We start from the raw sequence: 48618 nt of genomic DNA, 5'->3' as shown, positions 1-48618 counted from the left end.
GACCGTCGAGGTGCTCGGTGGGCGACTGGTGATCAACGATGGCCCGGCGATCATCGTCGCGGCACGCGAGACGCGGGTGCGGTTGCTCAGCGGTGGCTACTTCCCGCCGCCGGTGCAAGACGTGCGTTACTGGCTGGACACCGCGCACATCGACGGCGCCGCGATGCATCAGCTGTCCGCCGATGTCAGCGTCCGCGGCGGGCCGAGCGCCCGCACGATGTTCGACGCCGCCATGCTCGGCGCCGCGGCACCGTTGGGCGCGATGCTCGCCCGCAAGTTCGGCAACGACGGCCCGGTGGCCAGCAAGATCGCGCAGGGCGCCGAGGTGATCGGCTCGGTGCCGAGCCGGCTGGTCCGCACCATCTGGCCACCCGACGACTACGGCGAGAAGGTCGACCCACTGGCCGCCGCCAACGCGGCGGGGCTCAAGGCGACCATCACCTACCAGGGCCCGACCGGCAACGGCTCGGGCGGCGGCAACCCGTTCTCGGCCGACGGGCCGCTGCGCGGCGGGCCACGCACGGTCTCGATCCGGGCGAGCGTGCCCAGCGCCGACATGTCGACCGACCTGCTACGCGAGATGACCCTGCTGGTGCTGCGGGTGGTCGGCGAGTTCGTGGGCGGCGACGCGCCACTACGCGGCCGCACCTACGTGATCGGCAAGCGCGAGTCGCAGTCTCCGCCGAGCGGAGACCAGCAATCGGCCGCCGCGCCGGGCCCGACCCGCACCGAGAACGTCACGCTCGACCACGTCGGCGGCCTCGACACGATCGTCGGCCAGTTCCGCGAGATCGCGGTCAGCTTCCGACACCCCGACATCATGGCCCGCTGGGGCGCCCGCCGACCGCAGGGCATCCTGCTCTACGGCCCGCCCGGCACGGGCAAGACCATGCTCGCGCGAGCGCTGGCCAACGAGATCGGCGCGACGTTCCGCGAGATCCGCACACCCGAGATCCTCGACAAGTGGCTCGGCGGCTCCGAACGCAACATCAAAACCATCTTCCAAGAGGCCCGCCGCTACCGGCACCCGACGGTGATGCTCTTCGACGAGTTCGACAGCATCATCAGCTACGCAGGCACGGGCGGCGACGCGGCCAGCCAGGCGGTCAACGCGGTCGCGGGCATCTTCAAGCAGGAAATGAACAACCTGATCGAAGACAACCAGAACGTGATCGTCGTAGCGACCACCAACTTCCCACACCGCGTCGACGACTCCCTGATCCGCTCGGGCCGCTTCGACGTCAAACTCTCGATCCCGCTACCCAACGAGGCAGGCCGAGCCGAGATCTTCAAGATGAAGATCCAAGACCTGACCGAACGCCACGAATACGCGGGCTTCAAGATGTTCGCGGCCGACGTAGACCCAGCCGCCTTGGCCGCGGCCAGCCACGGCTTCAGCGGAGCCGACGTCGGCGAGGTCCTACGCCGAGCCCAACTCGCCAAGGCCATGCAAGAGGCGCGAGGCGGCAAGGGCTCACCCATCACCCAATCGGACCTAATGACCATCACCACCGCATTACGGCACTAGCGGTCGCGCTCAGACCCGACCGCCAACGCCACCGCGTTGCCGCCCTCGGCGGTCGCTCAGACCCGACTGCCAACGCCACCGCGTTGCCGCCCTCGGCGGTCGCGCTCAGACCTGTCCGCTTCACCCGCGCGTTGCGGCATTGGGCAGTCGCGCTCAGAATCGACCAATGATCGCTGGTGGGACGGCGTTGGTTCGGGCGCCTAGTTCGCGGTTGGCCGAGGGCATCGTCACGCACATCCAGCGCACGTCCGTTGACCTTGATCTTGCCCGACGGCAGCACGACGACTACCGGACGGCCCTAGCCGGCGCCGGGTGGTCCGTGGTGGACGTGGCGCCGGCCGACGACTGCCCCGACAGCGTCTTCGTCGAGGACACCCTCGTGGTCTGCGGCGACCTTGCCGTGCTTACCCGGCCCGGTGCCACGGAGCGCCGGCCCGAAATCGCTGGGGCCCGGGCCGCTGCCGAGGCGTTGCTCCTCGACGTCGTCGAGATCGAGGCGCCCGGGATGCTCGACGGGGGTGACGTGCTTCAGGTTGGGGACCGGGTCTATGTCGGCGTTGGTGGGCGGACCAACCAGGCGGGGTTCGAACAGCTCCGTGATCACCTCAAGACCCGTGGGCGGACCACGACCGCGGTTGGGTTGCATGGGGTGCTGCACCTCAAATCCGCCGTTACCGCTCTTCCCGACGGGACCTTGGTCGCTTTGCCCGGGCTGCTCGACATCCAGGCCCTCCCGCAGCTCCTTCCCGTCGAAGAGGAAGCCGGCTGTCACCTCGTGCCGCTCGGCGACGAGCGTGTGCTCATCGCCGCCTCCGCGCCACACACCGCCGACCTCATCCACCAGCTCGGGTTCGCGCCTGTTGTCGTCGACATCAGCGAGTACGAGAAGCTCGAAGGTTGCGTAACCTGCCTCAGCGTCCTGGTGCCGCCCGTACGCTGAAGATCCAGCGGGCGGGCGTACGGGGGTGCGGGCGCGTGGCGGTCATGGCAACGGACGACGACGAGGTGCGCCGACCTGAGCTGTCCCGACGCCAGATCAACGTCATCTACGGCACGGTCGCGCTCGGGCTGTTGCTCGCCGCCATGGACCAAACCGTGGTCGCTACCGCGTTGCCCACGATCGTCGGGGACCTGGGCGGCGCCGATCATTTGTCGTGGGTGGTCACCGCTTACCTGCTGACCCAGACGATCTCCGCCGCGCTCGCCGGGAAGTTCGGCGACCAGTTCGGACGCAAGCGGATCTTCCAGGTCAGCGCGCTGGTCTTCATCCTCGGCTCGTTGCTGTGTGGCGCCGCGCAGAGCCTGATCTGGCTCGTCACCTCGCGGGCCGTGCAGGGCATCGGCGCCGGCGGCCTGCTGGTCACCGCCACCGCGCTCATCGGCGACGTGATCCCGCTGCGCGACCGCGGGCGCTACCAGGGCGGCCTGGGCGCCGTGTTCGGCCTGGCCACCGTCGTCGGTCCGTTGATCGGCGGGCTGTTCACCGACAGCGGGCTCGGCTGGCGCTGGGTGTTCTACATCAACGTGCCGCTGGCCGTCGTGGTGATCCTGGTCGCCGCCCGGACCATTCCGGCGATCACCAGCCGCGGCCGTCCGGTGATCGACTATCTCGGCATCGTGCTGATCGGTGCGGGCGCGGCCGGCCTGACGCTGGCGACGAGCTGGGGCGGCACGGAGTACCCGTGGAGCTCCCCCATCATCATCGTGCTGTTCGCGGTCTCGGCCGGACTGCTGATCGCGTTCGGGTTCGCCGAGCGCCGCGCCAAAGAGCCGGTGCTGCCGATCCGGCTGTTCCAGTCGCGCGTGTTCGTGGTGTCGTCGGCGCTCAGCTTCTTCGTCGGCTTCACGCTGCTCGGCGCGTTCACCTTCCTGCCGACCTATTTACAGTGGGTGCAGGGCGTCTCCGCCACCGTCTCCGGCGTACGCACCCTGCCGCTCGTGTTCGGCCTGCTGGTCACGGCCGTGCTGGCCGGCACCACCGTCAGTCGCACCGGCCGCTACAAGCTGTTCCCGGTCGCCGGCGGCCTGGTCATGGCGCTCGGGCTCTTCCTGATGTCCCGGATGGGCTCCGGCACGTCGGTGCTGATCACGTCCGTCTACATGTTCGTGTTCGGCGTCGGGATCGGGCTCTCCATGCAGATCCTGATCATCATCGTGCAGAACACGGTCGCCTACCGGGACCTCGGCGTGGCCACCTCGGGCGTGACGTTCCTGCGTACGCTGGGCAGCTCGTTCGGCGCGGCGGTGTTCGGCACGATCTTCGCCAACCAGCTCAACCACCACCTCGCCGACGCGCTGCGCCAGACCGGCTTCATCCCACCCAACGTGCTGGGCGTGCCGACCGCGGTGCACAGCCTGCCGCCGGCGCAATCCGGACCGATCATCGAGGCGTACGCGCAGTCGGTGCACAGCCTGTTCCTCTACGCGGTCCCGGTCCCGTTGATCGCCTTCGCGATCGCCCTGTTCCTCAAGGAGGTCCCGCTGCGCGACATGGCCCGGGCCGCCGCGCCGGACCTGGGCGAGGGCTTCGGCATGCCGGAGGCGCAGAGCTCGGACGCCGAGCTCGAGCAGGCGATCTCCCGCGTCTTCCGCAGCGAGGGCCCGGCGGCCGCGCCGAGCGTCCTGGCCGCCTCGGGCACCAAGCTGAGCGCCGCCGACGCCTGGTGCCTGGCCCAGATCCACCTGCGCACCCGGTACGCGGGCCCGATCGACCTCGCCGGCGTCGGACGGGCCTACCAGCTGCCGGGGGCCGTGCTGCGGCCGGCGTTCGCGGCTGCCGCCTGGCGCGGCCTGGTCGCCATCGACGACGACGAGTGCCTGAGCCTGACCGGCCCGGGCGAAGAGGCGTACACCAAGCTCGCCGAAGCCTGGAAGACCTGGCTGTTGACCAAGCTCCCGGAGCGCGACGGCCACCGCCCCACGCGCGCCGACCTGGACACCGCCCTCAGCCACATCGCGACCCGGCTCGCGGACACGGAGACCACCCACCAGGACCCAGCCGCAATCGTCGGCCCACCAGGCCGATAACGCCGCCCAAGACTGCGAGACGGACCCTAGGCGTCCGGGCTGGGGCCGCGCTCGAGACTGTCGCGCCACCAGGGGGTCTCGACGAAACCGCGGCGCAGGACCAGGAGCACGACGCTGGCCGTCCAGCCCTGCACGCCTTCGAGGCGGCCCAGCGTGTTGGTCGTGAAGGCGAACAGGTCCTTGGTGGTCGGCAGTATCAGCTCGCACATCAGCGCGTTGTGGCTGAGCATCGCGGCGACGTACCGGACACCCCGATAGGCCGACAGCGTGCGGGCGACCTCGTCCAGGAACGGCGGGGCGACGGTGATGTTGAGGATCACTTCGGACTCGAAGCCCATCGCCGCCGCCGGGACCAGCGTGGTCACCTGGAGGCAGCCGCGGCCGATCATCGTCTCGAAGCGGCGCCGCACGGTGCTCTCGTTGAGGCCGATGGCGGTCGCGACCGTCCGGAAGCTCGCCCTGCCGTCGTCGCGCATCAGGTCGACGATCTCGTGGTCGACCTCGTCGAGGTGGCCGGGATCGCACTGGTGCGCCTCGCCCGGGGTGTGCGGCGCCTCGTCGGTCAGCAACTGCCGGGCCCAGTCGCTGGACACCTTGAAGACGTGCAGCGTCAGGTCGGTGTCGCAGCGCTGCACGCCGTCGATCGCGAGGATCTCCTCGACGATGCGGGACAGCAGCGACTCCTCCCGGCGCAGGCTGAGCTCGGCGAGGATGTCGTACGGTCCGGTGACCAGGCCGAGGAACCGCAGGTCGGGAAAGCGGACGAGCTCGTTGAGCACCTCGAACTGCGTGCCGGGCGAGCAGGTGATGCGCAGCACGTACAGGTCCGCCGGACCGGGATGGTTGTTGCCGGGAATGGCGGCGACCCGGACGACCCCGTCGCGCAGCAACGCCTGGCCGCGCCGGGCGACGGTCGCGACCGAGCTGCCCGAGAGCTCCGCGATCTCGGTCCAGCTCGCCCGACCGTCGCTCTGCAACGCGGCGATGATGCGCCGGTCGAGCTCGTCGAGGTGACCGCTAGCGGTCATCCGCGCCTACCTCCCGCAGGAAGTCCCGGACCGTCTGGCGCCACAACTCCGCCTCCTCGACCTGTGGGGAGTGGCCGGACTTCTCGAACACGACGAGCCTAGCGTTCGGGATCAGCGAGGTGATGGTCTCGCTGCTCGCCACCGGCGTGATCCAGTCGTCGCGGCCGACGGTCACCAGCGTGGGACAGGTGATCCTATGTAGCTGGTCCTTGATGTCGTAGTTCGGGATGTTGACCGAGAAGGCGAAGTTGTGGGTCTGGTAGCGGTACGGCGTCGCCTCGACCTTCTCGATCACCTTGGCCGGGTCGTAGACGTGGTCGTACAAGGGCAGGATCTCGCGCCAGCAGTCGCGCAGGTCGTCGTCGTCCCACACGACGCCGTCGTTGATCCGGTCGAACTTCGGCACGTCGATGTCGACCCGCGTCGAGGAGAGCGCGTTGGCCCGGGCCGCCTTGTCGTTCTCGTGGTCCGCCGACGTGTCCCGGAGCACCAGCGCCCGCACGCGGGAGGGGTGGCGGATGGCGTACTCCATGGAGATGAATCCCCCGTAGGAGCCACCGGCCATCACGAACGTCTCGACACCGGCCCATTCGCGCAGACCGTCCACGTCGGCCACCCACTGCTCGTGGGTGAAGGGCCCGTTGCCCTCGCTGATCCCGGAGCCGCGGGCGTCGAAGACGATGACCCGGAACGTGTCGGCGAACGGCGCGAAGGTGGCACGCGGTTCGGCCCGGGAGCCGAGGCCCGGCGCGCCGTGGTGGGCGATCAGCACCGGCGCGTCGTCGGCGCCGAAGACCTCGACCTCTAGCTCGTTGTCGTTGATTCTCAGCCGCACGGGATGGTTCCTCTCAGAAGGTCAGACCGGGATGACGATGTCGTCGAAGGCACGGGGGTACGAGGTGAACGGCCGCGCGCCGTCCTCGGTGATCAGCATCGAGTCGGAGATGCGGTAGCCGGCGTGCCCGGGGATGTAGATGCCCGGCTCGTTCGAGACGACCATGCCGGCGGCCAGCGGGGTGTCGTCGCCGTCGGAGAGCCACGGCGCCTCGTGCATGCCGAGACCGATGCCGTGCCCCTGGCGGTGGCGGAGGAACTGGCCGAGCCCGGCGTCCCGGATCACGTCGAGGCAGATCCGGTTGGCCTCGGAGCACGGCACGCCCGGCCGCAGCGCCGCGCCGCCGACCGCCTGCGCCTCGCGCACCGCCTCGTAGTAGCGGCGCTGGTCGGCGCTCGGCTCGCCAAGGATGAAGGTGCGCTCACCTTCGACGAACCGGCCACCGACCGCGCAGCCCAACGAGAGCATGAACGTCTCCCCCGGCCGCAGCCGGTGACCCGACGGCAGCGCGTGCGGGCGGGCACTGTTGGCGCCCGAGTAGACCAGCCCGCCGGCCAGGAACGAGACCACGACGACCTCGGCGTGATCGGCGTACATGGTGGACGTGCCGACCCGCCCGATGTGCGCGGCGATCTCGGCCTCACTCGGCAGCGAGCCCCCGGCGGAAAGAGCCTCCTCGACCAGCGCGCGACCGGCCACCAGCATGAGGTCCGTGATCCGGGCCGCCTCGGCGTGCAGGGCGACCTCCTCGGGCCGCTTGACGTAGCGCGCGTGCATGACGACCTCGGACCGCACCAGCGTCGCGGAGGGGAAAGCGGCCCGGACCTGATCGAGCCGGTCGACGGTGAGGTCGCCGGAATAGCCGAGACGCCGCGCCCGACCCGTCTCCGCCGCCGCACCGAGGTAGTGCAGCGGCGGGCGCAGCCCCGGGAACTCCGGATAGGCGACGACCTCGGCCGCCGCGTGCTGGGCGAGCGCGTACTCCCGCTCCAGCTCCGGCACGAGCAGCAGGGTCGGGCCCTCCTGGGAGAGCAGCACGACGGCCGGCCGCTCGTTGGGGTGGTGGAAGAAGCCGGTCAGGTAGGCGACGTCGTCGGGGTGGTCGGCGATGACCGCGTCGAGTCCCTCCGCCGCGAGGGCGACGCGGAGGTCGTCCTGGAGTGCGGCGTACAAGGCGGCGGGCAACCGTTGGGTGTCCAGCATGGACTAGTCCTCCCGGGCGCGCGGGTTACGCGCGTCGTTGTACGCGATCGAGATCAGGGTCGCCGACACGACGAGAGCGAGCATGGCCAGCGACGGGAACAACGTGGTCCACCAGGCGCTCTGCATCGCACCGGACTGTTGGGCCTCGTAGAGGATCCGGCCCCAGGACCAGCTCGTCGGGTCGCCGAGGCCGAGGAAGGCCAGGCCGGCCGCGGAGAGCACCGCCCGCGACGCGGTGAGCACGACCGAGACGACGATCACGGGCGCGACCGCCGGCAGCAGGTGCTTACGGATGATCCAGATCGAGGAGCCACCGGTGAGCCGGGCCGCGTCCATATAGGGCAGTCGGACCACCGAGAGCGCCTGCGACCGGACGACCCGGGTCACCTCCGGCCAGGAGAAGAACGCGATGACCAGGACGAGGGTGACCAGGCTCGGCCCGGCCAGGGCCGCGACGAGGATCATCAGCGGGAGTACGGGCAGCGACAGGCACAGGTCGACGACGGTGCCGACGATCGAGTCGACCTTCGGGAAGTACGCGCCGAGCACGGCGACGACGACCCCGATCGCGATCGCGAGCGCCGAGGACAGCGCCGCGATCACGATGCTGAGCCGCGCACCCCAGACGACCTCGGCGAAGATGTCGCGGCCGAGGTTGTCGGTGCCGAACCAGTGCGCACCCGACGGCGCCTGGAGCACCTGGTCGCCGTACCCGGTGGGATAGGCGGCGATCAGCGGCGCGCAGGCGGCGACGATCACCAGCAGCACGAGGATGCCGACGGAGATCATGCCGAGCGGGTTGCGCCGGAACGCCGCCCAGGTCGCCCGGGCCGCGGTGACCTGGTCGTTGGTGACGCTGTCCAGGCCGGCGACAGTAGCGGTCATGCCGTCCTCACTCTCGGGTCGAGCACGCCGTACGTCAGGTCGGTCAGCATGTTGGCGATCACGACCGTGACGGCCAGCAGCACGAACGCGCCCTGCAGCACGGGGAAGTCGAGTTGCGTGACCGCCTCGTAGATGCCGCGCCCGATGCCGGGATAGGCGAAGACGGTCTCGGTCAGCACCGCACCGCCGACGAGATAGCCGAGCTGGAGGCCGACCAGTGTGGTGGTCGGCAGCAGGGCGTTGCGCAACGCGTGCTTCCAGACCACCTTGCGGTTGGGCATGCCCTTCGCCCGGGCGAGCACGCAGTAGTCCTCACCGAGGGCGTCGATGAGCGTGGACCGCAACGTCAGCACGTACGAGCCGAGTTGGACGAGCATGAGGCTCAGGCACGGCAGGATCAGATGCTTGAGAACGTCGAGGTACCACGCCGGGCCGTAGACGCCCGGTGAGTAGGAGCCGCCGATCGGCAGCAGGTGGAGCTTCAGGCCGAGGAAGAACAGCAGGAAGATGCCGACGCTCGGCACGAACAGGGACTGCCCGATGACGCCGCCGACCTGGGTGAAGCGGTCGAGGAAGCCGCGGGGCCGGGTCGCGGCCAGCACCCCGAGGGGGATGCCGACCGCGACCGTGACCAACAGCGAGGAGAAGGTGAGCAGCAGCGTCCATGGCAGTCGCTCCATCAGGACGTCGCTGACCGGGACCTGCCGGGCGAACGAGATGCCCAGGTTGCCGTGCAGGAGCTGCCACAGGTACTTGCCGTACTGGACGAGGAGGGGCTCGTCCAGGCCGTACTGGCGCAACAGCTCCAGCCGCGCCTCCGGCGTCATGTTCGGGCTGGCCACCGCGAGCGCGGGGTCACCCGGCAGGAGCCGGAGGAGCAGGAAGGTGACCGTGACCGCGAACCACACGGTCAACAGGGCCCTGCCGAGCCGGCGCGCCGTGAATCGGACAACCTGGGTCATCGTCGTTCTCCGTCAGCTCGCCGTCAGTTCTTCGTCGCGTTCGCCAGCGACTGCGGGTCCACGACGGACAGCAGCTCACTGGGCTTGACGACGAAGCCACTCCACTTGTCGCTGTGCGCGACGTAGAGGTTCTGCATGTACATGACGTTGTCGTAGACGTTGTCCCGGACCATCGTGGCCGCCTGCTGCACGAACTGCTTCTGCGCGGCCTTGTCGGTGGTGCCCTGCGCCTGCGTGATCAGGGAGTTCAGCGCGGGGTCGTCGACCAGCGAGTAGTTGATGGCCCCACCGGGCAGGTAGGTCAACGCCATGTTGGTCGTCGGGTCGTCCATGATCGCGAAGTTGCCGGCGTAGATGTCGTACTCACCCGCGGCGGTCTTGGCCAGGTACGTGTTGCGGTCCATGCCCTGCAGGTTGATGGTGATGCCGGCCTTGGCCGCGTCGTCCTTGACGAGGTTGGCCCACTGCGAGGTCACCGCGTCCTGCAGCGAGTAGATCATCGTCAGCGTCAGCGGCTTGCTCGGGCCGTAGCCGGCCTCGGCGAGCAACTGCTTGGACTTCTCGATGTCGAACGCGTACTCCTGGCTCGACGGGTCGGCGAACTCCTTGAGCACCGGCGGGATCGGGCTGGAGCCGGTCGTGACCGCCTGCCCTTGCAGCACGACCGAGCGGATGGCGTCGTAGTTGACGGCGTGCGAGAGCGCCTGCCGCACCTTGAGGTTCGCCAGAGCCGGGTGCTTCATGTTGTACGTCATGTGCGCGTACCCGAGGCCCGGGATCTCCTGCACCTTGATGCCCGGCGTGTTCTGCAGGTTCTTGACCTGTGCCGGCGGCAGGGCGTTGGCGATGAGGTCGACCTCGTTGTTCTTCAGCGCCAGGATCTCGGTGTTGATATCGGGGTAGACCCGGTAGACGATCTTGCTGACCACCGGCGTGTTGTTGGGGGCGAACGGGTACGGGGTGACCCGCTCGAGCGTGTAGCTCTGGCCCTTGGCGACGCCGGTGAGCTTGTACGGGCCGGCGCTGACCCAGTCCTTGTCGTTGGCGAACTTGGCCACGTTGCCGGACGGCTCGAAGACGTGCTTCGGGACCACGTTCATCCAGAAGCCGACCTCGGTCACCACCGTCGAGTCGGGCCGCTTGAGCTTGAGCTCGACCCGGGTCGGCGACGGTGCCGAGGCCGAGTCCACATTGACCAGCTGGCCGTAGGTCGTGTTGCCGGCCGGCTTGTCACGCAGGATCGAGTTGATGGTGAACGCGACGTCGTCGGCCGTGACCGGCTGGCCGTCGCTCCACTTCATGTCGTCCCGCAGGTTCCAGAACGCCGTCGTCGGGTTGGTGAACCCGTAGTCCTTCGCGAGCAGCGGCGACTTCTGGCCGTCCGCCGAGATCGAGAGCAGCCGGGGGTACATCAAACTGGTGATCCAGTTGTCGGTGCGGCTGTTGCCGACCAGGGGGTTGAAGTTGACCACGTCGGTCGTGGTCGCGATGGTCAGCGTGGTGCCGCTGCCCGCCGCGTCGTCGGCTTTGTCGGGCGCGCTCGGACTGCACGCGGTCACGGCGGAGACCGCCACGACGGCGGCGACCGCTATCAGGGACTGACGAAGGCGCATCTAGACCCAGACCTCCTCCAGGACGCGGATGGTGTTGCCGCCGACGACCTTGCGGATCTCGTCGTCCGAGTAGTCGTGGCTCACCAGCCATCCGATGATGTTGTAAAAGCACTCGGCCGGGTTCTCCAGGCCGTCGACGTACTCCACCTCGGGGAACTCCACGCGACCGTGGGCTTCCTTTGTGGACAGGTTGCTCGCGAAGGCCTTGTGCAGGCCGACGTGGTCACCGAACAGGGTGTCCGGGCCGAACGTGACGTGGTCGATGCCGATCAGGTCGACGCAGTGCGTGAAGTGGTCCATGACCGACTCGAGGCTGTGCCGGGGGTGGGCCGCCGACAGCGTCGTGTGGGGCGCCGCCTCGAGACCGAGCACGCCGCCGCGCTCGGCACACGCCTTGATGACGGCGTCCGGCTTCATCCGGTTGGTCGGCCACACCTCGCGCGAACCGCAGTGCGTGATGAACACCGGCTTCGTCGAGTGCTGGACGGTCTCCAGCGCGGTGCGGTCACCGGAGTGCGAGATGTCGATGGCGAAGCCGAGCTTGTTCATCCGCTCGACGGCCTTCTCGCCGAAGTAGGTCAGGCCACCGTCGCCGCGCTCCTTGAGGCCGCTGCCGAGGTAGTTGGACTCGGAGTAGGCGATGCCGATCTGGCGCACGCCGAAGCCGTAGAGCACGTCGAGCCGGTCGACCTCGTTCTCGATCGGGGTCGCCGCCTCCAGCGCGAAGACGTGCGCCATCCGGCCGGTCTCGTGCGCCCGGTAGATGTCCTTGAGCGTCTCGCCCTTGATGACGAAGTCCTGGTGCGCGATGTCGGCCATCCGCACGCCGAGGTCGAACAGCACGTCCTGGTACTTCCAGCCGGCGTCACTGGAGATGCAGCAGGTGCCGTCCATGCCGTTGTCGAAGACGGCGGTCATGCCGGACCGGGCCAGGCCGCGGTAGCCGGTGGGTTCGCGACCCTGCCGGATGTGCTCGCGCAACTGCCCCATGTCCTGGGGGAAGACCTGCACGTGGTCGTGCAGGGAGATGACGATCTCGTCGGTGAGCAGCCGGACGACCCGCTCGCGCTGGCTGTCGGAGAGCTCGAGGCCCTCGTATGCCGGTACCCGGCTGATCTGCTCGGCGTACTCGAAGACCTTGTAGTCCTTGCCTGGCTCCAGGTAGTCGTAAGCCGTGTATCCGGTGTAACGCTTCGCGCTCTCCAGCATCGAAGCCCTCCCTCTGTGTCGCAGATTTCGTCGCCCGGCACCCGCGATCGGCGAAGCATGCTCGGCGATGCATGGGAGGGTTGCAAAAATCCGGCGCCATAGTCAAGATGCAAAAGAAGAACGGGCGTCGTGGACGCCGAGATGGTGAACTACGGGCAGGAACGTCCGTTTCGTTGCTGGGGAGAACACGCAATGGAATCGTCGACTGACTCCACGTCACGGGCGTTGGAGGTGCGGGGCCTCTCGGTCACGTTCACCACGCGCCGCGGCCCCGTGCCCGCCGTCGTCGACGTCGATCTCGACGTCGCCCGGGGCGAGCTCGTCGCGCTCCTCGGCGAGTCCGGCTCCGGCAAGTCGGCGGCGGCCCGCGCGATCATGGGGCTGTCCGATCGCAACGCGACCGTCACCGCCGACACGCTCAAGCTCGGCGACACCGACCTGCGCACCCTGTCCGAGCAGCGGCACCGCAAGCTGCGCGGCACCCGGATGAGCCTGGTCTTCCAGGACGCGCTGTCCGCGCTGAACCCCGTGCTGTCCATCGGGGACCAGCTCGGCGAGCTGTTCCGCGAGCATCGCGACCTGTCCCGCAAGGCGGCCCGCGCCGCGGCGGTCGACCTGCTCGGCCAGGTGGGCATCCCGGCGCCGGCCCGCCGGATCTCCGACTATCCGCACCAGTTCTCGGGCGGCATGCGCCAGCGCATCCTCATCGCGATGGCGATCGCGCTGCGCCCGGAGCTGATCATCGCCGACGAGCCGACGACGGCCCTCGACGTCACCGTCCAGGCCCAGATCCTCGAACTGCTCGACACCCTGCGCCGCGATCTCGACATGGCCGTCCTGCTGATCACCCACGACCTCGGCGTGGTCAGCGAGGTTGCGGACCGGGTCATGGTCATGTACGCGGGCCGGGTGGTCGAGGCCGGCAGCGCGGACGACCTGCTCAGCCGGCCGGCACACCCGTACACGGAAGCGCTCCTGCGGTCCGTGCCCCGGGCCGACCGCCGCGAGGGCCGGCTGCACGCGATCTCCGGCAGCCCACCCAGCCCGGCCAACCAACCGGCTGGTTGCCCGTTCCATCCCCGCTGCGAGTACGTCGTCGACGACTGCCGCACCACGCGCCCACCGCTTCTGGCGAGCACGGTCAACGCCGCCCGGTTCGCCGCCTGTCACCGTTCCGAGGAGGTCGGCCATGTCGCCGTCGCCGGGTGACCTGGTGCTCGACGCCCAGGACCTGCACAAGACGTTCCACACGGGCCGCTCCGGCCTGCGCCGGGCCCGGGTCAGCGCGGTCGACGGCGTGAGCCTGCACCTGCGGGCCGGCGAGTCGCTCGGCATCGTCGGTGAGTCCGGCTGCGGCAAGTCGACGCTGGCCCGGATGATCGTCGGCCTCGAACGCCCCGACTCGGGCAGCATCACGGTGCACGGCAAAGACGTCACGAAAGTACGCGGCCGGGACCGCCGGCTGCTGCGCTCCGAGGTGCAGATGGTCTTCCAGGACCCGTACACCTCGCTCGATCCCCGGATGACGGTGCTCGAGCTCGTCGGCGAGCCGCTGGTCGTGCACAAGCGGGTCACCGGCACGGCCGCCCGGCGCGACCGGGTCGCCGAGCTGCTCGGCCTGGTCAACCTCGCGCCGGAGCTGATGCACCGCTACCCGCACCAGTTCTCCGGCGGTCAGCGCCAGCGCATCGGCATCGCCCGGGCGCTCGCCCTCGAACCCCGCGTGCTGGTCTGCGACGAGCCGGTCTCCGCCCTCGACATGTCGGTGCAGGCCCAGGTCGTCAACCTGCTGCGCGACCTGCAGGAGCGGATGGGCATCGCGCTGCTGTTCATCGCGCACGACCTGTCGGTCGTCCGGCACGTGGCCGACCGCACCGCCGTCATGTACCTCGGCCGCCTCGCCGAGGTCGGCGACACCGACACCGTGTACGACGAGCCCGGGCACCCGTACACCCAGGCGCTGTTGTCCGCCTCCCCGGTCGTCGACCGCACCCGGCGGCGGCTGTCGAGCCGGATCATGCTCGCCGGCGACCCGCCCAGCCCGAGCGACCCGCCGACCGGCTGCCGCTTCCACACCCGCTGCCGCTTCAGCCAGGAGCGCTGCGTCACCGAGACGCCCGCCCTCCGGGCGCTCGGCGAGACCGACCCACGCACCGTGGCCTGCCATTTCACCGAGGAGGTCCGGCAGGAGGCCCTCGCCCGGTGACAGGATGGGGTGATGAGCGAGTCGACACGGGTGGCGATCATCGGCACGGGCCACATGGGTGGCGCGATGGTGGTGCGGCTGCGCGCCGCCGGCTATCCGGTGACCGTCTGGAACCGCACCCGGGAGCGCGCTGACGCCGTCGCCGCCCGCACCGGCGCGACCGTCGCCGGCACTCCACGGGAGGCCGCCGGCACCTCCGACGTCGTGCTCGTCTCGCTGGCCAACGACGCCGCCGACCTGGCCGCCCACGAAGGGCGCGACGGGATCGTCGCCGGGTTGGGCCGGGGCACGCCGATCGTCGACACGAGCACCATCGACCCGCGCACGACGCTGCGGCTCGCCGAGATGGTGCGCGGCGCCGGCGGGGTGCACGTCGACTGCCCGGTCTCCGGCAGCGGGTCCAGCGTCGAGGCCGGCACGCTCGCGGTGCTCGCCGGCGGCGAGGCCACCGACGTCGACCGGGTCCGGCCCGTCCTCGGCCACCTCGGCAAGGTGTTCCACATCGGGCCGACCGGCACCGGGGCGACCATGAAGGTCGCGATCAACACCCTGCTGATCGCGATCAACCAGGGGCTTTCCGAGGCGTACGTGCTGGCGGAGGCGGCCGGCATCGACCCCGCCACCGCGTACGACGTGTTCCTGGCCGGTGCCACCGGTGCGCCGTACCTGAAGTACAAGCGCGAAGTCTTCGAGCATCCCGACCACGCGGAGGTCGCGTTCTCGCTCGACCTGGTCGACAAGGACGCCGGCCTGGTGCTGGCGTTGGCCGAGCGCACCGGGGTGCCCGTGCCGCAGGCGCAGGCCAACAAGGCCGCGATCGCCGCCGCGCTGGACGACGGCTACGGCGAGCGGGACATCAGCGCGATCGCCAAGCACCTGCGCGAACTGCGGACGAGGTCCAGTCGCGGCTAGCTTTGCCGGCATGACGGTCAAACAGATGCGGCTCGTGGTCGAGGTCGAGGACTACGACGCGGCGGTGGCGTTCTTCCGTGACGCGCTCGGGCTCACCGAGGAGGCGGCGTTCAGCGGCGGCGACGGCGCCCAGGTGATGATCCTGGAGGCCGGTCGGGCCACGTTGGAGCTGGCGAACCCGGCGCACCACCGCTACATCGACGAGGTCGAGGTCGGGCGGCCGGTGGCACCCCGGTTCCGGATCGCGTTCGAGGTCGACGACGCCGCGGCGGACACCGACAAGCTGACGGCGGCCGGGGCCGAGACGGTGGCGCCGCCGACCCAGACGCCGTGGCGGTCGCTCAACTCGCGCCTCGACGCGCCAGGCGATCTGCACGTGACGCTCTTCGAGGAGCTCGACGCACAGCCACCGCACAGCCCGCCGAAAGCAGCGCAGCAGTAAGCCGACGAAGGGTTGAGGCCACCGAACCGAGGAGGCCACCGATGCACCAGCACGACCAGGGACTGTCGCTCGACCTGCCGACGCTGCTGAGCCGTCGGCGGGTCCTCGGGCTGTTCACCGCGGCCGGCGCCGCCGCCGTCGCGGGGTGCGCACCCGGAAAGCAGGCCGAAACCGCGGCCGTGACGGCGACGGGCACCGAGATACCCGAGGAGACCGCCGGGCCGTTCCCCGGTGACGGGTCCAACGGCGTCAACGTCCTCACCGAGAGCGGCATCGTGCGCAGCGACCTCACCCGCAGCTTCGGCACCGCGACGGGCGTCGCCACCGGCGTGCCGTTGACGATCGCGCTGACGGTGGTCGACACGAGCGGCAGCCCACGACCGGGTGCGGCCGTCTACCTCTGGCACTGCGACCAGCAGGGCCGCTACTCGCTCTACTCGAACGGCGTCGAGCAGCAGAACTACCTGCGGGGCGTCCAGGTGGCCGACGCCGCCGGCAAGGTCACCTTCACCAGCGTCTACCCGGCCGCGTACGACGGGCGCTGGCCGCACATCCACTTCGAGGTCTACGCGGACCTGGCCAAGGCCACGAGCGCCGCCGACAAGCTGCGCACCAGCCAGCTCGCCCTGCCCGAGGAGGCCAGCACGAAGGTGTACGCCACCAGCGGCTACGAGCAGAGCGTGCGCAACATGGGCAACACCTCGCTCGAGACGGACATGGTGTTCAGCGACGGTTACTCGCTGCAACTGGGCACCGTCACCGGCGACGTCGAGCAGGGGCTGACGGTCACTCTTTCGGTACCGGTCTAAAAAATTCTCACCGCGATGTCGATTGCGGCGAAGTCGCTCGTCGTCAGGATGAGAGGTGGTCACCGACCACCGCCTGCCAAGGGAGAAACCCCATGCGCTACCTGTTGCTGATCTACAGCGAGGAGAACCGCGGGACGCCGGACCCCGCCGAGGCGGAGAAGGTGATGAACGAGTACTGGGCCTACTCCGAGGCGATCGAGAAGGCCGGCATCGGCAAGGGCGGCGACGCGCTGCAGGAGTCGACGACCGCGACGACCGTGCGGGTCAAGGACGGCCAGCGGTCGGTCACCGACGGCCCCTTCGCCGAGACCCGCGAGGTGCTCGGCGGCTTCTACCTGATCGACGTGCCCGACCTCGACGCCGCGATCGAGTGGGCCGAGCGCTGCCCCGGTTCCAAGTACGGCTCGGTCGAGGTCCGGCCCGTGATGGAGTTCGGCGAATAACCGAGCAGCAGCCGATGGGTACGGGCGCCGCCTCCGTCGAGGCCGTCTTCCGCGAAGAGTGGGGGCGGCTGTTGGCGGGGCTCGTCCGTACCCTCGGCGATCTCGACCTGGCCGAGGAGGTCGCCGCCGACGCCGTCGCCTCCGCCGTGGCCCGCTGGCCCAAGGACGGCGTACCCGACCGCCCTGGCGCCTGGCTCCTCACCGTGGCCCGGCACCGCGCCGTCGACCTGCTGCGCCGCGACAAGGTGTTCGCCGCGAAGCTGGCCCTGCTCCAGGTCGAGGCGGACCGCCGGGACAGCCCGCCGCCGATCGACCCGGTGTGGAGCGACGACGCGCCCGACGAGCGGCTGCGGCTGTTCTTCACCTGCTGCCACCCGGCGCTGGGGCTCGACGCCCAACTCGCGTTGACGCTGACCTGCCTGGCCGGCCTGACCACCCCGGAGGTCGCGCGGGCGTTCCTGGTGCCGCCGGCCACCATGGCGCAGCGCGTGGTGCGCGCCAAACGCAAGATCCGCGAGGCGCGGATCCCGTTCCGGGTGCCCTCCGCGACCGAACTGCCCGACCGGCTGCCGGCGGTGCTGCAGGTGGTCTACCTGATCTTCACCGAGGGGTACGCGGCCACGGGCGGCGACAGGCTGGTCCGCGCCGACCTGACCGACGAGGCGATCCGGCTAGGCCGGATCCTGCACCGGCTGCTGCCCGCCGAGCGCGAGGTGACCGGCCTGCTCGCGCTGATGCTGCTGGTCGACGCGCGCCGACCAGCCCGGGTCGACGCTTCCGGCCGGCTCGTGTTGCTCGAGGACCAGGACCGCTCGCTGTGGACGGTCGACGCCATCACCGAGGGCCGACGGCTGGTCGTCGAGGCGTTGACGGGCGGGCCACCCGGCGCGTACGCGCTGCAGGCCGCGATCGCCGCCGTGCACGACGACGCCGCGTCCGTCGCGACCACCGACTGGCCGCAGGTGGTCGCCCTCTACGACGTGCTCCGCACGGTGGCGCCGTCGCCGCTGGTCGAGCTCAACCGCGCGGTGGCCGTGGCCATGGTGGACGGTCCCGAGGCCGGGCTGGCGCTGCTCGACTCGCTTGCCGCGGACCGGCACCTGGCCTCTTACCATCTGCTGCCGGCCGCCCGCGCCGACCTGTTGCGGCGGTTGGGCCGCACCGCCGAGGCAGGCGAGGCTTATCGCGCCGCGCTGGCGTTGGTCGGCAACGAACCGGAGCGTGAGTACCTGGCCCGGCGCCTCGCGTCCCTAGGATCGCCAGATGTATGAGATTTCGCCCATCGGGTTCGTCTCCTCCCCACTCACCGACGCTGCGACCGCGCCGAAGCAGGGCGACGAGGGCGCGCCGGACGCCTGGCTGCGCTTCGACCCGGCGGTCGCTGACGCGCTCTCAGATCTCGCGCCCGGCCAGGAGGTGTTGCTGCTCACCTGGTTCGACCGGGCCGACCGAGCGGTGCTGCGGGTGCGCCCGCGCGGCGCCGTCGACCGGCCGTTGACCGGCGTCTTCAGCACCCGCTCCCCCGACCGCCCCAACCCGATCGGCCTGCACCGGGTCACCGTGCTCGAAATCGACGGCCTCAACGTCAAGGTCGACAACCTGGAGGCGCTCGACGGTACGCCGATCGTCGACGTCAAGCCGGTCGTCGGCGGTGTGGCGGAGCGTTGACCTCAACGTGGGTTGAGGTGTGATCCTTCGTCGCATGCGAGTCGTGTGGTTGACGCAGTTCGGCGACCCATCCGTGCTGATTCCCGGTGAAGCACCGGACCCATCCCCCGCCGCGGGCCAGGCGCTGGTTGACGTGGCCTACGCCAACATCACCTTCGTCGAGACGATGTTCCGGGCGAAGGGCTTCGGCCCCTTCAAGGGCGAGTTCCCGATGGTGCCCGGCAACGGGGTCGGCGGAGTGGTCGCCGCGGTCGGCACCGGGGTGGACCCCGCGCTGGTCGGCACGCGGGTGGTCACCTCGACCGGCGGCTCCGGCGGCTACGCGTCGCAGGTGGTGGTCGACGCGGCCGGCCTCGTGCCTGTGCCCGACGGACTCGGCCTGGATACCGCGGTGGCCCTGCTCGCCGACGGCCGCACCGCTCTGCTGCTGCTGCGCGGGGCGGCGCCGAAGCCCGGCGAGCGAGTGCTGGTCGAGGCCGCCGCGGGCGGGGTCGGCACGCTGCTGGTCCAGCTCGCGAAGGCGGCCGGCGCTGTGGTCACGGGGGCCGCCAGCGCGGGCAAGTTGGCGCACGTAGGTGCTGATCTCGCCGTCGACTACACCGCGCCCGGCTGGGCGAGCGGCATCGGCCCGCTGGACGTCGTGTTCGACGGCGTCGGCGGCGACGTCGCCCGGGCGGCCTTCGAACAGCTCGCGCCCGGCGGCCGGATGCTCAGCTACGGCCTGTCCAGCGGCGCCTGGTCCGACGTCACCGACGACGAGGCCACCGCGCGCGGCGTGACGCTGATCCGCGGCGCCACGGGCACGCCCGACGAGCTGCGCGCCCTGTCCGCGGAGGCGCTCCGGCTCGCCGCGGACGGCCGGCTCCGCCCGGTGATCGGACAGCGCTTCCCCCTGGAGCGCGCCGCCGACGCCCACGCGGCGATCGAGGCGCGCTCCACGATCGGCAAGACGCTACTGGTCCTTTAACCACTCCCCGAAGGTCGGACCGCGCAGGACGGCACCGGGTCCGGGTAGCTGGCCCGAGCCGCGCATCTCCCGGCCCGCCTTGCCGGGCACCCACAGCGGCACCACCGTGCGGCCCAGGCCGCGGTGCCGCGCGAACTGCCGGGCCAGGTCGGGCAACCACTCCACCCGCGGTCCGCCGATGTCCGGGACCCGGCCGCGCGGGCCGTCCTCGACCACCTCGGCCAGGGCAGCACCGACCTCGGCGGCCGCGATCGGCTGGGTCCGCATCTGCGGCACGAACGCGAAGCGCCCGACCGCCAGCTGACCCATCACCTGGCCCGCGAACTCGTGGAACTGCGTCGCCCGCAGGACAGTGGCCGGCACCGGGCCGCCGAGCACCGCCTCCTCCTGGGCCAGCTTGCCGCTGAAGTAGCCGTTGGGCACCCGGTCGATGCCCACGATGCTCAGCACCACGTGGTGCTTGACCCCGGCCGCCTCGGCGCGCCGCCCGAGCAGCGTGGTGGTGTCGGTGAAGTAGCGAACCGCCGCCGCGCGGGACATGGTCGCGACGTTGGCGCAGTCGACCACGCAGTCGACGCCGGCCAACGCCCGGTCGAGCCCCGCGCCCGTGGTGAGGTCACCCTGGAACGCCTCGGTCCCGGCCGGGCCGGCCGTGCCACCACGGCTGAGCACCGCGACCTGGTGGCCACGCTGGAACAACGCGCCCGCGGTGGGTCGCCCGACCACACCCGAGCCTCCGATGACTAGTACTCGCATGCCCTCACGACGAGGCGGCCACCGGGAAACGTGACAGCGGGAACCGGCAGGCGGGTGTGCGGCTCGTCACCACCGGAGGTGGCGAACATGTCGAACACTTTGCGCGCCCTCGCGGCAACCACGGCGGCCCTGCTCGCGGCGACGGTCGCCGCGATCGCCGCGCCTGGCCCGGCCCACGCCGGTGGCTGGGCGGCGACCGTCCTCGAGCCCATGCCCGGGCAGCTTCAGGCGCACCAGACGTACACCGTGGGCACGTGGGTGCTCCAGCACGGCTTCCACCCGTACGACGGCGAGCTCAGCGAGGTCGCCCTGCAACTGGTCGACAGCAAGGGCACGGCCACGAAGTTCGCGGCCGTGAAGCTCAAGGAGCCGGCGCACTACGCGGTCTCGCTCGTGCTGCCGCACGACGGCCCGTTCACCGTCGTCGGGATCCAGGGCTGGTTCGCACCGTACGAGGTGGGCACGATCAGTGCGAAGGGCGGCCTCCAGCAGCTACCGACGGTGGTCGCGCCGACGAAGGAACAGCTGGCGGAATACTGGCCCGGCGCGGTCAGGCCGCCGGTCCTGCCGGTCGACCAGCAGCGCGACCCGTTCACCGCGGCCGCGCCCGCGGCGGCCGTCGACGACCCACCGGCTGCGGTCGAGGCGCAACCGGTTGCCAACACCGCGCCGTCCGGACCACAGCCGTGGCTGCTGGTGCTGGCCGCCGTCGCGGCGCTGTTCGTCGTCGGCACCGTCCTGTTCGGGCGGTGGCGGATCCGCGTCACGCGGCGCAGCACCGCGTAAAACGGATCGCCGCTGGTCGCTTCCGTGGGGGATCATGATCCGTATCCCCCACGGAAGGAGCCCGACGGTGATCCTGGACTGGCCGGACTGCACGAACGTTCGTGATCTCGGTGGCCTCGCCACCACCGACGGCCGGCGCATCCGGTCCGAGGCGCTGTTGCGCTCCGACGGCCACCACAAACTGACCGCCGACACGGTCGCGGCCATCCGGGCCGGCGGCGTACGGCGGATCGTCGACCTGCGCTGGGCTCGCGAGAACACCAAGTGGCCGAGCCCGTTCGGCGGCGACCCGCGCTACGTCAACGCCCCACTGATCGGCGACGGTGACTACGAGATCCTGCCCGACACGTACGCGGCCCTGCTCGACCACAACCGGCCCCAGATCGGCGCCGCGTTCCGGGCGGTGGCCGAGGCGCCGCCGGGCGGCGTCGTGGTGCACTGCCACGCGGGCGCGGACCGCACGGGCGTGCTCGTCGCCCTCCTGCTGCTGGTCGCCGGCGTGGCCGAGGACGACATCGCCGACGACTACGCGCTGACCGACGGCGTTCACCGCGAAGCCATGGTCAACACCCTCGACCACCTGCGGCAGACCTACGGCGATGTGGCGAAGTACCTGGCCGACTGCGGCGTCGACGGCGCCGTGCTCGCGGCGGCCCGGTCGCGCCTCGTGGAGTAGGCCCGCCGCGCCGCGCCGGCAGGCTAGCCTGAAGCGCATGGAGACGGCCGCCCTGACCAGTGCGTTCCTGGCCGGTGTCGCCGCCGGTGGGCGCAGCATGACCGGCCTCGCGACGATCGCGCTGACCACGCGCCCGGGCACGTCGTCGATGTGGCTCGACCGCGCGGCCAGCGCTCCCGGCCGGGTCCTGCTGACCACCGGCGCGGCCGCCGAGCTCGTCGGCGACAAGCTGCCCAGCACCCCGAGCCGCCTGATGCCGCGGGGGCTGGCCATCCGGATCGCCACCGGTGCGCTCGGCGGGGCGGCGCTGGCGCAGCGGACCCGCGGCAACCCCGCACTCGGTGCGCTGTGCGGCGGCGTGGGCGCGGTGGCCGGCAGCTACGCGGGCGCGTACTGGCGGCGCTGGGCCGGCACCGAGCAGGTCACGGCGCTCGTGGCCGCGGTCGCCGAGGACCTGCTCACCGCGGCCGTCGCGGTCACCGCCGCCGCCCTGGCACCGCAGTCCCGCTAGTCACGCAGGTCGGCTCGGGCCAGCTCGCCGAAGAGGGTCATCGCCGCGTCCACTTCGGCGTGGTCGCCGCTCATCAGCAGGTCGAGCCCGAGGCCTCGGGTCACCGCGAGCCCGAGCCGGGCGTGCGCCCGTGCCCGGTCGCCCGCGACCCCCGCCCGCTCGAACAGCGCCATCAGCGGCTCCTCCCAGGCGCGGATCACCGACTCGCGGAAGGCCGCCGTCCACTCCCGGCCGTACAGCGCCTGCACGTAGATCTCGAAGAACAGCCGCTGCGCGGGCAGCACCTCCGGGCTGGTCAGGTGGGCCCAGAAGGCCGCGGACGCCGTGAAGATGTCGGCGTCGCCCGTGACCAGGTCGGCGAGCAGGGCCCGCTGCTCCGCCTCCATCCGGCCGACCACCTCGGCCAGCAGCCCGTCCCGGGAGCCGAAGTGGTAGATCAGCATCCGGTGGCTGGTGCCGGCCTCGGCGGCGATCTCGCGCAGGCTGAGGTGGCTGAACCCGTGCCGGCGGACGACCTCGAAGCAGCGGTCGAGCAGTGCCTCGCGGGCGGCGCTCACGCGGCCTCGCTCGCCGCCTTCAGGCCGGCCGCCTCCAGCTCCAGATAGCGCCGGTTCCGCCGGCCGAGGAACAGGTTGAGCAGTCCGGCCAATGGGCCGGTCTGGTGCAGCTCCAGCGTGATGCGGGTCGAGCCGTCCGGGTTGGCGTCGATCAGGTGACGGCCGACCGTGCGTACCCCCGGCGAGTGGTTCGTCCAGGAGAACTCCGTCTCGTCGGCGAACGTGGTGACCTCCCAGACCAGGGGCGCCATGCCCGGCTGCTTGATCCGGGCCCGGCTGCCGAGGCGCAGCGGGCCGTCGTCGAGGCGCTCGACCGAGGTCATCGACCGCGTCCAGCGTGGCCAGTCGGTCACGTCGCGCAACACCGCCCAGGTCGCGGCCTGGGACGCCCGCGCCTCGGTGCTCGTCGTCAGCATCATGTACCAGATGGTACAACCGGATCGACATCGCGTAGGGTGCCGGAATGACCGTGGACATCTGGACTGACGGCGCGTGCAGCGGCAACCCCGGGCCGGGCGGCTGGGGAGCGCTGCTGCGCTACGGCACGGTCGAGAAGGAGATGTGCGGCGGCGAGGCGACGGCGACCACCAACAACCGCATGGAGCTCATGGCGCCGATCAGCGCGCTGGAGGGGCTGACCCGGCCGTCGGTGGTCCGGCTGCACACCGACAGCGTCTACGTGCGCGACGGCATCACGAAGTGGCTGCCGAAGTGGAAGGCCAACGGCTGGCAGACCTCGGCGCGTACGCCGGTGAAGAACGTCGACCTGTGGCAGCGCCTCGAAGCCGCGCTGGAGCCGCACGAGGTGAGCTGGTTCTGGGTCAAGGGCCACTCGGGCCACCCGGAGAACGAGCGCGCCGACGGCCTGGCCAACCGCGGCCTGCGCGAGGCCCGCGACGGCGCCGCCAGCCGGCCCGCCTGACGAAGACGGGACCGGCCGGCGGCCGGGGTTCACGTCGCGGAGACGTGCTTGACCGCGTCGAGGACGACCGCGGTCACCTCGTCCGGGTTGGTGACCAGTGACAGGTGGCCGGCGTCGACCTTGGTGACCGCCGAGCCCGCCCGCTTGGCCATGAAGAGCTGCCGGTCCTTCGGGATCACCTGGTCCTGGGTGCCGACCACGTACCAGGACGGGATGGTCTTCCAGGCGGCCGGCCCCGAGGGCTGGTTGCTGGCGGTGGCCGCCAGCGGTCGCTGGCTGGCCCAGAGCACCGCGGCCTGCTCTGCCGGGACGCCGTTGGCGAAGCCGGTGAGGAAGACCTGCTCCTGCAGGTAGAGGTCGGCGTCGCCGTCGGGCGCTCCCGGGTACGGCACGAAGTCGAAGATCGTCGCCGGGTCGCCGGCCAGGACCGAGTCGGGACCGACCAGGTCGACCACCTTCTCGCCCTCGTCCGGCGCGAACGCGTCCACGTAGACCAGCGCCCGGACGTTCGCGTTGCCCTCGGCGGTGTTGGTGATCACCGCACCGCCGTACGAGTGTCCGGCCAGGACGATCGGGCCCTTGATCGTGGAGAGGAAGTCGGCGATCGTCTCGCTGTCGCCGGGCAGGCTGCGCAACGGGTTCGGCGGCACCCGCACCGGGTAGCCGGCCGCCTGGAGCCGGGCAGTCACGCCGTCCCACGACGAGCCGTCGGCCCAGGCGCCGTGCACGAGCACGATCGTCGGCCGCAGGGGGTAGGCGTCCTCGGCCGCGGGCCGGGCCACGACCACCGCCGGCCACGCCAGCAGCGCGACCGCGACCGCCGCGAACAACAGGGGGAACCGTCGCCGCAGGGCGACCTGGAATCTCTTCAACAAAGCCTCCGTGGGTTCAGGGCAGGGGCACCGGCCCGCATTCAATAACGCGGCTTATGCCCTAAATGTCACGGAGACCCCGCGGCCCTACCGACCCCCGCCGACCGCCCACTCCACGACCGGCAGCACCGGCACCGGCGAGTAGTCCGCCAACGCCGGCAGCCGCCCCAGCACCCCACCGGCGGTCATCCCCAACAGCGCCAGCAGCAGCAGGCCCGCCATCCTCATGCCCACTGTGGATCGTGCACCCATCACCGCTCCCCCAGTCGAACGCACGGAACCATCGACCACCACTCTTCCGATCCGAGCACGCCGGGTCACTGCCACAGGTACCCCAACCAGGGGTAGTGCCCGCCCTACCATCGCCCGGCGGTAGGTGCCCGTCGGGATGACCATCGGATCGATGCAGCTCGATAGGATGGGCCGACACCCCATCCCTTCCGCTCCCACGAGGAGGCCCCCCGATGGCCCTACGCCGCAGACTCTCCGCCCTCGTCCTGACAGCCGTCGCGCTCGTCGGTGTGCAGCTCGCATCGGCCGGCGTCGCCCAGGCCGCCGTCCGGGTGCTCTACTACGACGCCAGCCAGTCCCAGGAGTTCGTGGCCGTGGTGCGCCAGGGCGCGGCGAACTGGAACAGCCGCGTGACCAACGTGCGCCTGGAGCCCGTGCCCGCCGGCCGCACGCCCAACATCCGGGTCTACGCCGACAACGGCTGGCCGCGCACCTACACGACGTCGCTCGGCAACGGCTACTGGTACATGGGCCGCCAGGCCGTCAACCAGGGCTACTACCAGCCGCGCATCTCCACACACGAGTTCGGCCACATCCTCGGCCTCCCGGACCGCAGGACCGGTTTGTGCGCCGACCTCATGTCCGGCAGCAGCGCGCCCGTCTCCTGCACCAACGCGTTCCCGAACAGCACCGAGGCGGCCACGGTCAACAACCGCTTCCGTTCACTGACCTCAGTGCCGGCCCAACAGTTCGTCTGGCAACCGACCGCCTGACCGTCGGCTAGGCTCGCGCGGGCTCCCGGCGCATCAGCAGGTCGTGGAGCTCCGCGCGAGCCGCCATGACCTGGTCCAGTTGAGCTGTGCGGCCCAGCGAACGCGGGCGTGGGATGTCGATGTTCAGGACATCCACTATCTGGCCTGGGCGGGGGCTCAGGACGACCACGCGGTCGGCGAGGAGGACGGCCTCGTCTATCGAGTGCGTGACGAACATGATGGTTGCTTTGTTTTCCATGTGGATGCGCTGGAGTTCTGTGGAGAGGTCTTCACGGGTGAGCGCGTCGAGAGCCGAGAACGGCTCGTCCATCAGCAGCACGCGCGGGCCCGACAGCAACGAACGGCACAGCGCCACCCGCTGTTGCATGCCGCCCGACAACTCGTGCGGCAACCGCCTCTCGAAGCCTGCCAGCCCGACCATCTCCAGCAGGGCGAGCGCCCGCTCCCGCAACGCCGCCCGGCCCAGCTTGAAGATCTCCGCGGGCAGGAGCACGTTGTCGAGCACGCTGCGCCACGGCAGCAAGGCCGGGCGCTGGAAGAGCATCGCGATGTCCTGCCGGGGCTTGGTGACCCGCTCGTCGCCGACCTGGATCTCGCCGCTGGTCGGCGGAAGCAGCCCGGCGACCAGGCGCAGCAGCGTGGACTTGCCGCAGCCCGACCGGCCGACCACCGCGACGAACTCGCCCTCCTCGATCTTCAGGTCGATGTCGCGCAGCGCCTCGACCGAGCCGGAGCGGCCCGTGAACACCTGCGAGACCCCGAAGAGCTGGATCATCCGGCCACCTGCGGCAGCACCTCGGACGCGATGAGGTCGAGGTGGTCGAGGTCGGCCAGGTCGGTGATCCGCAGGTAGGCCCGCTCGGCGCCGAGCGCGGCGAACTGGCCGAGATAGTCGACGACCTCGTCCACCGAGCCGTACGCGCCGGACGCGGCCGCCCGCACCGGCGGGCGCAGGATGGCCGCCCGCCGCTCGACCGCCGCGGCGTCGCGACCGCACGCCACGGACACGCACACCGAGCGCCGCACCGCCCGGCCCAGCTTCGCCGACTCGGCGTCGAGCCGGTTGAACAGCTCCTTGGTGTCGGTGGGACTGGCGAACTGGACGTTGTATTCGTCGGCGTAGCGCGCGGCCAGCCGCGGGGTGCGGCGCGGCCCCTTGCCGCCGACGATCACGGGCGGATGCGGCCGCTGGGTGGTGTGCAGGCCCGGGGCTCCGGCCAGCGTGTAGTGCCTGCCGGCGTGGTCGAACCGGTCCGGCGCGGTCCACAGCCCGGTGACGATCGCGAGCTGTTCCTCGAGCCGCTCGAACCGCTCGCCGAGCGGCGGCAGCGGGAGGCCGAACGCGGCGTGCTCCGCCTCGTACCAGCCGGTGCCGAGCCCGAGCTCCACGCGCCCCGCGCTCATCTCGTCGACCTGGCTCACCGCGACCGCCAAGGCGCCCGGCGACCGGAACGTCGCCGCGCTCATCAACGAGCCGAGCCGGATCCGCGTGGTGTCGCGGGCCAGACCGGCCACTGTGGTCCAGACGTCGGTCGGGGTGTGGTCGGGTGGCCCGCCGAGCGGCAGGTAGTGATCGGGACGGAAGAACCCGTCGAAGCCGCAGGCCTCGGCATGTCTTGCCAGGCCGAGGATGTCCGCGTAGCTCGTGCCGCCCTTGGTGGAGGCGAAGATCCGGAGAAACATCGACGCCAGGTTATCCCTTTCGTGCCTCGGATGGATAGGTGTGCGGGCTGTTGCCAAACGCCGGGTTTCCCCTAGGGTGATGCGTCGTCCCCCGCCCAATGTGTGTCAATCCTTCGATGCCACGAAAGGGACCTCCCGTTATGCGAACCCTCCGCGCGGTTGCCGCCGTGGGTGCAGCGGCGTTGCTGCTGACCATGGCCGCCTGCTCCGGCTCCGACGACAAAGCGCCCGCCAGCAACACCCAGAACGCCGCTGACAAGCCACTGGACAAGGTGGTCTACATGAGCGGCTTCGGCCTCTTCGGCCGTGAGTCCTATGTCTACGCCGCCATCGACAAGGGCTACTTCCGCGAGGCCGGCCTGGACGTCGAGGTCAAGCCCGGCGTCGGCACCAACGGCAACCTCAAGGCGCTCAGCTCCGGCGCCGTCCAGTACGCCTCGATCGACCTGACCGGCGCGTTCCTGGAGTACGGCCGCCCCGGCGGCATCAACGACTTCACCATCGTCGGCGCCGTGCAGCAGCGTTCGCTGACCGCGCTGATGGCGCTGGAGGAGAGCGGCATCAGCACGCCGCGCGACCTGGAGAACAAGACGATCGGCGCGCAGCCCGGCTCGGTCAACCAGGTGCTGTTCCCGACGTACGCCCGGCTCGCCGGCATCGACGCGGCGAAGGTGAAGTTCCAGAACGTCGCGCCGCAGCAGCAGCCGCAACTGCTGGCCTCCAAGAAGGTCGACGTGATCACCCAGTTCCCGGTCGGCAAGCCGGGCGTGGAGCGGGCGGCCGGCGGCAAGAAGGCGGTCGTGCTCCCGTACACCGACGTGATCACCGACCTGTTCGGTGGCGCCATCGGTGTCTCGAAGAAGACCGCCCAGGAGAAGCCGGACCAGGTCAAGCGGTTCATGACCGCGCTGCTCAAGGGGCTCTCGGACACGATCAGCAACCCGCAGGAAGCGGGCCAGATCTACGCCAAGTTCGAGAAGACCCAGCCGGCGCCGGTCGCCGCCGCGGAGATGACGCTGATGCGACCGTACGTCGACCTCGGCACCGGTCTCGGCCAGATCGACCAGGCCCGCGCCGCCCGCAGCATCGCGATCCTCCAGGGCGCCGGCGCGATTCCGGACGGCCTCAAGCCGGAAGACGTGATCTCGTTCGACCTGATCCCCAAGCCCTCCGCCTGACAACCACTGTGGAGCCACGATGACCGCGAGCACTCCGCCCGACCTCGCCCGTCCCGCGAGCGGCGGGCGGGTGCTCGCGGTCGCCATCCCCGTGGCCGGCACGCTGGCCGCCGTCGCGTTGTGGTGGCTGGCCGTGGTGGCCTTCGAGATCCAGCCCTACCTCGTGCCGACCCCGCTCGAGGTGCTCCGGGTGTTCGCCGACATGCCCGGTGACCTGTTCGCCGAGGCCAAGGTGACGCTCTGGGAGACCGTCGCGGGCTACGGCATCTCGGTCGTCGCCGGCGTGCTGATCGGCGCGCTGATCGCCGGCTCGCGGACCGTCGAGCGGGCGGTCTACCCGATGCTGGTCGCCCTCAACGCCGCGCCGAAGGTGGCAATCGTCCCGCTGCTGATCGTCTGGTTCGGATTCGACAGCGCGCCGAAGATCGTCATGGCCGTGTTGTTCTGCTTCTTCCCGATCACCCTGGCCACCGCCGCCGGGCTGAGCAGCACGCCGGCCGACCTCGTCGAGCTCACCCGCTCCCTGGACGCGTCCCGCGTGCAGACCTTCGTGAAGATCCGTTTCCCGGCCGCGCTGCCCCAGATCTTCGTCGGACTCAAAGTCGCCCTGCCGCTGGCTCTGGTCGGTGCCGTCGTCGGTGAGCTGTTCGCGTCCGACGCCGGTCTCGGCTACCTGATCAGCTCGTCCGGCGGCAGCGGCAACACCGCGCTGGCCTTCGCCTGCGTGGCCCTGCTCTCGCTGATGAGCATCGTCCTGTTCTACGCGCTCGTCGCCATCGAGCGGGTCACTGTGCCCTGGGTGAAAGCCACCACGGGCTAGCCGGCCAGGCGCCAGCGGCCGCCGCGGGCGACCAGCATCGTCAGCGACTGGCGCATCAGGCCCGAGTGGTTGTCCGGGGTGAGCCGGATCGGCCCGGAGAGACCGTCCATCTGCGACATCTCGATCTGGTCGCGGATCGCCGACCGGTCGGGCGTCGCCGGGTCGGCGTCGGCCCGCAGCGTCGCGTCCGTGACGAGCTGCAGGGCGTCGGCGGCGAACGAGGCGATGCCGTAGTAGCTGCCCCAGCGGGCGGTGTAGTCCCGGAACCACTGCTTGCGGGCGGCCTTCGCGGGCGTCGTCGCGATGACGTCGTCGATCACCATCGTCTGGGTGAACACCATCGTCGTGCCGTCCGGCGTCGAGCCGTCGCGGCCACCGAGGAACAGGTCACCGGCCGCGGCGGCGTCGAGGAACAGCCGGCCCTGGTATTCGGCCTCGGCGGCCGCCGAGGCGGCCTTCACGGCCTGCTCGGCGCCGGTCCACACCAGGATCCCGTCCGGCGCGTCGGCGACGAGCTGCTCGATGGGGTCGTCGAGGTTGTCCTCGGTCGGCTTCACCTCGGTCTTGGCCGCCAGCTTCAGCCCGACCTTGCCCAGCTCGCGGTCGAGGGCCGTAGCCCCTTCGGCGCCATAGCCGTCGGCGGTGTAGAGCAGGCCGACCTTGCGCAGCGCGGGCGTCCGGCTCAGCTCGGCGGCGAGCGCGGCCGCGTTGTCGTTGGCGTTGGGGCCGAGCTTGAACATGAAGCGCCGTTCGGCGACCGGGCTGGCCACCGCGCCCGCGGCGGCGAGCGAGATGGCCGGGATGGCCTTGTCGTTGAGCGTCCGGGCGGCGTTGACCGCGCAGGGTGCGCAGGCGCCCATGATGATCGCGCTGACCGCCCGGTCGGCGCTGAAGTCCTGGATGTTGCGCAGGCTCTCACCGGGGTCCGAGCGGTTGTCCTTGACCACCAGCTTGATGGTGCGGCCGCCGGCCAGCCCGGAGCCGTTGAGCTGGTCGACCCGCAGCTCCAGCGCCCGCTGGAAGGCCTGCCCGGCGGCCGCGTCGGCGCCGGAGAGCTCGAGGTCCGCGGCGACCACGATCGGGCCGCCCGACGCGACCGCGCCGGCGTCGTCGTCTCCACCGCAGCCGGCCACGGTCACGGCGAGCGCCGTCGCGGTGATGACGGCGAGCGAGCGGGTCAAGGAATTGACGGACGTCACGGGATGCCTCCTGGACGGTGTTCCTCAGTGGAGAGACAACGACCGGCAGCGGTCGGCAAGCGTTGAGAAACCTTGCCAAGCTCATCAGCTCTGGTCAAGCTGAAGAATTCCCATATCTGATTGTCTCAATGCGTGAGATATCCGTCCGCACAATGGACATTACTTTCCGTGCTCAGACAGACACGGAGATCGCGACCAAGCAGCTCAGCGCGTTGTCCGAAAGGACAGGTTGAGGCGCCGACTGTCTGTTGTGCACGCGACGACCGTTTGCTACCCCCATCCCCCTTCCGTACACCCTCAGAAACTGATGAAATCGCCGCCGTGCCGCGTGAGCCGCGGGGGCGCCGTGACGACCGGTGGCGGACCCGCCACGTAACCCACCACGGAGGCGATGGCGTGACCACCGGACGGATGACGCTGTCTACGCGCAGCCCCAGGACCCCTGGGCTGGACCGGCGCGGGCTGCCGCGCCTCGCCGACGCGCGCATCCGCTCGAAGCTCGGCCTCCTGTTGCTGGTGCCGTTGGTCGCCGTGATCGCGCTCGCCGCGGTCCGGCTGGTCGACGTCTCCCGACAGGCCTCCGACGCGACGCTCATCCGCTCCCTGTCAGAGCTCTCGATCGACGTCTCGGCGTTGACGCAGAACCTGCACAAGGAGCGGATGGCCGCCGCCGCGTTCCTGGCCGCGCCGGAGGCCAAGGCGGACGCGTACAACCTGCGGGTGCGCAGCACCGACGCGCTCGTGACCACCTACCAGGCCCGCCGGGCCAACCTGCCGGACCTGCCGGGCTCGGTGCGCGACCGGCTGGCGGCCATCGACGACCACCTGGAAGGGCTCGCCGGCATCCGCGAGGAGACGCTGGCCCGCGGGCAGATGTCGGTCGCGGAGGCGACCCTGCGCTACGGCGTCGTGCTCGGCGACCTGGTGGCGTACGGCGACGCGGTCGGGCAGGTGTCCGGCGAGGGCGACCTCGCGGACAGCCTCCGCGCGATGGCCGCGTTCGCCCGGGCCAAGGCCGCCACCGCTGAGGAGGAGGCGGTGGTCTTCGGCGCGCTGTCCTCGGGCGGGCTGAGCCAGGAACAGTTCTCGGCCTTCGTCGCGACGCTGACCAGCCAGCAGGAGGCGTTCGCCGCGTTCGCGGGTTCGGCCTCGGCCGCCCAGCGCGGTGCGGTCGACCGGACCGTCACCGGCGACGCCTCGCTGCTCGCCGACCAGGTCTCCGCCCAGCTGACCCGCTCGGTCGGCGAGGTGGCGCCCTTCCCGGCCTCGGTCGGCAGCCCGGCCATCGGCGCGGTCAACGACCTGATGCGCTACGCCGAGACCAACCTCGAGCGCGACCTGCTCGGCCAGGCCGACGACGCGCGCGCCGCCGCGGTGCGGCAGGCCACCATCGAGGGCACGCTGGTGCTCACGGTGCTGCTGGTCGCGCTGCTGCTCGCGATCGTCATCGCCCGGTCCCTCAACCGCTCGTTGTTCCGGCTGCGGGACGGCGCGCTCACCGTCGCCAACCACGGCCTGCCCGAGGCCGTCGGCCGGCTGCGCGAGCTGGAGAAGCTCGGCGAGGGCGGCGTCGAGGAGATCGTCAACGAGGTACGCGACCCGATCCGCCTGACCAACCGCGACGAGGTGGGCGAGGTCGCCGCCGCGTTCAACGTGGTGCACCGCGAGGCGGTCCGGATCGCGGCCGAGCAGGCCGCGCTGCGCACCAGCGTCTCCGCGATGTTCCTCACCCTGGCCCGCCGCAGCCAGACCCTGGTCGACCGGATCATCGGCGAGCTCGACTCGATCGAGCGCGGCGAGGAAGACCCGAAGCGGTTGGCCAAGCTGTTCGTGCTCGACCACCTGGCCACCCGGATGCGGCGCAACGACGAGAACCTGTTGGTGCTGGCCGGCGCCGATACCGCGCCACCACGCCGCGAGGACGCGTTGCTCATCGACGCTCTGCGCGCCGCACAGTCCGAAGTGGAGTTCTACAACCGCATCGAGTTCGGCACGGTCGACCCGGACATCTCCGTGTCCGCCAAGGCCGTCAACGACGTCGTCCGGATCCTCTCGGAGCTGCTCGACAACGCCACGCGCTTCTCGCCGCCGAACACCGTGGTGGTGGCCGACGCCCGGCGCATCCGCGACTACGTGGTGGTCCAGGTCGAAGACCGCGGCCTCGGCCTCGACGACGACCAGATCGAGGTGCTCAACCAGCGGCTGCAGGCGCCGTCACCGGTCGACGTGTCGGCGTTCCGGCTGATGGGCCTCGCGGTCGTCGCCCGCCTGGCGGCCCGCTACCGGATCCAGGTCGAGCTGCGCCGCACGCTGGACCAGGGCACGGTCGCCCTGGTCACGCTGCCGGCCGAGATCGTGGTCGTGCCGCAGCACGCCGGCCACCCACCGACCCTGCTGCCCCGCAAGCGGGTGCCGGCGTCGGCGGAGGTGGGCTCGCTGGCCGCCAGCAACGGCCACGCGCCCGGCGGCAGCGCTTGGGCCAACCGCGCGTCGGCGACGACCCTGGCCGAGCCACCGGCCGCACCGGCCCAGTGGGACGTCTCGCTGCCACAGCGGCCCGCGTTCGGCACCGCATCCGCACCGCCCGTCCCACCTGTCGCGGGCGGCGAGGCCGCGCTGCTCGCCGAGCCCAGCCGGGAGGCGACCACCGAAATGCCGATCTTCCGGGAGATGGAAGCCGTCTGGTTCCAGTCACACGGCCACAGCTCCACGCAGATCCTGCACCTGCCGGACAACTACGCGCCAGCGGCCGCCCGCCCGACGGCACCCGTCCCGCCCCCACCGGCCGCTCCCGCGCCCACGCCGCCCGCCGTCCCGCCGCAGCCGCCCGCGAGCTCCGCCCGGCCGACCGCGCCGCCGGCGGCCGACGACGACCTGTGGCGGACCGCGGCCGACGACGGCTGGGAACGGGCCACCCGGGCCGCCCGACCGGCGACGGACGGCACCACCCGGTCCGGCCTGCCCAAGCGGGTGCCCCAGGCGCAGCTCGTGCCCGGTGGCGTCGAGACCCGTCCGAAGGAGGGCGTCAAGCGCGCGCCGGAAGAGGTCCGCGGCCTGCTGTCCGCCTACCACCGTGGTGTCCAGCGGGGCCGCACGGCCGGCGCCGAGCTCGACCAACCCGACGCGAGCAAGGAGAGCCGATGAACAGGGCACCGACCATGCAGGACATGGCCTGGTTGCTGAGCAACTTCGCCGACAGCGTCGCCGGCATCGCCCACGTGGTCGCCGTCTCCGCCGACGGTCTCCTGCTCGCCTCGTCGCGGGACCTACCCCCGGACCGGGCCGACCAGCTCTCGGCGATCACCGCCGGCGTGGTCAGCCTGACCAGTGGTGCGGCGCGGATGTTCGACGGCGGCAACGTGCTCCAGACGGTCATCGAGATGCACAGCGGATACCTGTTCCTCATGTCGATCAGCGACGGCTCGTCGATGGCCGTGCTGGCCGGCCGCAACAGCGACGTCGGCCAGGTCGGCTACGAGATGGCCCTGCTGGTCGAACGCGTCGGCAAGGCCCTGTCGCCGGACCGCCGCGAAGCCGTGATCGGCCGCCGGTCGTAGCACGGTGGACGAGAACGTGCCGCCCCCGCACAACCGTGAGGAGGTAACCGCGCATGGACCCGCCGCACGGCGATCCCAGGGGCGCGCTGGTGCGCCCGTACGCGGTTACCCGCGGCCGCACCGAACCGTCGCGGCACATCGCCCTCGAGGCCGTGCTCACGGCCAGCGTGCAGGCGGTCACCGAGGCCCGGTTCGCCGGCCACGACAAGTACCGGATCGCGCAGATCTGCCAGTCCACTCCGCAGTCGCTGGCCGAGATCGCCGCGTACACCCGCCTGCCGCTCGGTGTGGCCCGGGTGATCGTGGCCGACATGGTCGGCGAGCGGCTGCTGACGCTGCACAGCGCCGCACCCGCCCAGCGCTTTGAGGAACGGATGGAGATGTTGGAGAGGGTGCTAAGTGGACTACGCAAGCTCTGACCGCGAGCGGGGCATCATCTCGGCGAAGATCGTGATCGCCGGTGGCTTCGGCGTCGGCAAGACGACGATGGTCGGTGCGGTCTCCGAGATCACCCCGTTGACCACCGAGGCGTTGCTGACCACGGCCGGCTCGGGCATCGACGACCGCTCGAAGGTGCCGGAGAAGGAGACCACCACGGTGGCGATGGACTTCGGCCGGATCACGATGGCCGACGACCTGATCCTCTACCTGTTCGGCACGCCCGGGCAGACCCGGTTCTGGTTCATGTGGGACGAGCTCGTCCGCGGCGCGGTCGGTGCGGTGGTGCTGGTCGACACCCGGCGGATCACCGACGCGTTCGCGCCGCTCGACTACTTCGAGAAGCACAACCTGCCGTACCTGGTGGCGCTGAACTGCTTCGACGGCGCGCGGACGTACGAGGTCGACGAGGTGCGCGAGGCGCTCGCCATCCCGCCCAGCGTGCCGCTGCTGATGACCGATGCCCGCCGGCGCGAGGCGGTCAAGGAGACCCTGATCGAGGTCGTCGAGCACGCGATGCGCGCCCTGCGGGAGGAGTTCGGCCGCGGCTCGCCGACTCCCGTCGGATAGCCGCGGCCGCGCCCTGCTAGAACCTCAGGTTGGCGAGGTAGTTGTAGCCCACGCGGGCCGTGTCGATGGACTGTGCCGGGGTGCGCGGTGCCGTGCCGGCGTCGTCGCGCTCGACGATGAACTCGTCGATGCCCGCCTCGCGGCCGTGCTGGAAGATGCGCGCGAAGTCGATCAGACCGTCGCCGACGTCCGCGAACGAGCCGCCGTCGTTCATGTCCTTGACGTGGAACTGCTTGATGCGACCGCGGTTCTCGCGGATCACGTCGACCGGGTCGTGCGCGCCCCGGGTGACCCAGAACAGGTCGACCTCGAGATGCACCAGATCGGGATCGGTCTCGTTGGTGAGGATGTCCCAACCGGTGGTGGTGCCACCGTCGAGGCGGAAGAACTCGAAGTGGTGGTTGTGGTAGCCGAAGCGCAGCCCGGCCTTCTTGGCCAGCGCGCCGGCCTTGTTGAGGTCGCGGGCGAACGCCCGGTACGTCGCCGAGTCGCGGATGACGCCGTTTGCGCCCACGCCGAAGAACGGGTGCACGATGTAGCGCTGGCGCAGCAGCCGGGCGTCGGCCAACGCCGCCTGCCAGGCCGCGGCGTCGAACGGCTGAGGTATGCCGACGTGCCCGGAGGTCGCCCGCAGCCCGACCGCGTCGAGCGCGGCCTTGAACTGGGCAGCGGTGCGGCCGACGAAGCCGGCGTGCTCCACCCGCGTGTAGCCGATGTCGGCCAGGGCGCGCAGCGTGCCCGGCAGGTCGGCGGAGAGCTGGTCACGCAGGGTGTAGAGCTGCACGCTGATGTTGTCGCGGGGAACCCGGCCGTGGCTGCCACCGCGACCGCCCGCGCTCGCCGGGGCGGCGCCGAGACCCACGGCCCCGACGGCCCCCGCTGCCGCCGCGACGGTCGCGGCCCGCAGCGCGCCGCGCCGGGTCAGGGTGGTCCGTTGCTCCTCCGTCATCGGAGGGGCGCTCTGGTGTGCTTCTTGGTCGTTGACGCACATGGATGAATGCCTCCTGGCGCTCGGGACGGGAAACTCGACCAGCATCGATGCTTGGCCAAGCTACCCCGCGGCGCAACCCGGCGGGAAGATCTGGACGGGCGGTCGGCGTGATCGCGAGGCACTATGGGACGCATGCCCGACATCACGACCGAGCAGGGGGTCTACGTCAACCCCGCCGGTGAGTTCACCCGTGACCAGCGCTACATCGCCTCCCGGATCACCCGGGACGGGCGCGACGGCTACCCCGTCGAAGCGGGCCGCTACCGCCTGGTCGTGAGCCGGGCCTGCCCGTGGGCCAGCCGCGCGGTGATCGTCCGTCGGCTGCTCGGTCTGGAGGACGCGATCTCGATGGCCATCGCCGGGCCCACGCACGACAAGCGGAGCTGGACCTTCGACCTCGCTCCCGGCGGGATCGACCCGGTGCTCGGCTACGAGCGGCTCCAGCAGGCCTTCTTCAAGCGGTTCCCCGACTACGAGCGGGGCATCACGGTGCCGGCGATCGTCGACGTCACCACGGGCGAGGTGGTCACGAACGACTACCCGCAGATCACCATCGACATGTCGCTGGAGTGGCGCGACCACCAGCGCCCGGGCGCGCCGGAGCTCTACCCGGAGGCGCTCCGGCCGGAGATCGACGAGGTCAACGAGGTAGTCTTCAAGGACGTCAACAACGGCGTCTACCGGGCCGGCTTCGCCGGGTCGCAGGAGGCGTACGAGAAGGCGTACACCCGGCTCTTCGATCGGCTCGACTGGCTCTCGGACCGCCTGGCCGACCGGCGCTACCTGGTCGGCGACACGATCACCGAAGCCGACGTGCGGCTGTTCACCACCCTGGTCCGGTTCGACGCGGTCTACCACGGGCACTTCAAGTGCAACCGCCAGAAGCTGACCGAGATGCCGGTGCTCTGGGCGTACGCGCGGGACCTGTTCGCGACGCCGGGCTTCGGCGACACCGTCGACTTCGACCACATCAAGCGGCACTACTACGAGGTGCACCGCGACATCAACCCGACCGGGATCGTGCCCGCAGGTCCGGACCTGTCGGGCTGGCTCACGCCGCACGGCCGGGAGGCGCTCGGCGGGCGCCCGTTCGGCGACGGCACCCCGCCCGGGCCGGTGCGCGCCGACGAGGTCGTGCCCCGGGAGCACACCGCGGAGGGCTGAAACTCGGTTGACCTCAACCCCGCTTGAGGTCAGATCATCGTGCGGTGACCGTCACCGCCATCGAGCCCGAGACCCGACTCTTCGACCGCCGCTACGCGCTGGCCACCGCCGGCTCGACCAGCCTGGTGTTCCTGGCCGCGTTCGAGGCCCTGGCGGTCACCACCGTGATGCCCACCATCACGGCCGAGCTCGACGGCCGGTCGCTCTACTCGGTGGCGTTCGTGGCCACGACGGCGGCCAACGTGGTCGGCAGCGTGGCCGCCGGTGCGTGGGCCGACCGGCGCGGCCCACGGCGGGCCCTGCTGGTGGCGATCGTCGTGTTCGCGGCCGGCCTGGCGGTGGCGGGCACGGCCGGCACCATGGGCGTCTTCGTCGCCGGCCGGTTCCTCCAAGGCCTCGGCGCCGGCGGCATCACGGTCGCGCTGTACGTGCTGATCGCCGCCGTCTACCCGGCTGTGCTGCACCCGCGCATCTTCGGGCTGTTCGCCGCCGCCTGGGTGGTGCCGTCGATGGTCGGCCCCTTCGTCGCCGGCCTCGTGGCCGACGCGTGGAGCTGGCACTGGGTGTTCCTCGGCGTGCTGGTGCTGGTCGCCGCCGCGACGCTGGTGATCGTGCCGGTGCTCCGGTCCACGGTCGTCCCGTCCGGCACGGTCTCGGCCGGTGCCGGCAAGCGGATCGCCGCCGCCGCGGTGGTGGCCGTCGCCGCGGTGACGGCCGGGCTGTCCAGTGAGCTGCCGGACGCCCGGGGCTGGCTCGTCGTGGCGGTCGCCGTCGCGCTGTTGCTGGCGTCCGTCCGCACGCTGCTGCCGCCCGGCACGCTGCGCGCCCGCCCGGGCCTGCCCGGCGCGGTGCTGCTCAGCGCCGCCGCCGGTGGCACCTTCTTCAGCACCGAGGTCTACCTGCCGCTGCTCCTGCACGACCGGTACGGGCTGCCCGGCTGGCTGTCGGGCTTCACGCTGACCGTCGGGGCGATCGCCTGGGCGGCCGGCTCGCACGTGCAGGGCCGGATCGGTGACAGGTGGACCGACTCGGCGGTGCTCCGGCTCGGCGCGCTGTTCCTCGCGACCGGCGCCGCCGCCGAGCTGGTGACCGCGCTGGTCAGCCCGCACTGGCTGTTCGTCGGCCTCGGGTGGCTGCTGGCCGGCTCAGGCATGGGCCTGATGTATCCCCGGGTCAGCACGCTGGTGCTGGCCGCCTCGGAGCCGGGCACCCAGGGCTTCAACACGGCCGCCAAGAGCATCGCGGACGTGGTCGGCGGCAGCCTCGCCCTCGCGCTGGCCGGCCTGCTGTTCCAGTCGCTGGCCGGCCTCGGCGCCTGGTGGTCCTTCGCCGGAACCCTGACACTGTCGACGCTGCTCGGCGCCGCCGCTGTCTTGGTGGCGCGGCGGGTCTAAAGCGCCTTCGCCCGGTAGGACTCGAGGACCTGGGTCCAGCCACCTTCGGCGGCGAGGGCGGCGCCGCTGGCGGTGAACGACTTCGGCCACCAGTCGCCGATCCGGCCGGTGAACAGGTCGAACGCCTCGGTCGGCCCCACCGGCACCACCAGCTCGCGGACGATCGGCTCCGCGTACTCCCGGCTCGCGTCATGATCCGTTTCTCCCCGCTTTCGGCTTTGTCCAGCCTGCCAGTCCGGGTCGTGCGACGCTGGCCAGAGGCCAGCCCAGGTGGAGGTTCCGATGACCAGAATCGGCGCCAAGGACGAGCTGTTCGGCGCACAGACGTTGCGGACCATGGGCCATGCCCCGTACGGGGGCGCCGACATCGGCGAATGCCTGGCGACGCTGGCCCGGGTGCAGGGCACGGACCTGGACAGCTGGTACGGCGAGTGGACGCTGACTGCCAACCGCCTCCAGGCGCTGGCCGAGGCCGAGGAGGCCGCCGGGCACGTGGAGAGCGCCCGGCTGGCGTACTGGCGGGCGTCGAACTACTTCCGCAACGCCGGCACGATGCTGCTCGGCGCGCCCCTGGATCGGCGGGTGGTCGAGGCCAACCTGCGGCAGACCGACGCGTTCCGCCGCGGCGCCGCCCTGCTGCCGCTCCCGCCGAAGCAGGTGGAGATCCCGTTCCCGGACGGCTCGCTGCCCGGTTATCTCTTCCGGGCCGGCGACCCGCGGGACCGGCCGATGCTGATCTGCCTGGGCGGCTACGACAGCACGGCCGAGGAGGGCTACTTCTTCAACGGCGCGGCGGCGCTGGCCCGGGGCTACGACGTGTTGACCTTCGACGGCCCCGGCCAGGGCACGGCCCTGCTCCAGCGCGGGATGGTCATGCGGCCGGACTACGAGAACGTGGTGACCCCGGTGGTCGACTACGTGCTCGGCCTGGCGGACGTCGACGTCAACCGGATCGCGCTGGTCGGGCTCAGCCTCGGCGGCTACCTCGCACCCCGGGCGGCCTCGGGCGAGCACCGGTTGGCCGCCTGCATCGCCGACGGCGGCCAGTACGACCTGTTCGACGCGGTGCTGCAGCGGATGCCGGCGCCTATCGCGCGCGGCTTCGCCGAGGGGCGCTCGTCGTCGGCGGCGCTGCTGCGCCGGGCCCTGCGCGGCCTGGACCGCCGGCCGACCGCCGGCTGGTCGCTGCGCCGGGGCCAGCTCGTGCACGGCGCGGCCGACTCGATGACCTATCTGGACATGCTCCGGGACTACACGATGAAGGGCCGGGCCGGGCGGATCACCTGCCCGACGCTGGTCTGCCACGCGGAGTCCGACCCGCTGGGCGCCCAGGCACCCGAGCTCTACGACGCGCTGACCACCCGCAAGGAGCTGATCACCTTCACGGTGGCCGAGGGCGCGGGCGACCACTGCGAGGCGGGCGCCCGAACGCTCTTCCACGCACGTGCCTTCGGCTGGCTTGACTCGGTCCTCCGCCCTTCCGCCGTCCTGAGCGGGACTCGTCACTAAGCCTCGTGGCCGCGGCGACCTTTGGTGCGGCGGCGCTCCTTCATCTCCGCCTCGTAGAGGTGGCGGCGGCCGCCGGCTAGTTGATCGCGGGCTTTGGCCTCCACGTCCCGGAAGGCCGCGTAGTAGCCGGCGTCGTAGTCCTCGACGATCTGGTAGGTCCACTGGCCCTCGATGACGTTGCGGCCGATGAGCTCGTCGCGCACCTCGTCGGCGAGCGCGTCGTGGCCGGCCCGGCGCAGCAGGTCGACCGCCTGGTCGAGCATCAGGTCCGCGTGCCCGGTGAGCTGGTGCATCGAGTAGAGGTGGCCGCGTACCCGCTCGACGGTCTCCAGTGCCTCGCTGAGCTTGCCGAGGGCGGCCACCGTGTCGTCGTCGAGCCCGGGCGGGCGTACATGCTGGTCTTCCACGATCTCGTCCTTACCCCGAAAGTGGAGCCGCCCACGGTCGCGGGCGACTCCACTTCGGGTGTGGGCACCTAGGCCGCGTGCTTCCCACGGCGGCGGGTGCGGGTCGCGGCGACGACGACGGCGCCACCGGCGAGCAGCACCAGGCCGCCCGCGACGACCGGGACCGGGTCAGGACCCGGCGTGACCGGCAGCGCGCCGCCGGGCACCGTCAGGTTGTCGACGGCGGAGACCTCGTTGCCCCCGCCCGGGATGCTCTGCCGTGCGACGATCCGGTAGGTCCCCGGACGCAAGCGCGGCGAGATCGTGCAGGACCAGTAGCCGTTGTCGCCGACCGTGGTGTTGCAGGTGCCGGCCGCTTCCGCGTCACTCTCGGTCGGCCGCTCACCGTTCCACTGGTTGCCGTTGTTGCCCGGCTGGTTGTTGGCCGGGCCGTTGCCTGGGCCGTTGTTGGCCGGACCGTTGTTGTTGGGTCCGGTGCTCGGACGGCCGCCAGGACCGTTGTTGGCCGGACCGGTGCCCGGGCCGTTGTTGCCAGGCTGGCCGTTGCCGTTGCCGTTGTTCCAGTGGTTGTTGTCGTTGTTCCGCTGGCTCAATGCCTCGACCGCGACCCGGGCGCCAGGCTGCCCGACGCCCCGGACCGTCGGCGTGTTCGAGATGGTCGAGCCGGTCTGCGGACTGGTGATCTGAAAGCGAGCACCGTCCGCGAACGCCGGCGAGCTCAGCGCCAGCGCGAACCCGACCACCGCCGCGCCCAAGCCCACCCTCGTGCGCAGTTTCCCCATTGGTTTCTCCCTTCACAACACTCCCAGGGGTGACTGTATGCAGAGAAACTTCGCATAAAAGGCGAATCACGGAAGTTGGCCGGATTCGGCACGAATGCCTGGCGTGTCGCGCTTAGCTTTCCAAGAGAGAGGTGATCGCGATGGTTGTCGACTCCCGGCCGCAAGCGCTGAGCCGGCGCCGGGCGGCGGAGGTGGCCGCGGCGGAGCTGCGCGCCTTCGGCGCCGCGCTGGCGTCCCTCGACGACGCCGACTGGGCCAGGCCCACCGACTGCCCGGACTGGACGGTCAAGGACGTCGTGGCCCACGTCTGCGGGCAGTACGAGGAGCTCGCCAAGCCGACGGTGCTGCTGCACCGGCTGCGTGTCGCGCGGCAGCGCTATCCCGACAAGATCGCCCTCGACGGGCACAACCAGGTGCAGATCGACGAGCTGGGTGGGCTGCCGCCGGCCGAGCTGTTCGGCCGCCTGCAGCGGCTGGGCCCGGTGGCGCTCCGGCGGATCCGGCTGATGCCAGGGCTGTTCCGGCGGATCTCGACCCTGCGGTTCTTCCCGGAGTCACCCCTGCAGGAGTCGAACCTCGGCTACCTGGCCGACGTGATCCTGCCGCGCGACACCTGGATGCACCGCATGGAGCTGGCCCGGGCGACCGGCGGGGTGTTCGACGTGGACGACCATGACCACGAGATCGTCGGCCAGGTGGTCCGCGAGCTGGACCAGGGCTGGCAGCGCCCGCCGCTGCGGCTGGAGCTGACCGGCCCGGCCGGTGGCGTGTGGGAGCTCGGCCGCGGAGCACCGGTCGAGTCGGTCACCGCCGACACCCTGTCGATGATGCTGCACCTCTCCGGCCGCGACGGCGTCGAACTCCCGAAGGACAGCCCTCTCTCCGCCGCCCGGGTCGTTTTCTAGGCCCTGTTTCGTGTCTGGGGTCGAGGCGAGGCGGAGTCCAGGGGTCGTCTGGGTGTGCGGCGGCTTTGCCCGGATACCGGTGTTGTATCCGGGCAAAGGTGCCGTGCGGCCAGGCGGCGCCTGGGCCCGCCGCAGCCCGGCCGCAGACACGAAACAGGGCCTAACCGACCATCCGGAGCAGTTTCTGGATCTGGGCGCGGACGGTCTCGTCGGTGCGGGCCGCGAGCTCGCGCGTCGGCGGGTCGATGCCCGACGTGGTCTCCATGCGGGCCAGCTCCACCGCCCCGTGCTGGTGACCGATCAGCATCGTGAGGAAGGTGCTGTCGAACTCGGCCCCCGTCAGTCCGGCCAACCGCAGCAGCTCGGCGTCGTCGAGCAGGGGCAGGCCGCCGTGTGCCTCGTGCAGGCCGGCGTGTGCGGTGGAGACCAGCGGCTCGTCCCAGCCCGCGAGCCGGTCCCGGATGGTGGTCGTCTCGGCCGCCTGCGCGGCCGAGAGCTCGGTCGCGGCCGCCCTGACCTCCGGCCGGGTGGCCTGCTTCTCCCCCAGCGTCAACAGCTTCGCGGCCGGCTCGTGGTGGGCCAGCATCATCTGCAGGAACATCACGTCGGTGTCGTTGTAGGACGGTGGTGGTGGGGCCGGCGCGGCGGGCGCGGGCCCGGCACAGCCCGCCACCAACAGCAGCACCGCCGCGAGAAACGCGCGTCGTCCCGTCACCCCGGACCTCCCTTGCCGGTGGGCTTTGCTCTGCTTCCATACACGCATCACCCAGCCCGACAGGTGATGCGGATATGGATGCAGAGCAAGTGGCCCGCGCCAAGGCGGCGCGGGCCACTCGAATCTCAGGAACAGGCTCCCTGGTCGCGCCAGACGCCCCACTCGCCGGTGGTGCCGGGCGTCTCGCCCTGCGTCCACCACTGGGCCTGCCAACGCCGGCCGTTGTAGGAGACGATCGCGCCGCCGTTGTAGACCGCGCTCGCGCTCCACGCGGTGCCGCAGTTGGTCGGCGGCGGAGGCGGCGGCGGGTTGGTCCCACCACCGCCGCTGCCGACCTGGAGGTCGACACAGGCGTAGAAGGCGTTGTTGGTGTCGGCGACGTTCCACCGGGCCAGCACGGTGAGCCGGCCGGTGCGGCCGCCGAGGCTGACGTTGTGGGACTTGGTCGCGCCGGGCTGGGCGCCGCCGTCGTTGAAGCTGGCGATCCGGCTGCCGCCGACGAAGTACTCCCAGGTGCTGGTGGCGTGCCGGGCCGTGATGACCCAGTTGAACGTCACGCTCTGGCCGACCGAGGTCGCGGGCCAGGCCCGGCTGTTGTCGTTGAGGACGGAGAAGCGGCTGCCGCCTCCGTTGCACTGCATGGAGCCCTTGGGGGCTTCGACGCTCTGCGGCTCGTACACGATGTCACCGCAGTTGGCGACCCGGCCCTGCGCGCACATCGCCTGCCGACTCGGCGGTGAGGAGATGTAGCCGTGTGCCTGAGCGGGTGCGGCCAGGAACATCGAGACCAGCAGGGCGGCGACCGTCAGCACCGGAAGCATGATGCGTCTACGCATGAAGTCCTCCTCACTTCATAGAGCGATACCGATCCCTTCTGGCCGCAAGAGTAAGGTAAACAAACCTAACAGTAAATAGACCTAACGAAATTTTTCGATGCCTGGTTTTCCGCCGTGTCCTTACCGGCGCGGCTTGTCCTCCGGGTACGAGGCCCCGCCGTCCGACTCGCGGCTGAACGGCTTGGCACCACCCTCCGGCGGGCCGGCGATCGACTGCTGGCCGGCGGCGAGCTCCGGGAACTTCTGGTCGAAGGCCGGCCGCTCGGAACGGATCCGCGGCATGCGGTCGAAGTTGCGCAGCGGCGGTGGCGAGGAGGTCGCCCACTCCAGTGAGTTGCCGTGCCCCCACGGGTCGTCGGCCAACACCACGGGACCGGCCTTGTACGCCTTCCAGCAGTTGTAGATGAACGGCAGCGTCGAAGCGCCGAGGATGAACGCGCCGATCGTGGAGATCTCGTTGAGCGTGGTGAAGCCGTCGTCCGGCCGGTAGTCCGCGTACCGCCGGGGCATGCCTTCCGCGCCCAACCAGTGCTGCACCAGGAACGTGGTGTGGAAGCCGACGAAGGTCAGCCAGAAGTGGATCTTGCCCAGCCGGTCGTCGAGCATGCGGCCGAACATCTTCGGGAACCAGAAGTAGATGCCCGAGTAGACGGCGAACACGATCGTGCCGAAGAGCACGTAGTGGAAGTGCGCGACCACGAAGTACGAGTCGGACACGTGCCAGTCCACGGGTGGGCTGGCCAGCAGCACGCCAGTCAGGCCACCGAGCAGGAACGTGACCAGGAAGCCGATGGAGAACAGCATCGGCGTCTCGAACGTTATCTGGCCGCGCCACATGCTGCCGATCCAGTTGAAGAACTTCACGCCGGTCGGCACCGCGATGAGATAGCTGAGGAAGCTGAAGAACGGCAGCAGCACCTGGCCGGTCGCGAACATGTGGTGCGCCCACACGCTCATCGATAGCGCCGCGATCGCGATCGTCGCACCGACCAGGCCCTTGTAGCCGAACAGCGGCTTGCGGGAGAAGACCGGGATGACCTCGGTGACGATGCCGAAGAACGGCAGCGCGACGATGTAGACCTCGGGATGGCCGAAGAACCAGAACAGGTGTTGCCAGAGCAGCGGGCCGCCGTGGGACGGCTCGTACACCTTCGCGTCGAGGATCCGGTCGGCGCCCAACGCGAACAGGGTTGCCGCCAGCAGCGGGAAGACCATGATGACCAGCACGCTGGTGATCAGGATGTTCCAGGTGAAGATCGGCATCCGGAACATCGTCATGCCCGGCGCCCGCAGCGTGACGACCGTGGTGATCATGTTGACCGCGCCGAGGATCGTGCCCAGACCCGAGATGATCAGACCGATCACCCACATGTTCGGCCCGATGCCCGGCGAGTTCTCGACGTCGCTCAGCGGCGTGTACGCGAACCAGCCGAAGTCGGCCGCCCCGCTCGGGGTGAGGAACCCGAGCAGCACGAGCGAGCCACCGAACAGGTAGAGCCAGTACGCGAAAGCGTTGAGCCGCGGGAACGCGACGTCGGGTGCGCCGATCTGCAACGGGACCACGAAGTTCGCGAAGGCGAAGAGGATCGGCGTCGCGAACAGCAGCAGCATGATCGTGCCGTGCATCGTGAACAGCTGGTTGTACTGCTCAGGCGACAGGAACTGCATGCCGGGCCGGGCGAGCTCGGCGCGCATCAACAGCGCCATGATGCCGCCGGCGACGAAGAACCCGAGGCTCGTCGTGAGGTACAGGATCCCGATCTGCTTCGCGTCGGTGGTGCGGATCAGCCGCGACAGGGCGTTCCCGTGCGGCTGGTCCCGCACCGGCCATGGACGCGTAACGATCGGCTTTGGAACTACGGACGTCAAAACAGCCCCCGGGGTCGTCTGCCAACCAGCCTTGGGCCTAACGACGCTGGCCGGCCGGCAGACGCGCCCCGATCGGGGGAACTCTCCAGGGTTAGGGCAGGATGTCCGTGTCGAGTTCGAGGTGGCTGATCTCCGCGGCCATCCGCGCGCCCCGCTTCTGATCCCAGGCCGGCACCGGCTGGCCGGGCACGGGCTCGTCGCCGCCGACCACGAAGGACTGCTCCAGCCCGCCAGGGCTGAACAGGAACAGCATCTTGGCCGTGTGCAGGCCCGTGTTCAGGAACCGGTGGCGGATGCCCGGCGGCACGAAGACGAAGTCACCGGAGCGCGCGATGCGGGTCTCGTCGCCGTCGAGGAACTCGAGCTGCCCGTCGAGCACGTAGAACGCCTCGCTGTCGCGGTTGTGCACGTGTGCCACCGGCCCGCCGCCGGGCGGCACCGACGCCTCGACGAAGCCGAGCAGGCCGTTGGTGTTGTCCTTGGTGGCCTTGACCGAGTAAATGTCGCCCCAGACCCAGCGCTGGATTCCCTCGCCGGCCGGCACGAACATCGCGCCTCGCCTGGTGTAGCGCGGATCGTCGGCGGCCACGTCCTGGAATGGCAGGCTCATTTCACTATCCCCGTTCTGAGCTTCTGACAACTGTCAGAACGCTAGCGCTCCGCGCCTCCGCGCGCGCTGTGATCCCGGTTACGGATAGTCCGGCAGGTCCGCCGCGCTGGCCAGGGCGGTCGAGCTGCTGACCAGCAGCCGCCGGACGGCCGCCCGGCGGAACATCGTGTCGCGCAGCCACAGCCCGGTGCGGGTCGCCGGGGCCAGGAAATGACCCGGGCTCGCGCCCTTCTGCCAGCGCCCCGCGTACGACCGCATCCGTTGCTCGTAGGCCGCGAACGCGGCCGTGACATCGCCGCTCGTGCGGGCCAACTCGCCGGCCAGCACATAGGCGCCGACCACGCCCGTGCCGACACCCATGCCGCCGAGGGTCACGCCCCACGCGGCGTCGCCGAGCAGCGCGATCCGTCCTTTGTGCAGCGTCGGCACGGAGACCCGGCTGATCGCGTCGAAGTAGAGGTCCGGCGCGTCGGCGAGCCCGGCCAGCAACCGGGGCACGTGCCAGCCGAGCCCGCCGAAAGCCTGACGGACCACGGCCTTCTGCGCGTCGAGGTCCTGCCAGCCGATGCCGAGCGGCTTGGACGCCCAGACCGTCAGCGCACCGGCCCGGCTCGGGTCGCGGTCGTCGGCGGCGACGCTGGCCATCCGCCCGGGCACGTTGTATTGCTGCGAGACGGTCAACGCGCCCACGTCGTTGGGCAGGTCCCAACCGGCGATGTGGTAGCCGAGGTGCTTCACGAACCGCTCCTCGGGACCCATCGCCAGCCGCCGGACCGTCGAGTGGATGCCGTCGGCGCCCACCACCGCGTCGTACACGCCGCTGCTGCCGCTCTTGAACTGGACCTCGACGCCGGCCCGGCCGCGCTCGTCGATGGCGGCGATCGAGTCGCCGAAGACGTAGCGGGCGCGGTCCGCGCTGCGCCGGTGCAGCACCGCGGTCAGGTCCCGCCGGCGGACCTCGACGTCGCCGCCCGCGAACTCGGCCGGTAGCTCGAAGATCGTCTTCCCGGCGGCGTCGACCGTCCGCATCGCGCCGGCGTGGGTCTGCACCGCCTTGAGGTCGTCGAGCACGCCGAGCCGCTCCAGCACCCGCAGGTGCGTCGGACCCCGGAAGTCGACAGCGAACCCGCTGGTGCGCAACCTGGGCGCCACCTCGACCACGGTGGTCTCGGCGCCGGCGTCGGCGAGCCGGCAGGCCAGCGCGGGGCCGGCGATGCCCGCGCCGGAGACCAGGACCCGGAACCCGCTCAGTTTGCCGCTCATTCTTGTTCCTCTCGTAACTGTGTCCCTCGGATGCTGTTTACGATAGACACAGTTACGGTGACCCGGCAAGCCCTTAAGGTGGCGACTGATGGACAAGCTGTTGTGGGGGCCTCCGCCCGGCCCCAGGCGGGGCCCACGGCCGGCGTTCACGCTGGACGACATCGCCCGGGCGGGCATCGCGATCGCCGATTCCGACGGCCTCGCGGCCGTCACCATGCAGCGGGTCGCCGACCAGCTCGGCGTGACCAAGATGGCGCTCTACCGCTACGTGCCCGGCAAGGCCGAGCTGGTCGCACTGATGCTCGACCTCGCGATCGGCCAGCCACCGCCCCTTTCCGGCCACGACTGGCGGCCCGCGCTGGATGCCTGGTCCCACGCGCTCTTCGCGGCGTTCGCCGCCCACCCGTGGGCGCTGGAGGCGGCGGTCGGGGCCCGGGTGATCGGGCCCAACGAGCTCGGCTGGATGGAGGCGGCGGTCGCCGCCCTGACCGACACCGGCCTGCACGGCGCGGAGATGCTGGACGTGGCGGCTACCCTGGCCGGCCACGTGCGCAGCCTGGCGCAGCAGACGGCGGGCATGCCCTTGGACGCGGAGGGGGCACTGGACGACGCCATCGCCGCCCTCGTCGCCGGCCGCGAAGAGCGGTTTCCGGCGCTGAGCGCGGCGGTGTCGGCGGCGCGGGCGGGCGGTCAGTTGAACCAGGCGCTCGACTTCGGCCTGGCTCGGATCCTCGACGGCGTGGCGGCGCTGATTTCCGCCCGGGCCGGCACCACATCCGCCCATCCCGTCCCGTAAAGCGGCGGACCCTGGCCAGCGGCTCTTGCTCGGTGGAATAGTCGGAATTGCGCACGTCTGACGAGGGGATCACAATGACCGACGCTGACCCGCGCATGCCATCTGCCCGAC

Annotated in this window: 53 protein-coding genes (1 of these 53 running past the window's edge); 29 read left to right on the top strand and 24 right to left on the bottom strand. The window is 70.9% G+C overall.

Going from position 1 to position 48618, the window contains the following annotated elements; genetic code table 11:
* Positions 1 to 10: 10 nt before the first annotated feature.
* From CHC05_RS07560 to CHC05_RS07550, 3 genes are all read left to right on the top strand, one after another.
* A complete protein-coding gene (locus CHC05_RS07560; RefSeq protein WP_425426716.1) occupies positions 11 to 1528 on the top strand; it encodes an ATP-binding protein in 1518 nt (505 codons plus the stop codon).
* 166 nt (positions 1529 to 1694) lie between these two features.
* Positions 1695 to 2468: a dimethylargininase gene (gene ddaH / locus CHC05_RS07555; RefSeq protein ID WP_089246035.1), complete on the top strand. Its 774-nt coding sequence runs from the start codon at positions 1695 to 1697 to the stop codon at positions 2466 to 2468.
* Between the two features lie 44 nt (positions 2469 to 2512).
* Complete coding sequence (locus CHC05_RS07550; RefSeq protein ID WP_089246206.1) at positions 2513 to 4555, top strand: MDR family MFS transporter; 2043 nt, start codon at positions 2513 to 2515, stop codon at positions 4553 to 4555.
* A gap of 26 nt (positions 4556 to 4581) precedes the next feature.
* On the opposite strand, the gene CHC05_RS07545 is transcribed toward CHC05_RS07550, so the two are convergent.
* Genes CHC05_RS07545 through CHC05_RS07515 form a run of 7 tightly spaced genes read right to left on the bottom strand, consistent with a single transcriptional unit; the run spans position 4582 to position 12290 of the window.
* Positions 4582 to 5583: an Lrp/AsnC family transcriptional regulator gene (locus tag CHC05_RS07545; protein WP_089246033.1), complete on the bottom strand. Its 1002-nt coding sequence runs from the start codon at positions 5581 to 5583 to the stop codon at positions 4582 to 4584.
* Complete coding sequence (locus tag CHC05_RS07540) at positions 5573 to 6418, bottom strand: alpha/beta fold hydrolase (protein WP_089246031.1); 846 nt, start codon at positions 6416 to 6418, stop codon at positions 5573 to 5575. The genes CHC05_RS07545 and CHC05_RS07540 overlap by 11 nt, the downstream gene beginning before the upstream one ends.
* Positions 6419 to 6439: 21 nt before the next feature.
* Positions 6440 to 7621, bottom strand: coding sequence for a M24 family metallopeptidase (locus tag CHC05_RS07535; protein WP_089246029.1), 1182 nt, complete (start codon positions 7619 to 7621; stop codon positions 6440 to 6442).
* Between the two features lie 3 nt (positions 7622 to 7624).
* A complete protein-coding gene (locus tag CHC05_RS07530; RefSeq protein ID WP_089246027.1) occupies positions 7625 to 8506 on the bottom strand; it encodes an ABC transporter permease in 882 nt (293 codons plus the stop codon).
* A complete protein-coding gene (locus CHC05_RS07525) occupies positions 8503 to 9468 on the bottom strand; it encodes an ABC transporter permease (RefSeq protein ID WP_089246025.1) in 966 nt (321 codons plus the stop codon). The genes CHC05_RS07530 and CHC05_RS07525 overlap by 4 nt, the downstream gene beginning before the upstream one ends.
* Positions 9469 to 9491: 23 nt before the next feature.
* Positions 9492 to 11081, bottom strand: a complete 1590-nt coding sequence (locus tag CHC05_RS07520; protein WP_089246023.1) for an ABC transporter substrate-binding protein — start codon at positions 11079 to 11081, stop codon at positions 9492 to 9494.
* Entirely contained in the window at positions 11082 to 12290 is a 1209-nt protein-coding gene (locus CHC05_RS07515) for a dipeptidase (RefSeq protein WP_089246021.1), read from the bottom strand. It abuts the gene before it with no gap.
* Between the two features lie 192 nt (positions 12291 to 12482).
* Between CHC05_RS07515 and CHC05_RS07510 the strand changes: the two genes are divergently transcribed.
* The 9 genes from CHC05_RS07510 (at position 12483) to CHC05_RS07470 (ending at position 19737) form a co-directional block, all read left to right on the top strand.
* Positions 12483 to 13499: an ABC transporter ATP-binding protein gene (locus CHC05_RS07510; protein WP_089246019.1), complete on the top strand. Its 1017-nt coding sequence runs from the start codon at positions 12483 to 12485 to the stop codon at positions 13497 to 13499.
* Entirely contained in the window at positions 13480 to 14496 is a 1017-nt protein-coding gene (locus CHC05_RS07505; RefSeq protein ID WP_089246017.1) for an ABC transporter ATP-binding protein, read from the top strand. The genes CHC05_RS07510 and CHC05_RS07505 overlap by 20 nt, the downstream gene beginning before the upstream one ends.
* A gap of 12 nt (positions 14497 to 14508) precedes the next feature.
* Positions 14509 to 15408: an NAD(P)-dependent oxidoreductase gene (locus tag CHC05_RS07500; protein ID WP_089246015.1), complete on the top strand. Its 900-nt coding sequence runs from the start codon at positions 14509 to 14511 to the stop codon at positions 15406 to 15408.
* Positions 15409 to 15418: 10 nt separating this feature from the next.
* Complete coding sequence (locus CHC05_RS07495) at positions 15419 to 15850, top strand: VOC family protein (protein WP_089246013.1); 432 nt, start codon at positions 15419 to 15421, stop codon at positions 15848 to 15850.
* A 41-nt stretch (positions 15851 to 15891) separates the two neighbouring features.
* A complete protein-coding gene (locus tag CHC05_RS07490; RefSeq protein ID WP_089246011.1) occupies positions 15892 to 16659 on the top strand; it encodes a dioxygenase family protein in 768 nt (255 codons plus the stop codon).
* 92 nt (positions 16660 to 16751) lie between these two features.
* On the top strand, positions 16752 to 17102 hold the full coding sequence (locus CHC05_RS07485) for a YciI family protein (RefSeq protein WP_089246009.1): 351 nt from the start codon (positions 16752 to 16754) through the stop codon (positions 17100 to 17102).
* Positions 17103 to 17116: 14 nt separating this feature from the next.
* Entirely contained in the window at positions 17117 to 18373 is a 1257-nt protein-coding gene (locus CHC05_RS07480; protein WP_089246007.1) for an RNA polymerase sigma factor, read from the top strand.
* Entirely contained in the window at positions 18366 to 18770 is a 405-nt protein-coding gene (tsaA, locus tag CHC05_RS07475; protein WP_089246005.1) for a tRNA (N6-threonylcarbamoyladenosine(37)-N6)-methyltransferase TrmO, read from the top strand. Before CHC05_RS07480 ends, tsaA begins: the two co-directional genes overlap by 8 nt.
* Positions 18771 to 18804: 34 nt before the next feature.
* Positions 18805 to 19737: a zinc-binding dehydrogenase gene (locus CHC05_RS07470; RefSeq protein ID WP_089246003.1), complete on the top strand. Its 933-nt coding sequence runs from the start codon at positions 18805 to 18807 to the stop codon at positions 19735 to 19737.
* Here the strand turns inward: CHC05_RS07470 and CHC05_RS07465 are convergent.
* The gene (locus CHC05_RS07465) at positions 19723 to 20493 is read right to left on the bottom strand and encodes an SDR family oxidoreductase (RefSeq protein WP_089246001.1); all 771 of its coding nucleotides are present in this window, start codon (positions 20491 to 20493) and stop codon (positions 19723 to 19725) included. The genes CHC05_RS07470 and CHC05_RS07465 overlap by 15 nt on opposite strands.
* Positions 20494 to 20580: 87 nt before the next feature.
* On the opposite strand from CHC05_RS07465, the gene CHC05_RS07460 reads away from it, so the two are divergent.
* The 3 genes from CHC05_RS07460 (at position 20581) to CHC05_RS07450 (ending at position 22466) form a co-directional block, all read left to right on the top strand.
* On the top strand, positions 20581 to 21279 hold the full coding sequence (locus CHC05_RS07460; protein ID WP_144022514.1) for a hypothetical protein: 699 nt from the start codon (positions 20581 to 20583) through the stop codon (positions 21277 to 21279).
* 67 nt (positions 21280 to 21346) lie between these two features.
* Positions 21347 to 21955 (top strand): tyrosine-protein phosphatase, encoded by a 609-nt coding sequence (locus CHC05_RS07455; RefSeq protein ID WP_245870691.1) that lies wholly within the window; start codon positions 21347 to 21349, stop codon positions 21953 to 21955.
* A gap of 37 nt (positions 21956 to 21992) precedes the next feature.
* Entirely contained in the window at positions 21993 to 22466 is a 474-nt protein-coding gene (locus tag CHC05_RS07450) for a hypothetical protein (RefSeq protein ID WP_089245994.1), read from the top strand.
* On the opposite strand, the gene CHC05_RS07445 is transcribed toward CHC05_RS07450, so the two are convergent.
* Positions 22463 to 23023: a TetR/AcrR family transcriptional regulator gene (locus CHC05_RS07445; RefSeq protein WP_089245992.1), complete on the bottom strand. Its 561-nt coding sequence runs from the start codon at positions 23021 to 23023 to the stop codon at positions 22463 to 22465. The two genes, CHC05_RS07450 and CHC05_RS07445, sit on opposite strands and share 4 nt — an antisense overlap.
* Positions 23020 to 23442, bottom strand: coding sequence for an SRPBCC family protein (locus CHC05_RS07440; RefSeq protein ID WP_218824473.1), 423 nt, complete (start codon positions 23440 to 23442; stop codon positions 23020 to 23022). The genes CHC05_RS07445 and CHC05_RS07440 overlap by 4 nt, the downstream gene beginning before the upstream one ends.
* A gap of 44 nt (positions 23443 to 23486) precedes the next feature.
* Here CHC05_RS07440 and rnhA point away from each other — a divergent pair, with 44 nt between their 5' ends.
* Positions 23487 to 23945: a ribonuclease HI gene (gene rnhA, locus CHC05_RS07435; RefSeq protein WP_089245989.1), complete on the top strand. Its 459-nt coding sequence runs from the start codon at positions 23487 to 23489 to the stop codon at positions 23943 to 23945.
* 29 nt (positions 23946 to 23974) lie between these two features.
* Here the strand turns inward: rnhA and CHC05_RS07430 are convergent, their stop codons facing one another.
* Together CHC05_RS07430 and CHC05_RS41330 are read right to left on the bottom strand one after the other, a co-directional pair.
* Positions 23975 to 24817 carry an alpha/beta fold hydrolase gene (locus tag CHC05_RS07430; RefSeq protein WP_218824472.1) on the bottom strand — a complete coding sequence of 281 codons (843 nt, stop codon included), beginning with the start codon at positions 24815 to 24817 and terminating at the stop codon, positions 23975 to 23977.
* Between the two features lie 87 nt (positions 24818 to 24904).
* Entirely contained in the window at positions 24905 to 25069 is a 165-nt protein-coding gene (locus tag CHC05_RS41330; RefSeq protein WP_179266087.1) for a hypothetical protein, read from the bottom strand.
* Between the two features lie 212 nt (positions 25070 to 25281).
* Here CHC05_RS41330 and CHC05_RS07425 point away from each other — a divergent pair, with 212 nt between their 5' ends.
* The gene (locus tag CHC05_RS07425) at positions 25282 to 25821 is read left to right on the top strand and encodes a snapalysin family zinc-dependent metalloprotease (RefSeq protein WP_089245987.1); all 540 of its coding nucleotides are present in this window, start codon (positions 25282 to 25284) and stop codon (positions 25819 to 25821) included.
* Positions 25822 to 25828: 7 nt separating this feature from the next.
* On the opposite strand, the gene CHC05_RS07420 is transcribed toward CHC05_RS07425, so the two are convergent.
* Positions 25829 to 26596, bottom strand: a complete 768-nt coding sequence (locus CHC05_RS07420) for an ABC transporter ATP-binding protein (RefSeq protein WP_089245985.1) — start codon at positions 26594 to 26596, stop codon at positions 25829 to 25831.
* Positions 26593 to 27504, bottom strand: a complete 912-nt coding sequence (locus CHC05_RS07415) for a TIGR03560 family F420-dependent LLM class oxidoreductase (RefSeq protein ID WP_089245983.1) — start codon at positions 27502 to 27504, stop codon at positions 26593 to 26595. Before CHC05_RS07415 ends, CHC05_RS07420 begins: the two co-directional genes overlap by 4 nt.
* 140 nt (positions 27505 to 27644) lie before the next feature.
* On the opposite strand from CHC05_RS07415, the gene CHC05_RS07410 reads away from it, so the two are divergent.
* Together CHC05_RS07410 and CHC05_RS07405 are read left to right on the top strand one after the other, a co-directional pair.
* Positions 27645 to 28682: an ABC transporter substrate-binding protein gene (locus tag CHC05_RS07410; protein ID WP_179266086.1), complete on the top strand. Its 1038-nt coding sequence runs from the start codon at positions 27645 to 27647 to the stop codon at positions 28680 to 28682.
* Positions 28683 to 28701: 19 nt separating this feature from the next.
* The gene (locus CHC05_RS07405; protein ID WP_089245979.1) at positions 28702 to 29502 is read left to right on the top strand and encodes an ABC transporter permease; all 801 of its coding nucleotides are present in this window, start codon (positions 28702 to 28704) and stop codon (positions 29500 to 29502) included.
* Here the strand turns inward: CHC05_RS07405 and CHC05_RS07400 are convergent.
* Positions 29499 to 30701 carry an ABC transporter substrate-binding protein gene (locus CHC05_RS07400; protein WP_089245977.1) on the bottom strand — a complete coding sequence of 401 codons (1203 nt, stop codon included), beginning with the start codon at positions 30699 to 30701 and terminating at the stop codon, positions 29499 to 29501. The genes CHC05_RS07405 and CHC05_RS07400 overlap by 4 nt on opposite strands.
* Positions 30702 to 31097: 396 nt before the next feature.
* On the opposite strand from CHC05_RS07400, the gene CHC05_RS07395 reads away from it, so the two are divergent.
* The 4 genes from CHC05_RS07395 to CHC05_RS07380 are packed head-to-tail and all read left to right on the top strand — an operon-like array spanning position 31098 to position 35266.
* The gene (locus tag CHC05_RS07395; protein ID WP_425426711.1) at positions 31098 to 33845 is read left to right on the top strand and encodes a sensor histidine kinase; all 2748 of its coding nucleotides are present in this window, start codon (positions 31098 to 31100) and stop codon (positions 33843 to 33845) included.
* Positions 33842 to 34258 (top strand): roadblock/LC7 domain-containing protein, encoded by a 417-nt coding sequence (locus CHC05_RS07390; protein ID WP_089245973.1) that lies wholly within the window; start codon positions 33842 to 33844, stop codon positions 34256 to 34258. Before CHC05_RS07395 ends, CHC05_RS07390 begins: the two co-directional genes overlap by 4 nt.
* A 53-nt stretch (positions 34259 to 34311) precedes the next feature.
* Positions 34312 to 34677: a DUF742 domain-containing protein gene (locus tag CHC05_RS07385; protein ID WP_089245971.1), complete on the top strand. Its 366-nt coding sequence runs from the start codon at positions 34312 to 34314 to the stop codon at positions 34675 to 34677.
* Complete coding sequence (locus tag CHC05_RS07380; protein ID WP_089245969.1) at positions 34658 to 35266, top strand: GTP-binding protein; 609 nt, start codon at positions 34658 to 34660, stop codon at positions 35264 to 35266. The genes CHC05_RS07385 and CHC05_RS07380 overlap by 20 nt, the downstream gene beginning before the upstream one ends.
* Positions 35267 to 35282: 16 nt before the next feature.
* Here the strand turns inward: CHC05_RS07380 and CHC05_RS07375 are convergent, their stop codons facing one another.
* The gene (locus CHC05_RS07375) at positions 35283 to 36215 is read right to left on the bottom strand and encodes a sugar phosphate isomerase/epimerase family protein (protein WP_218824471.1); all 933 of its coding nucleotides are present in this window, start codon (positions 36213 to 36215) and stop codon (positions 35283 to 35285) included.
* Between the two features lie 174 nt (positions 36216 to 36389).
* Between CHC05_RS07375 and CHC05_RS07370 the strand changes: the two genes are divergently transcribed.
* Positions 36390 to 37421 (top strand): glutathione S-transferase family protein, encoded by a 1032-nt coding sequence (locus CHC05_RS07370; protein WP_245870690.1) that lies wholly within the window; start codon positions 36390 to 36392, stop codon positions 37419 to 37421.
* Positions 37422 to 37465: 44 nt separating this feature from the next.
* Positions 37466 to 38815: an MFS transporter gene (locus tag CHC05_RS07365; RefSeq protein WP_218824470.1), complete on the top strand. Its 1350-nt coding sequence runs from the start codon at positions 37466 to 37468 to the stop codon at positions 38813 to 38815.
* Here the strand turns inward: CHC05_RS07365 and CHC05_RS41325 are convergent.
* Positions 38812 to 38955 (bottom strand): hypothetical protein, encoded by a 144-nt coding sequence (locus CHC05_RS41325; RefSeq protein ID WP_179266085.1) that lies wholly within the window; start codon positions 38953 to 38955, stop codon positions 38812 to 38814. The two genes, CHC05_RS07365 and CHC05_RS41325, sit on opposite strands and share 4 nt — an antisense overlap.
* Positions 38956 to 39097: 142 nt before the next feature.
* Here CHC05_RS41325 and CHC05_RS07360 point away from each other — a divergent pair, with 142 nt between their 5' ends.
* Entirely contained in the window at positions 39098 to 40324 is a 1227-nt protein-coding gene (locus CHC05_RS07360; protein WP_144022513.1) for an alpha/beta hydrolase family protein, read from the top strand.
* Here CHC05_RS07360 and CHC05_RS07355 read toward each other — a convergent pair.
* Complete coding sequence (locus tag CHC05_RS07355; RefSeq protein ID WP_089245961.1) at positions 40321 to 40731, bottom strand: hypothetical protein; 411 nt, start codon at positions 40729 to 40731, stop codon at positions 40321 to 40323. The genes CHC05_RS07360 and CHC05_RS07355 overlap by 4 nt on opposite strands.
* 68 nt (positions 40732 to 40799) lie before the next feature.
* Positions 40800 to 41513, bottom strand: a complete 714-nt coding sequence (locus tag CHC05_RS07350; protein ID WP_144022512.1) for a hypothetical protein — start codon at positions 41511 to 41513, stop codon at positions 40800 to 40802.
* Positions 41514 to 41653: 140 nt separating this feature from the next.
* Here CHC05_RS07350 and CHC05_RS07345 point away from each other — a divergent pair, with 140 nt between their 5' ends.
* Positions 41654 to 42418, top strand: a complete 765-nt coding sequence (locus CHC05_RS07345) for a maleylpyruvate isomerase family mycothiol-dependent enzyme (protein ID WP_144022511.1) — start codon at positions 41654 to 41656, stop codon at positions 42416 to 42418.
* 160 nt (positions 42419 to 42578) lie between these two features.
* Here CHC05_RS07345 and CHC05_RS07340 read toward each other — a convergent pair whose 3' ends face one another.
* The 5 genes from CHC05_RS07340 to CHC05_RS07320 form a co-directional block, all read right to left on the bottom strand.
* Complete coding sequence (locus tag CHC05_RS07340; RefSeq protein ID WP_179266084.1) at positions 42579 to 43133, bottom strand: DUF305 domain-containing protein; 555 nt, start codon at positions 43131 to 43133, stop codon at positions 42579 to 42581.
* A gap of 125 nt (positions 43134 to 43258) precedes the next feature.
* Positions 43259 to 43969, bottom strand: a complete 711-nt coding sequence (locus CHC05_RS07335; protein ID WP_089245953.1) for a lytic polysaccharide monooxygenase — start codon at positions 43967 to 43969, stop codon at positions 43259 to 43261.
* A gap of 120 nt (positions 43970 to 44089) precedes the next feature.
* A complete protein-coding gene (gene ctaD, locus CHC05_RS07330; protein ID WP_089245951.1) occupies positions 44090 to 45838 on the bottom strand; it encodes an aa3-type cytochrome oxidase subunit I in 1749 nt (582 codons plus the stop codon).
* A gap of 91 nt (positions 45839 to 45929) precedes the next feature.
* Positions 45930 to 46448 (bottom strand): cupin domain-containing protein, encoded by a 519-nt coding sequence (locus CHC05_RS07325; protein WP_089245949.1) that lies wholly within the window; start codon positions 46446 to 46448, stop codon positions 45930 to 45932.
* 78 nt (positions 46449 to 46526) lie between these two features.
* Positions 46527 to 47711, bottom strand: a complete 1185-nt coding sequence (locus tag CHC05_RS07320) for an FAD-dependent monooxygenase (RefSeq protein WP_089245947.1) — start codon at positions 47709 to 47711, stop codon at positions 46527 to 46529.
* 88 nt (positions 47712 to 47799) lie between these two features.
* On the opposite strand from CHC05_RS07320, the gene CHC05_RS07315 reads away from it, so the two are divergent.
* Both CHC05_RS07315 and CHC05_RS07310 read left to right on the top strand, forming a co-directional pair.
* Positions 47800 to 48507: a TetR/AcrR family transcriptional regulator gene (locus CHC05_RS07315; protein ID WP_089245945.1), complete on the top strand. Its 708-nt coding sequence runs from the start codon at positions 47800 to 47802 to the stop codon at positions 48505 to 48507.
* A 74-nt stretch (positions 48508 to 48581) separates the two neighbouring features.
* A protein-coding gene (locus CHC05_RS07310; RefSeq protein WP_089245943.1) for an acetate uptake transporter crosses the window boundary here: on the top strand, positions 48582 to 48618 show its start. 635 nt of this gene lie beyond the right edge of the window; 37 of the gene's 672 nt are visible here — the first part of the coding sequence; its start codon is at positions 48582 to 48584; its stop codon lies off the right edge, out of view.

The sequence above is a fragment of the Asanoa hainanensis genome (genome assembly GCF_900188485.1).
In the GTDB taxonomy this organism is placed as follows: Bacteria; Actinomycetota; Actinomycetes; order Mycobacteriales; family Micromonosporaceae; genus Asanoa; species Asanoa hainanensis.
The sequence above is the reverse complement of the archived record's forward strand: the minus strand, read 5'-3'. Positions and strand labels throughout refer to the sequence as shown.

What these genes read in the sequence shown, in the direction of transcription:
- ddaH (WP_089246035.1), top strand. Translation starts at nt 1,695, where the DNA reads ATGATCGCTGGTGGGACGGCGTTGGTTCGGGCGCCTAGTTCGCGGTTG.
- CHC05_RS07550 (WP_089246206.1), top strand. Translation starts at nt 2,513, where the DNA reads ATGGCAACGGACGACGACGAGGTGCGCCGACCTGAGCTGTCCCGACGC.
- CHC05_RS07545 (WP_089246033.1), bottom strand. Translation starts at nt 5,583, where the DNA reads ATGACCGCTAGCGGTCACCTCGACGAGCTCGACCGGCGCATCATCGCC.
- CHC05_RS07535 (WP_089246029.1), bottom strand. Translation starts at nt 7,621, where the DNA reads ATGCTGGACACCCAACGGTTGCCCGCCGCCTTGTACGCCGCACTCCAG.
- CHC05_RS07530 (WP_089246027.1), bottom strand. Translation starts at nt 8,506, where the DNA reads ATGACCGCTACTGTCGCCGGCCTGGACAGCGTCACCAACGACCAGGTC.
- CHC05_RS07525 (WP_089246025.1), bottom strand. Translation starts at nt 9,468, where the DNA reads ATGACCCAGGTTGTCCGATTCACGGCGCGCCGGCTCGGCAGGGCCCTG.
- CHC05_RS07520 (WP_089246023.1), bottom strand. Translation starts at nt 11,081, where the DNA reads ATGCGCCTTCGTCAGTCCCTGATAGCGGTCGCCGCCGTCGTGGCGGTC.
- CHC05_RS07515 (WP_089246021.1), bottom strand. Translation starts at nt 12,290, where the DNA reads ATGCTGGAGAGCGCGAAGCGTTACACCGGATACACGGCTTACGACTAC.
- CHC05_RS07510 (WP_089246019.1), top strand. Translation starts at nt 12,483, where the DNA reads ATGGAATCGTCGACTGACTCCACGTCACGGGCGTTGGAGGTGCGGGGC.
- CHC05_RS07505 (WP_089246017.1), top strand. Translation starts at nt 13,480, where the DNA reads ATGTCGCCGTCGCCGGGTGACCTGGTGCTCGACGCCCAGGACCTGCAC.
- CHC05_RS07500 (WP_089246015.1), top strand. Translation starts at nt 14,509, where the DNA reads ATGAGCGAGTCGACACGGGTGGCGATCATCGGCACGGGCCACATGGGT.
- CHC05_RS07495 (WP_089246013.1), top strand. Translation starts at nt 15,419, where the DNA reads ATGACGGTCAAACAGATGCGGCTCGTGGTCGAGGTCGAGGACTACGAC.
- CHC05_RS07490 (WP_089246011.1), top strand. Translation starts at nt 15,892, where the DNA reads ATGCACCAGCACGACCAGGGACTGTCGCTCGACCTGCCGACGCTGCTG.
- CHC05_RS07485 (WP_089246009.1), top strand. Translation starts at nt 16,752, where the DNA reads ATGCGCTACCTGTTGCTGATCTACAGCGAGGAGAACCGCGGGACGCCG.
- CHC05_RS07480 (WP_089246007.1), top strand. Translation starts at nt 17,117, where the DNA reads ATGGGTACGGGCGCCGCCTCCGTCGAGGCCGTCTTCCGCGAAGAGTGG.
- tsaA (WP_089246005.1), top strand. Translation starts at nt 18,366, where the DNA reads ATGTATGAGATTTCGCCCATCGGGTTCGTCTCCTCCCCACTCACCGAC.
- CHC05_RS07470 (WP_089246003.1), top strand. Translation starts at nt 18,805, where the DNA reads ATGCGAGTCGTGTGGTTGACGCAGTTCGGCGACCCATCCGTGCTGATT.
- CHC05_RS07465 (WP_089246001.1), bottom strand. Translation starts at nt 20,493, where the DNA reads ATGCGAGTACTAGTCATCGGAGGCTCGGGTGTGGTCGGGCGACCCACC.
- CHC05_RS07460 (WP_144022514.1), top strand. Translation starts at nt 20,581, where the DNA reads ATGTCGAACACTTTGCGCGCCCTCGCGGCAACCACGGCGGCCCTGCTC.
- CHC05_RS07450 (WP_089245994.1), top strand. Translation starts at nt 21,993, where the DNA reads ATGGAGACGGCCGCCCTGACCAGTGCGTTCCTGGCCGGTGTCGCCGCC.
- CHC05_RS07440 (WP_218824473.1), bottom strand. Translation starts at nt 23,442, where the DNA reads ATGATGCTGACGACGAGCACCGAGGCGCGGGCGTCCCAGGCCGCGACC.
- rnhA (WP_089245989.1), top strand. Translation starts at nt 23,487, where the DNA reads ATGACCGTGGACATCTGGACTGACGGCGCGTGCAGCGGCAACCCCGGG.
- CHC05_RS41330 (WP_179266087.1), bottom strand. Translation starts at nt 25,069, where the DNA reads ATGGGTGCACGATCCACAGTGGGCATGAGGATGGCGGGCCTGCTGCTG.
- CHC05_RS07425 (WP_089245987.1), top strand. Translation starts at nt 25,282, where the DNA reads ATGGCCCTACGCCGCAGACTCTCCGCCCTCGTCCTGACAGCCGTCGCG.
- CHC05_RS07420 (WP_089245985.1), bottom strand. Translation starts at nt 26,596, where the DNA reads ATGATCCAGCTCTTCGGGGTCTCGCAGGTGTTCACGGGCCGCTCCGGC.
- CHC05_RS07415 (WP_089245983.1), bottom strand. Translation starts at nt 27,504, where the DNA reads ATGTTTCTCCGGATCTTCGCCTCCACCAAGGGCGGCACGAGCTACGCG.
- CHC05_RS07410 (WP_179266086.1), top strand. Translation starts at nt 27,645, where the DNA reads ATGCGAACCCTCCGCGCGGTTGCCGCCGTGGGTGCAGCGGCGTTGCTG.
- CHC05_RS07405 (WP_089245979.1), top strand. Translation starts at nt 28,702, where the DNA reads ATGACCGCGAGCACTCCGCCCGACCTCGCCCGTCCCGCGAGCGGCGGG.
- CHC05_RS07390 (WP_089245973.1), top strand. Translation starts at nt 33,842, where the DNA reads ATGAACAGGGCACCGACCATGCAGGACATGGCCTGGTTGCTGAGCAAC.
- CHC05_RS07385 (WP_089245971.1), top strand. Translation starts at nt 34,312, where the DNA reads ATGGACCCGCCGCACGGCGATCCCAGGGGCGCGCTGGTGCGCCCGTAC.
- CHC05_RS07375 (WP_218824471.1), bottom strand. Translation starts at nt 36,215, where the DNA reads ATGACGGAGGAGCAACGGACCACCCTGACCCGGCGCGGCGCGCTGCGG.
- CHC05_RS07370 (WP_245870690.1), top strand. Translation starts at nt 36,390, where the DNA reads ATGCCCGACATCACGACCGAGCAGGGGGTCTACGTCAACCCCGCCGGT.
- CHC05_RS07360 (WP_144022513.1), top strand. Translation starts at nt 39,098, where the DNA reads ATGACCAGAATCGGCGCCAAGGACGAGCTGTTCGGCGCACAGACGTTG.
- CHC05_RS07350 (WP_144022512.1), bottom strand. Translation starts at nt 41,513, where the DNA reads ATGGGGAAACTGCGCACGAGGGTGGGCTTGGGCGCGGCGGTGGTCGGG.
- CHC05_RS07345 (WP_144022511.1), top strand. Translation starts at nt 41,654, where the DNA reads ATGGTTGTCGACTCCCGGCCGCAAGCGCTGAGCCGGCGCCGGGCGGCG.
- CHC05_RS07335 (WP_089245953.1), bottom strand. Translation starts at nt 43,969, where the DNA reads ATGCGTAGACGCATCATGCTTCCGGTGCTGACGGTCGCCGCCCTGCTG.
- CHC05_RS07325 (WP_089245949.1), bottom strand. Translation starts at nt 46,448, where the DNA reads ATGAGCCTGCCATTCCAGGACGTGGCCGCCGACGATCCGCGCTACACC.
- CHC05_RS07320 (WP_089245947.1), bottom strand. Translation starts at nt 47,711, where the DNA reads ATGAGCGGCAAACTGAGCGGGTTCCGGGTCCTGGTCTCCGGCGCGGGC.
- CHC05_RS07315 (WP_089245945.1), top strand. Translation starts at nt 47,800, where the DNA reads ATGGACAAGCTGTTGTGGGGGCCTCCGCCCGGCCCCAGGCGGGGCCCA.